Source organism: Methanosarcina acetivorans C2A (assembly GCF_000007345.1).
In the GTDB taxonomy this organism is placed as follows: Archaea; Halobacteriota; Methanosarcinia; order Methanosarcinales; family Methanosarcinaceae; genus Methanosarcina; species Methanosarcina acetivorans.
Genome location: NC_003552.1, coordinates 2,652,891 through 2,710,561, shown reverse-complemented (window position 1 = coordinate 2,710,561; position 57,671 = coordinate 2,652,891). Strand labels below are relative to the sequence as shown.

Annotated in this window: 56 protein-coding genes and 2 pseudogenes (2 of these 58 cut by a window edge); 24 read left to right on the top strand and 34 right to left on the bottom strand. The window is 39.6% G+C overall.

Features of this window, described 5'->3' with window-relative positions:
- From istA to MA_RS11400, 4 genes are all read left to right on the top strand, one after another.
- Positions 1 to 620, top strand: the end of a protein-coding gene (gene istA / locus MA_RS11415) for an IS21-like element ISMac9 family transposase (RefSeq protein ID WP_011022184.1). Its footprint begins 625 nt before the window's first position; 620 of the gene's 1,245 nt are visible here — the last part of the coding sequence; its start codon lies off the left edge, out of view; it ends in the stop codon at positions 618 to 620.
- Positions 617 to 1,390, top strand: a complete 774-nt coding sequence (istB, locus tag MA_RS11410; RefSeq protein WP_011022070.1) for an IS21-like element ISMac9 family helper ATPase IstB — start codon at positions 617 to 619, stop codon at positions 1,388 to 1,390. The genes istA and istB overlap by 4 nt, the downstream gene beginning before the upstream one ends.
- Positions 1,391 to 1,731: 341 nt before the next feature.
- The gene (locus MA_RS11405) at positions 1,732 to 3,279 is read left to right on the top strand and encodes an AAA family ATPase (RefSeq protein WP_011022183.1); all 1,548 of its coding nucleotides are present in this window, start codon (positions 1,732 to 1,734) and stop codon (positions 3,277 to 3,279) included.
- Positions 3,280 to 3,494: 215 nt separating this feature from the next.
- Positions 3,495 to 4,961 carry a vWA domain-containing protein gene (locus MA_RS11400; RefSeq protein ID WP_011022182.1) on the top strand — a complete coding sequence of 489 codons (1,467 nt, stop codon included), beginning with the start codon at positions 3,495 to 3,497 and terminating at the stop codon, positions 4,959 to 4,961.
- Positions 4,962 to 5,502: 541 nt separating this feature from the next.
- Here the strand turns inward: MA_RS11400 and MA_RS11395 are convergent.
- On the bottom strand, positions 5,503 to 6,207 hold the full coding sequence (locus MA_RS11395) for a C39 family peptidase (RefSeq protein ID WP_011022181.1): 705 nt from the start codon (positions 6,205 to 6,207) through the stop codon (positions 5,503 to 5,505).
- Positions 6,208 to 6,779: 572 nt separating this feature from the next.
- Between MA_RS11395 and MA_RS11390 the strand changes: the two genes are divergently transcribed.
- Positions 6,780 to 7,238, top strand: coding sequence for a pyridoxamine 5'-phosphate oxidase family protein (locus tag MA_RS11390; protein ID WP_011022180.1), 459 nt, complete (start codon positions 6,780 to 6,782; stop codon positions 7,236 to 7,238).
- Between the two features lie 572 nt (positions 7,239 to 7,810).
- Here MA_RS11390 and MA_RS24570 read toward each other — a convergent pair.
- The 3 genes from MA_RS24570 to MA_RS11375 all read right to left on the bottom strand — a co-directional run bounded on the left by MA_RS24570 (position 7,811) and on the right by MA_RS11375 (position 10,354).
- Positions 7,811 to 8,179 (bottom strand): metal-dependent hydrolase, encoded by a 369-nt coding sequence (locus tag MA_RS24570; protein ID WP_052279154.1) that lies wholly within the window; start codon positions 8,177 to 8,179, stop codon positions 7,811 to 7,813.
- Between the two features lie 169 nt (positions 8,180 to 8,348).
- Entirely contained in the window at positions 8,349 to 9,167 is an 819-nt protein-coding gene (locus MA_RS11380; RefSeq protein ID WP_011022177.1) for a hypothetical protein, read from the bottom strand.
- A gap of 344 nt (positions 9,168 to 9,511) precedes the next feature.
- Positions 9,512 to 10,354, bottom strand: coding sequence for a tetratricopeptide repeat protein (locus MA_RS11375; RefSeq protein WP_011022176.1), 843 nt, complete (start codon positions 10,352 to 10,354; stop codon positions 9,512 to 9,514).
- Positions 10,355 to 10,982: 628 nt separating this feature from the next.
- Here MA_RS11375 and MA_RS11365 point away from each other — a divergent pair.
- Entirely contained in the window at positions 10,983 to 11,579 is a 597-nt protein-coding gene (locus MA_RS11365) for a flavodoxin family protein (protein WP_011022174.1), read from the top strand.
- Between the two features lie 157 nt (positions 11,580 to 11,736).
- Here MA_RS11365 and MA_RS11360 read toward each other — a convergent pair whose 3' ends face one another.
- Positions 11,737 to 12,006, bottom strand: a complete 270-nt coding sequence (locus MA_RS11360; protein ID WP_011022173.1) for a uroporphyrinogen decarboxylase family protein — start codon at positions 12,004 to 12,006, stop codon at positions 11,737 to 11,739.
- Positions 12,007 to 12,193: 187 nt separating this feature from the next.
- Here MA_RS11360 and MA_RS11355 point away from each other — a divergent pair.
- A pseudogene (locus tag MA_RS11355) lies at positions 12,194 to 12,844 on the top strand (IS481-like element ISMac4 family transposase); the annotation flags it as partial.
- Between the two features lie 93 nt (positions 12,845 to 12,937).
- Here MA_RS11355 and MA_RS11350 read toward each other — a convergent pair.
- Entirely contained in the window at positions 12,938 to 14,599 is a 1,662-nt protein-coding gene (locus tag MA_RS11350; RefSeq protein WP_011021311.1) for an IS1634-like element ISMac10 family transposase, read from the bottom strand.
- A gap of 173 nt (positions 14,600 to 14,772) precedes the next feature.
- On the opposite strand from MA_RS11350, the pseudogene MA_RS11345 reads away from it, so the two are divergent.
- From MA_RS11345 to MA_RS11315, 8 genes and pseudogenes are all read left to right on the top strand, one after another.
- Positions 14,773 to 15,042, top strand: a pseudogene (locus tag MA_RS11345) (IS481 family transposase); the annotation flags it as partial.
- 410 nt (positions 15,043 to 15,452) lie between these two features.
- Positions 15,453 to 15,626 (top strand): dTDP-4-dehydrorhamnose 3,5-epimerase family protein, encoded by a 174-nt coding sequence (locus MA_RS28590; protein WP_226990830.1) that lies wholly within the window; start codon positions 15,453 to 15,455, stop codon positions 15,624 to 15,626.
- 139 nt (positions 15,627 to 15,765) lie between these two features.
- Positions 15,766 to 16,722 carry a dTDP-glucose 4,6-dehydratase gene (gene rfbB / locus MA_RS11340; protein ID WP_048065329.1) on the top strand — a complete coding sequence of 319 codons (957 nt, stop codon included), beginning with the start codon at positions 15,766 to 15,768 and terminating at the stop codon, positions 16,720 to 16,722.
- A 117-nt stretch (positions 16,723 to 16,839) separates the two neighbouring features.
- A complete protein-coding gene (locus tag MA_RS11335; protein WP_011022169.1) occupies positions 16,840 to 17,901 on the top strand; it encodes a heparan-alpha-glucosaminide N-acetyltransferase domain-containing protein in 1,062 nt (353 codons plus the stop codon).
- Between the two features lie 172 nt (positions 17,902 to 18,073).
- Positions 18,074 to 18,808 (top strand): dTDP-4-dehydrorhamnose reductase, encoded by a 735-nt coding sequence (gene rfbD, locus MA_RS11330; protein WP_226990829.1) that lies wholly within the window; start codon positions 18,074 to 18,076, stop codon positions 18,806 to 18,808.
- Between the two features lie 67 nt (positions 18,809 to 18,875).
- The gene (locus tag MA_RS11325; protein ID WP_011022168.1) at positions 18,876 to 19,601 is read left to right on the top strand and encodes a sugar phosphate nucleotidyltransferase; all 726 of its coding nucleotides are present in this window, start codon (positions 18,876 to 18,878) and stop codon (positions 19,599 to 19,601) included.
- Between the two features lie 279 nt (positions 19,602 to 19,880).
- On the top strand, positions 19,881 to 20,912 hold the full coding sequence (locus MA_RS11320) for an acyltransferase family protein (RefSeq protein WP_048065328.1): 1,032 nt from the start codon (positions 19,881 to 19,883) through the stop codon (positions 20,910 to 20,912).
- 139 nt (positions 20,913 to 21,051) lie between these two features.
- A complete protein-coding gene (locus MA_RS11315; protein WP_011022166.1) occupies positions 21,052 to 22,014 on the top strand; it encodes a glycosyltransferase family 4 protein in 963 nt (320 codons plus the stop codon).
- Here the strand turns inward: MA_RS11315 and MA_RS11310 are convergent.
- The 12 genes from MA_RS11310 to MA_RS11255 all read right to left on the bottom strand — a co-directional run bounded on the left by MA_RS11310 (position 21,991) and on the right by MA_RS11255 (position 34,724).
- The gene (locus MA_RS11310; protein ID WP_394295989.1) at positions 21,991 to 23,442 is read right to left on the bottom strand and encodes a flippase; all 1,452 of its coding nucleotides are present in this window, start codon (positions 23,440 to 23,442) and stop codon (positions 21,991 to 21,993) included. The genes MA_RS11315 and MA_RS11310 overlap by 24 nt on opposite strands.
- A 279-nt stretch (positions 23,443 to 23,721) precedes the next feature.
- The gene (locus tag MA_RS11305) at positions 23,722 to 25,398 is read right to left on the bottom strand and encodes a hypothetical protein (RefSeq protein ID WP_048065327.1); all 1,677 of its coding nucleotides are present in this window, start codon (positions 25,396 to 25,398) and stop codon (positions 23,722 to 23,724) included.
- A gap of 326 nt (positions 25,399 to 25,724) precedes the next feature.
- The gene (locus tag MA_RS11300) at positions 25,725 to 26,909 is read right to left on the bottom strand and encodes a glycosyltransferase family 4 protein (RefSeq protein ID WP_011022163.1); all 1,185 of its coding nucleotides are present in this window, start codon (positions 26,907 to 26,909) and stop codon (positions 25,725 to 25,727) included.
- A gap of 96 nt (positions 26,910 to 27,005) precedes the next feature.
- Entirely contained in the window at positions 27,006 to 27,662 is a 657-nt protein-coding gene (locus tag MA_RS11295; RefSeq protein ID WP_157860183.1) for a hypothetical protein, read from the bottom strand.
- Positions 27,663 to 27,872: 210 nt separating this feature from the next.
- The gene (locus MA_RS11290; RefSeq protein WP_011022161.1) at positions 27,873 to 28,544 is read right to left on the bottom strand and encodes a thymidylate kinase; all 672 of its coding nucleotides are present in this window, start codon (positions 28,542 to 28,544) and stop codon (positions 27,873 to 27,875) included.
- Positions 28,541 to 29,770 carry a glycosyltransferase family 4 protein gene (locus tag MA_RS11285; RefSeq protein ID WP_011022160.1) on the bottom strand — a complete coding sequence of 410 codons (1,230 nt, stop codon included), beginning with the start codon at positions 29,768 to 29,770 and terminating at the stop codon, positions 28,541 to 28,543. The genes MA_RS11290 and MA_RS11285 overlap by 4 nt, the downstream gene beginning before the upstream one ends.
- Before the next feature lie 78 nt (positions 29,771 to 29,848).
- Positions 29,849 to 30,403, bottom strand: coding sequence for an acyltransferase (locus MA_RS29795; RefSeq protein WP_011022159.1), 555 nt, complete (start codon positions 30,401 to 30,403; stop codon positions 29,849 to 29,851).
- A 28-nt stretch (positions 30,404 to 30,431) separates the two neighbouring features.
- Complete coding sequence (locus MA_RS11275) at positions 30,432 to 31,595, bottom strand: glycosyltransferase family 4 protein (protein ID WP_011022158.1); 1,164 nt, start codon at positions 31,593 to 31,595, stop codon at positions 30,432 to 30,434.
- The gene (gene pssE / locus MA_RS11270) at positions 31,592 to 32,116 is read right to left on the bottom strand and encodes a PssE/Cps14G family polysaccharide biosynthesis glycosyltransferase (protein WP_226990828.1); all 525 of its coding nucleotides are present in this window, start codon (positions 32,114 to 32,116) and stop codon (positions 31,592 to 31,594) included. Before pssE ends, MA_RS11275 begins: the two co-directional genes overlap by 4 nt.
- On the bottom strand, positions 32,056 to 32,496 hold the full coding sequence (gene pssD, locus MA_RS11265; protein WP_048065325.1) for a PssD/Cps14F family polysaccharide biosynthesis glycosyltransferase: 441 nt from the start codon (positions 32,494 to 32,496) through the stop codon (positions 32,056 to 32,058). Before pssD ends, pssE begins: the two co-directional genes overlap by 61 nt.
- A 79-nt stretch (positions 32,497 to 32,575) precedes the next feature.
- A complete protein-coding gene (locus MA_RS11260; protein WP_011022155.1) occupies positions 32,576 to 33,628 on the bottom strand; it encodes a glycosyltransferase family 2 protein in 1,053 nt (350 codons plus the stop codon).
- A gap of 127 nt (positions 33,629 to 33,755) precedes the next feature.
- Positions 33,756 to 34,724, bottom strand: coding sequence for a glycosyltransferase family 2 protein (locus MA_RS11255; RefSeq protein WP_011022154.1), 969 nt, complete (start codon positions 34,722 to 34,724; stop codon positions 33,756 to 33,758).
- An 853-nt stretch (positions 34,725 to 35,577) separates the two neighbouring features.
- On the opposite strand from MA_RS11255, the gene MA_RS11245 reads away from it, so the two are divergent.
- On the top strand, positions 35,578 to 36,177 hold the full coding sequence (locus MA_RS11245; protein ID WP_011022152.1) for a flavodoxin family protein: 600 nt from the start codon (positions 35,578 to 35,580) through the stop codon (positions 36,175 to 36,177).
- Between the two features lie 156 nt (positions 36,178 to 36,333).
- Here MA_RS11245 and MA_RS25490 read toward each other — a convergent pair whose 3' ends face one another.
- Positions 36,334 to 36,522, bottom strand: a complete 189-nt coding sequence (locus MA_RS25490) for a uroporphyrinogen decarboxylase family protein (protein WP_011022151.1) — start codon at positions 36,520 to 36,522, stop codon at positions 36,334 to 36,336.
- A 272-nt stretch (positions 36,523 to 36,794) separates the two neighbouring features.
- On the opposite strand from MA_RS25490, the gene MA_RS26895 reads away from it, so the two are divergent.
- The 3 genes from MA_RS26895 (at position 36,795) to MA_RS11240 (ending at position 38,396) form a co-directional block, all read left to right on the top strand.
- Positions 36,795 to 36,971: a hypothetical protein gene (locus tag MA_RS26895; protein ID WP_157860182.1), complete on the top strand. Its 177-nt coding sequence runs from the start codon at positions 36,795 to 36,797 to the stop codon at positions 36,969 to 36,971.
- Positions 36,972 to 37,147: 176 nt separating this feature from the next.
- The gene (locus tag MA_RS26890; RefSeq protein WP_157860181.1) at positions 37,148 to 37,291 is read left to right on the top strand and encodes a hypothetical protein; all 144 of its coding nucleotides are present in this window, start codon (positions 37,148 to 37,150) and stop codon (positions 37,289 to 37,291) included.
- A 361-nt stretch (positions 37,292 to 37,652) separates the two neighbouring features.
- Complete coding sequence (locus MA_RS11240) at positions 37,653 to 38,396, top strand: methyltransferase domain-containing protein (protein ID WP_011022149.1); 744 nt, start codon at positions 37,653 to 37,655, stop codon at positions 38,394 to 38,396.
- Positions 38,397 to 38,929: 533 nt separating this feature from the next.
- On the opposite strand, the gene mtaA is transcribed toward MA_RS11240, so the two are convergent.
- Complete coding sequence (gene mtaA, locus MA_RS11235) at positions 38,930 to 39,964, bottom strand: methylcobamide:CoM methyltransferase MtaA (RefSeq protein ID WP_011022148.1); 1,035 nt, start codon at positions 39,962 to 39,964, stop codon at positions 38,930 to 38,932.
- A gap of 145 nt (positions 39,965 to 40,109) precedes the next feature.
- Between mtaA and MA_RS11230 the strand changes: the two genes are divergently transcribed.
- Both MA_RS11230 and MA_RS25480 read left to right on the top strand, forming a co-directional pair.
- Positions 40,110 to 40,304 carry a hypothetical protein gene (locus tag MA_RS11230; RefSeq protein WP_048065323.1) on the top strand — a complete coding sequence of 65 codons (195 nt, stop codon included), beginning with the start codon at positions 40,110 to 40,112 and terminating at the stop codon, positions 40,302 to 40,304.
- A gap of 249 nt (positions 40,305 to 40,553) precedes the next feature.
- Positions 40,554 to 41,236 (top strand): IS1 family transposase gene (locus MA_RS25480; protein WP_085984845.1). Its coding sequence is split into 2 segments (ribosomal slippage): positions 40,554 to 40,874 and positions 40,877 to 41,236, totalling 681 coding nucleotides; the frame shifts between segments, so codons are not numbered across the junction.
- 197 nt (positions 41,237 to 41,433) lie between these two features.
- Here the strand turns inward: MA_RS25480 and MA_RS11210 are convergent.
- Positions 41,434 to 41,682, bottom strand: coding sequence for a DUF2683 family protein (locus MA_RS11210; RefSeq protein WP_162829681.1), 249 nt, complete (start codon positions 41,680 to 41,682; stop codon positions 41,434 to 41,436).
- 236 nt (positions 41,683 to 41,918) lie between these two features.
- Positions 41,919 to 42,089: a DUF2683 family protein gene (locus MA_RS11205; RefSeq protein ID WP_048066314.1), complete on the bottom strand. Its 171-nt coding sequence runs from the start codon at positions 42,087 to 42,089 to the stop codon at positions 41,919 to 41,921.
- A 565-nt stretch (positions 42,090 to 42,654) separates the two neighbouring features.
- Between MA_RS11205 and MA_RS26885 the strand changes: the two genes are divergently transcribed.
- The gene (locus MA_RS26885) at positions 42,655 to 42,879 is read left to right on the top strand and encodes a hypothetical protein (RefSeq protein WP_157860180.1); all 225 of its coding nucleotides are present in this window, start codon (positions 42,655 to 42,657) and stop codon (positions 42,877 to 42,879) included.
- A gap of 175 nt (positions 42,880 to 43,054) precedes the next feature.
- On the opposite strand, the gene MA_RS11195 is transcribed toward MA_RS26885, so the two are convergent.
- The 12 genes from MA_RS11195 to MA_RS11140 form a co-directional block, all read right to left on the bottom strand.
- Positions 43,055 to 44,146 (bottom strand): iron ABC transporter substrate-binding protein, encoded by a 1,092-nt coding sequence (locus tag MA_RS11195; RefSeq protein ID WP_011022142.1) that lies wholly within the window; start codon positions 44,144 to 44,146, stop codon positions 43,055 to 43,057.
- Positions 44,147 to 44,673: 527 nt separating this feature from the next.
- On the bottom strand, positions 44,674 to 45,444 hold the full coding sequence (locus MA_RS24565) for a class I SAM-dependent methyltransferase (protein ID WP_011022141.1): 771 nt from the start codon (positions 45,442 to 45,444) through the stop codon (positions 44,674 to 44,676).
- 77 nt (positions 45,445 to 45,521) lie between these two features.
- Entirely contained in the window at positions 45,522 to 45,764 is a 243-nt protein-coding gene (locus MA_RS11185; protein WP_048065322.1) for a hypothetical protein, read from the bottom strand.
- On the bottom strand, positions 45,764 to 46,900 hold the full coding sequence (locus MA_RS11180; protein WP_011022139.1) for an ABC transporter substrate-binding protein: 1,137 nt from the start codon (positions 46,898 to 46,900) through the stop codon (positions 45,764 to 45,766). The genes MA_RS11185 and MA_RS11180 overlap by 1 nt, the downstream gene beginning before the upstream one ends.
- A 198-nt stretch (positions 46,901 to 47,098) precedes the next feature.
- Positions 47,099 to 47,851 (bottom strand): class I SAM-dependent methyltransferase, encoded by a 753-nt coding sequence (locus tag MA_RS11175; protein WP_011022138.1) that lies wholly within the window; start codon positions 47,849 to 47,851, stop codon positions 47,099 to 47,101.
- A 16-nt stretch (positions 47,852 to 47,867) separates the two neighbouring features.
- Positions 47,868 to 48,647, bottom strand: a complete 780-nt coding sequence (locus MA_RS11170) for a class I SAM-dependent methyltransferase (RefSeq protein ID WP_048065321.1) — start codon at positions 48,645 to 48,647, stop codon at positions 47,868 to 47,870.
- Between the two features lie 2 nt (positions 48,648 to 48,649).
- Positions 48,650 to 49,447 carry an ABC transporter ATP-binding protein gene (locus MA_RS11165; RefSeq protein ID WP_048065320.1) on the bottom strand — a complete coding sequence of 266 codons (798 nt, stop codon included), beginning with the start codon at positions 49,445 to 49,447 and terminating at the stop codon, positions 48,650 to 48,652.
- Entirely contained in the window at positions 49,444 to 50,487 is a 1,044-nt protein-coding gene (locus tag MA_RS11160; RefSeq protein WP_048065319.1) for a FecCD family ABC transporter permease, read from the bottom strand. Before MA_RS11160 ends, MA_RS11165 begins: the two co-directional genes overlap by 4 nt.
- A 29-nt stretch (positions 50,488 to 50,516) precedes the next feature.
- Positions 50,517 to 51,578, bottom strand: a complete 1,062-nt coding sequence (locus MA_RS11155; protein WP_226990827.1) for an ABC transporter substrate-binding protein — start codon at positions 51,576 to 51,578, stop codon at positions 50,517 to 50,519.
- 611 nt (positions 51,579 to 52,189) lie between these two features.
- Complete coding sequence (locus MA_RS11150) at positions 52,190 to 53,137, bottom strand: glycine betaine ABC transporter substrate-binding protein (protein WP_011022133.1); 948 nt, start codon at positions 53,135 to 53,137, stop codon at positions 52,190 to 52,192.
- A 204-nt stretch (positions 53,138 to 53,341) separates the two neighbouring features.
- Positions 53,342 to 54,172, bottom strand: coding sequence for an ABC transporter permease (locus MA_RS11145; protein ID WP_011022132.1), 831 nt, complete (start codon positions 54,170 to 54,172; stop codon positions 53,342 to 53,344).
- A complete protein-coding gene (locus tag MA_RS11140) occupies positions 54,166 to 55,641 on the bottom strand; it encodes a quaternary amine ABC transporter ATP-binding protein (RefSeq protein ID WP_011022131.1) in 1,476 nt (491 codons plus the stop codon). Before MA_RS11140 ends, MA_RS11145 begins: the two co-directional genes overlap by 7 nt.
- A gap of 684 nt (positions 55,642 to 56,325) precedes the next feature.
- Here MA_RS11140 and carA point away from each other — a divergent pair.
- Together carA and carB are read left to right on the top strand one after the other, a co-directional pair.
- The gene (carA, locus tag MA_RS11135; RefSeq protein WP_011022130.1) at positions 56,326 to 57,432 is read left to right on the top strand and encodes a glutamine-hydrolyzing carbamoyl-phosphate synthase small subunit; all 1,107 of its coding nucleotides are present in this window, start codon (positions 56,326 to 56,328) and stop codon (positions 57,430 to 57,432) included.
- On the top strand, positions 57,432 to 57,671 hold the beginning of the coding sequence (gene carB / locus MA_RS11130) for a carbamoyl-phosphate synthase large subunit (RefSeq protein WP_011022129.1). It continues 2,973 nt past the right edge of the window; only the first 240 of its 3,213 coding nucleotides appear in the window; its start codon is at positions 57,432 to 57,434; its stop codon lies beyond the right edge, outside the window. The genes carA and carB overlap by 1 nt, the downstream gene beginning before the upstream one ends.

The following is a 57,671-nucleotide window of genomic DNA, read 5'->3' as shown; positions in this document are numbered from 1 at the left end:
AGGATTTCTTCAAATGCTTTGGTTTTATTCCACGGTTATGCAGGCCTTACAGGCCTCAGACAAAAGGTAAAATTGAAAATACGGTAGGCTATGTCAAGAGGGATTTCTTCCTTGGAAGACGATTTACCTCTCTCGAAGACCTGAACGCCCAAGTTCACAGTTGGTTGGAAAGGGTAAATTCAACTGTCCACGGAACAACCTATCAAATCCCCCTTGAACGTTTTAAGGAGGAGAAACTGATCCCTCTGGATCAGGTTCCTCCTTACAAAGTTGTCCATAAGGAGACCAGAAAGGTCTCCAGAGACTGTTATATTTCGTTCCTTGGAAATAAGTATTCTGTTCCTTACAGGTTTGCAGGAAGAACTGCAGAGCTTCAGATTTTTGAAGGAATATTCGAGGTCTATGTTGATTATGAGAAGGTTTGTGAACATGAAATTCTTTCAGGTAATTGTAGGGTTTCCAGAAAAAAGGAACATTTTCAGGGCCTCCTGAGTGAGATTCTTAAAGAGAATTCAAAATGCAAGAAAGAATTACAGATTCCGTTGAAGTTCTCAGGTCCTGAAGTTGAAAAGAGGTCTCTTGACATCTATGAAACATTCAGTGACGGTGATTTTGAATGAACAATTTCAGCTATGAGAGACTTCACAGTAACCTGCAATACCTCAAACTGAATACTATTGAAGAGGTTCTGGACAACTATCTTGAAATTGCTGCAAGAGATAGCAAGACAACAATGGAAGTACTTGATTATCTGTTTGAACAGGAAAAGAAGCACAGAGAAGCTGCTGCAATTGAGAGAAGGATGAAAAGTGCAGCATTTCCTGTGAAAAAGACGCTTGATGAATTCGATTTTGAGTTTCAGTCATCTATTGATAAAAAAGTCATAGAAGACCTTGCAACGTTGAGATTTGTTCATAACGTAGAAAACGTTGTTTTCCTTGGTCCTCCCGGAGTTGGAAAGTCTCATCTTGCAATCGCTCTTGGGATTGAAGTAGCAAAAGCAGGGATTTCGGTTTACTTTACCAATACAGGAAACCTTATCGAGAAGTTGAAAATAGCAAATCGAGAAGGAATGCTTGAAAAGAAACTCAAAGGCTTTATGAAATTTAAAGTTCTGATCATTGATGAAATGGGTTATCTCCCATTTGATGAGGAAGGAGCTCACTGTTTATTTCAGTTGATTTCCAGACGTTATGAAAAGAGTTCGACCATCTTTACGTCAAATAAATCATATGGAGAATGGGGAGAGATATTCAAAGACCAGGTAATAGCGGCTGCTGTACTTGATAGAATTCTCCATCACTGTACTACAATTAACATCAGAGGAGAAAGTTACAGGCTGAAAGAAAGGAAGAAACATGGTATAAAATCAGGAAATATCTACCAGTAATTTCTAACAAGTTTATGAAAAATTGAGTAAAATTTATATCAAAAGATGGGGAAATTTAAACCGACCAATGTGGGGAAAATTAAACCGCTGTTGACAATTGAAACTACATCGAAAAGGATTTCTGAAAAACCGGATCAAAACATAATTGCAAGTCTTAAATAGAATCAAGCCAAAGACTTAGAAAACAGACCTAAAACAGTCTTCAAAAAACTCTTTTATCCCGGAATTATCTCACAATGGAACCATTTCATAACTAAAACCATCCCCCAACTGAAACCAGATACATTAAACTCTTTCATTACTGAATTATCTCATAAAATAACAAACCGGGAGGCTGGAACCTGAAAGAAACTCTCCTCGAAATCAAATCGGAATTTGCAGACTACTTCAAAGAACGCGAAGCCGAAATAAACGGCTCCCTCCTTGCTGTCCTTTCAGGAGAAAACCTGCTCTTTCTGGGCCCCCCCGGCACAGCCAAGACCCAGCTTGCCAGAAGCATTTGCCAGACAATTGAAGGCGGGAACTTTTTTAATTACCTTTTAACAAGCTTTTCAACCCCCGAAGAGATCTTCGGGCCTCTTTCTTTAAAAGCCCTTGAAGAAGACGAGTTCAGGAGAAACATCAACGGCTGCCTCCCGACGGCCCATATTGCTTTGCTGGACGAGATTTTTAAGGCAAGCAGTGCTATCCTCAACAGTCTCCTGACCATACTGAACGAAAGAAAATACCATAATGGGAGGGAGATAGTCGATGTCCCTCTGCTTTCGGTCTTCGGGGCTTCGAACGAGCTTCCGGAAGAAGACGAAAGTTTAGAAGCACTTTATGACCGTTTCCTGTTCAGGTACAGGCTCTCCTATATCCAGAATGATGAAAACTTCAAAAATCTCCTTTTCAGAGCACCTGAGGACTTCAGGCCTGCTGCAAGCATTCAGGTTTCAGAAATCGAAAAGCTTCGCAGAAGCTCAAACTCCCTGCCTGTTGACCCTGATGTTGAAGTTATAATCACGGAACTCCGGAAAAACCTCCAGCTGCAGGAAATAGAAATCTCGGACCGGCGCTGGAAAAGAATTGTTCAGGTCCTGAAGGTTGCAGCCTGCAGCAGCGGCTGTCCGGCTGTTGACAGGACAATGATCCTTTTGCTCCAGCACATGCTCTGGAACTTGCCCGAAGAGCGGGAAACCATCCGAAAAACAGTTTTCAAACTCGTAGTATCCGGCGGGACAAACACCGAAAAACTCCGCCTTGATGCGGAAGACCTGAAAACGGCACTCAGTATCGCCCTGAAAAACGAGCTTCCCGTTGGAATCATCTGCGACAGTTGCGGGGAAGAATTCCAGCTTAGAGATAAACTGGAGCTGCACCATACTGCCTGCCCGAACCACAGCTATACTCTGAAGCAGGAAGGAAATTCGAGGATCTATCCTTATGAGAACCTGGTAAGGGAAATTGATTCTCTCCATGAACGTTCAGGGAAGAAAAATACCCTGTCTCAAAGTCAGAGAGCGGTTTTTGAAAAAGAATTCGAAACCCTGGCTGGAAGAGTAAATCGAGTAAAACAGCGGCTTGAGGAAGAAAAGGAACTGCTCAGAAATCTTATGGATTCAAACATCTGGCTTTCAACCCCTGACAGAAACGAAGCCCTGCTCCTGCACGACGCAGGAAGCACACAGCTTTCCGGAACAGAAACCCTGATCGGCGAAATCAAAACCCTGCTGGGCTTGCAGCACAAAGAATTCAGGTCTGGAGAGCTCAGGCCTGCAAAACCAGGATATTCAGATACTTCCGACCCCCATGCATCAAAAATTGAAGCAAAAGTCCAGGTACCGGATTCAGGCAGCAATTCCAGTGGTTTTATGAAAGGGCTCGGGTCCAGATTCAAGCTCAGATGAGAAAATGAGGTGTTGGTACGGAAGATTCAACCGGTTTTCTGAGCAGTCCTGATAGAGCCTCTTCTGAGTCATACTCTTTTTTTTCCAGAAACAGGCTCTGGCACGAAGCTCTTTCTGTTCAGAGACAGGCAGCTTCCCTGCTGGAAGGTGAACTGAGAAGCACCATTGCTTACCCCCGCACGATTCCCCGCCCTCTGCGCGAGAAGATAGCCGAAGTGATTGCCCTTGAAATCCTCTTTGAGCAACCGTATGAGATAAAAGATGCTGAAAGGTTCATAGAGCTTTTCGGGGCATTTTACCCTATCTTTCTTGCCCTGAGAAACTCAGGGCCGTGGCCAGGGCTTCAAAAGATTACAAAAAGGAGTCGAGGAGCAGGAGTTGCATGTCTGAAGCTGCTTCTGCCTCTGATCTACGACCTTATGGAACGCTTTTCAGGAGCTAAGAATAGCGGTTCGGAAAAAGAATTGTTCATGAGGCTTGATGCCGAAACTGGAGCCATCCTCAGGGAGTTTGAAAAAATCCTTAAACAAACCCTCCTCCTCTGGGCAGGCGGGAATCCCGAGGATCTGGTAGCCCGGAATGTTCAGTCTTCTGCCCAAGTTTCCGGAAAGTCCGACATTTACGAAGCCGTCCTCAATTTCATGCAGAAGGATGGGTGCCAGGATTTTCTTGACGGGATGCTGGAAGGGCTCTACTCCAGAATGCAGGAGTTCATCTCCGAAATGGAAGAAAACCTTGACCTTTTCGATACCCTCGCCCTTCTTTTCCCTGGAAGGAGCTGGAGTTATTCCGTAAAGGAGCTTAAAAAAGAGCCATTTTATGTCCAGCTTAAGATGCTGAAAAATTACTCGGCTTTTTTTGAAAAAAACCCTGACCTGAGAAGAATCGTGAACTTTATAGGCAGGAGGGAGTTTGACCCCCCATCCGACCGCATACGCTATTCGCCTTTTGGGAAAAACAGGATTCAGACCGTGCGCTTTTCGGACTCGATAAACAACCTCCTGCCCATGGAAGCCGCAAAGCTCCTCAACCCGGCTCTGAAGCGGAAGTTCTATGCTGATATGCTTGAAGGAAAACTCCTGAGCTACCAGCTGCTCGGAAAGCACTATACAGGTCCTCCCAGAATAAAACCGCGAGGGCCCATGATCACTCTCGTCGATACCTCGGGTTCCATGCACGGGACCCCGCAAACGCTTGCCAAGTCTGCCGTGCTTGCCATGGCAAAGCTTATGCTTGCCCAGCAGCGAGACATGAAGGTCATTCTTTTTGCCTCCACAAGCCAGCACCTGGAAATCGAACTCAGCAGCAGGAAAAAGATGTCAGAGAGGTTCCTGAACTTCCTGCTCTATACCTTCGGCGGCGGGACGGACTTCAATACAGCGCTTGCTTCAGGCCTCAGGTCCCTGAAAGAAAAGGACTTCCAGGGAGCAGATCTGCTTTTTATTACCGACGGGAAGTCCGAAATCTCTGATGAGCTCGTCCTTGCCCGCTGGGAAGAGGCAAAAAAGAAGTATAACGCAAAGGTCTACTCGCTGATAGTAGGAGGCAGCGGAGCCGGCGGGCTTGCGGAAATATCGGATTACACGTATACAGTGGAGATGGAACAGGACAATGAGGGCTCGGGCGGGAGGGTAAAACTGATAAAATGTGAGACAAGGAAAGCTGAGACTAACAAAACGTGAGGCCAGGGAAACTGAGAACGATGAAATGTGAGACAAGGGAAGCCGAGTAAAAATGCAGTGATTTTCTCTTACGGCTAATTAATATAAAAATAGAAAACGCGAAGAAGTATACCTGCCTTTTTACGTGAACGGGTTTGGAGTATACTTAAAAATAATGATCAAAATCAATAAAGAAATGAGAAGGGATATAGCTGCACAGATAATTTTTTTTATGTCCATTTTACTGCTCCACTGAGATTTTAAGGGTTGTAACCTATAAAAAACGTTTCATTTTATATGAGAACGTTTTGTTTGTGAGATAAAATGAAACGAAGAAAGGTCATTTAAGATTCGGAAAGCTTAGAGTTCCGTTGCCCGGATTTCCTAAATCTACGGGATCGAAACTCTACTTTCGGTTTCTTCGGTTTCCCCTGCGGTTCCAGAACATGGTTCTTAAGACAGTGAAGTCGATTTTATGTAAGGACCCGGAATCATATTTAATTTTAAGACATGCTCTTGGATTTCTCGATTCTGGAAATATTCAAGCATATTGGTACCTGGATTAGTCCACATGTATGAAACCAGGATTTTGTGCAGGCTTGTCTCCACTGATAAAGATTCCCATATGAATCATATTTGTTTTTTTATCAGCTGTAGGAGATGCATAACTGAAAGTGTGCCAGCGTTCTACGAACTCATCATGTGGAATATACCCTCTGCTGCCAAGTATCCATGGGTCTTCAAAGTACACATTTTTGCTGTCTATGCCTATGACTACCATGTAGTGACTGCTCGCATTCATTTCCCAGGTTTGATCCTCATTCTTCCAGGCCTGAAGTCTAACTATTACTGGAATGCCCTTATTAATGGAGTCTCTCAAATCGTCCAGTGTCAGGTTCTCCCTAATCTCGGCTCTAAGCCCCATTTTTTCTGCCCCTTCTACGATGCCGCTGGGGGTGGTGCCCTTGCGGTCAGTCTCTCCGAGAGTAGTATTGACGAGCTCAATAAACTGGCCTTCTCCCATATCTTTACCGCCCCAGTAGCTTACTACAGCCTGAAAGCATGAAGCTCCACACGAGTAGTTGGTGGATTGGCGCACATCAGGCACCTGTAACAACATAGTTGTGCCATTCTCAGGAACTACACATTTAACTTTGATCTCACTGGCGCCTGCAGGTATTCCTATAGCGATTAATATTGCCAAACCAGCAACGCTTAGAAAAAATGCTGCTTTTCTTATATTCAAACTCTCAGTATCTATTTTCATAGACGTATCCCCACAAAATTTAAATTAGGAGAAGAGACCAGGTTTTTGCTAAAGAGTTTAAAGCAGGCCTCTTCAATTAAAAATCGATGAAACTGCTTTCTTGGTGTTTGAGTACAGTGTAAAAATTGGCTCGAGTTATTTGTTGACATATTTAATATTTGGTCAATAATATCGTGTTTAATATTTATTTAAATATAATACTATAATATTATAATTATGAGAAACAAGATTTCGAAACAAAGTAGCTGATTGAATGTATAAGGTAATAAAAAACTATGAAACCTGTAAAGAAACAAAAATCTCATCCTTTTAAATCCCGTTGTGAGATCAAGTTGAATTTTAAGACACTCTCAGTTGAATTTTAAAACACGTTCTTAGTAGTTTTATATCCATTAAGCGAGAAAACATAATCCAGTTTCCTGCGCATTTCTTTGTCACTGAAATTTGAAGAGGATACAGTTTCATCTAATCTGACATTGTTTTACATGTAATGTTTTAAATAAAAATGAAGAGTTATCAGTTTAGTAAATTTTATAGAATTATTCACGAACTATTTCTTTCAGGTGAAAAAAATGGGAAGCAAGAAACTGATCCAGGACCCTCAGCAAATCGAATCCATCCTTTCAACCGCCAGATTCCTCCGCCTCGCCCTTTCCGACGCCGAAAACCCGTACATCGTCCCCATGTCCTTCGGCTATAAGAAAAATGCTATTTATCTCCACAGCTCCCAGAAAGGCAGGAAAATCGAGATCCTTAAAAAGAACCCCAGGATCTGTTTCGAAGCCGCCGCCGAAACCGAACTTATCATCGCTGACGACCCCTGCAATTATAACGTCCGCTACAGAAGTGTTATCGGGTTCGGGCAGGCAAAGTTTCTGGAAGCTTACAATGAAAAGGTCGATGGGCTTACCGTGCTTTCCGAGCATTACGGAAAAAAGGGGCCGTTTGAGTTTGAGGAGTGGAAGGTTAACAGGCTGTGCGTGATCAGGATTGAGATTGAGAAGATGACCGGGAAAGAAAGTGGTTTTTAATCTGCTTTTCTCTTAAATTGTTAAAGCCTTCAATGAGGAGTTTACTGTAAAGTACTGTAAACGTGGAAATTTAACAGTGGGTCTCATGTTATTGAATTTACTGTAAAGTACTGTAAAGGCTAAAATTTAACAATAAAACCAAGATTATAGTTTACTGTTAATTATTGGAGAGATTGAAGCTTAACAGTAATCTTCCTGTTGCCTTATTGGAGAAAATTTCCAAGATTTTTGAGTCATCATAGGTAGCTGAATTTGATTAGCGGTATATTAAATCCGGAAATAGTTTTGTAATTCAGAGAGATATAAGAGCCTCCGCCAGCTTGTCTGGCGGCCCTGCCCAAAACGCAAAAAGAAAATTAAGACTAAAGAAGAAACTTGAAAATAAGTATTTTTTAGAAAGTTTAAGTCCTATTTACATCCTGATAGATTTACATCCTGCAGGGAATTTGGCTATTTTAACTCTTATTTTTGTTTTTTCAATTTTTTGAGACGACCGCTCTCCTTCGTCGAGCGGAAAAAGAACGACACAATATAGCGAATATGGTTGTCAGGGTCAAAAAAATCAAAATCACTTATAACCCCACGACCGGTAGCCCAGCAGGCGTAAACGCATCAAGCGCCAGATGAGAAGCATACCCAGCTCCTGCAAAAAAGAGTCCAATAGTAACTTCATCTGCCGGACCTGCGGTTAACAGACTTAAATAGGTCCGATTAAGATACAGAAGCAAAAGTGCAAAGAAAAGCAGCGAATGGAAAAACTTTCGATGGCGCCGGTTTCTGGGAGGCTCGATCAGGTCAGGAAGCACGGCTCCAAGGGCTGAGGAAGCTAAAGCTATCGGAAGAATCATCGGGCTAAGAACAAGTCCTTTTTGAACCAGATACCAGATCAGGATAAAGGAGATTAAAACTCCTGCTGTTATGTGCGTTTTTCGGCCTGTCACAATATCTCCCCTTGCTGTCCGGGAAAATCTTCTTTTTATTTACACTTTCTCTTTTATTTTCTTTCATATTTCTATTTTCTGGTATAATTGGACTATAATTTTGCATTTTATCAGTTTTACATTGAACATGAGAGATTCGAAGGATCATTAGAGGAAAAGTTGCTGCACATCACCTGATTCTGGACACAAGCGCATAAGCAAAACCACTTAAAACCAGCCTGATTGAAGAAAACACAACCGAAACCATTGAAAACGCCAGCATGTAAACGTTTAAGGTAAGAATCCCGGAAAAAAAGCCAGTAAAATCGGCATTGAGAAGCAGGGCAAATGCATTGACCAGTAAAATAAAAAAGAAAATTGTAAACAGGCCCCTTGCTGCTCCTTTGAGGTCTTCTTTGCTCAGGGCTATGTGAGAGGAGATAGCGATTGCAAGGGCCAAATAGACCCAGAAACCAGCTGAAGTCAGATTTTCTGCCGAAAAAAGGCTCTTAAAAAGCTGGGCTGTTAGTGCAAAAATACTTACCAGTGTCTGTGGGTCAGGCTGGCCGGCATCAAGGGCCAGATAGTTTAAAAAGGTGGAAAAAGAATCAGGCAGGAAGAGGGACATCCCAAGGATCAGGGAAAGCGTTCCGCTGAATATGGGGCCCATGCCTATGAAGAAGTTCCCTATGTTCTGGTAGAGGCTTTTCTGGTTCCAGCTGTGGTTGACGTAGCCAAGGACTCCGTCCCGGGGCCTCAGGGTAAAGAGCTTGAATTCTCTCACTTTGTGCTTGAAGAGATAACACATGAGTAGGTGGCCGGCTTCATGGACCGAGGTGCCTATCCAGGCTGTAGCCATGATTCCTTTCATGCCGAAGACGCTCTGGACATAAAAATTAGCCCGGTGCTCAAGCACCCCGAGGATCATGCCTGTAAGGATCAGAGAGCCTGTAACGCAGAGGGTTTCGAACAGGCTCAACCGAAAAATAGTGAGAAGTGTATCTTCCATTTTTAACCTCTGAAAACAAACTTAGGCTTAAAAGTCTTTTAACCTTTTGTATCTAAACAGCCTTGCAACTATAAGCAACTATAAACTTTACAAATCCCTTCTTTTTTCCTTCCGTTCATTTTTCCATATTTCGGCAGACAATCAGGTAAACAGGTGGAGATTTTGTGGATTAGATCTCGCATGATTGGAGATCCGGTTCATACATTGCCTTTTTTATTGCTGGTGGCTGGTTACAGTCCCGTGCGGTGCAGGAGAGAAAACTGGAAGATTCAATTTAAGGATGTCCCGAAACGGTCAACGGTACTGGACATCTTTTTTGCACCCGCAGATACACAGATAAACATTCATTGGTTAATCTTTTCTTCGCAGAGCTCTTTTCCCTGTTTTGCAGCTTCGATTCCAGGGCTTAGTTTAAGGGCTCGCACATAGCACTTGAAAGCCCCTTTGTATTCTGAAAATTCACAGAGCAGGGCTCCTCCGCACAGGAGGGAGTTCAGGTGGTCAGGGTCGCTTTCAAGAGCCATTTTATAGGCTTCAAGGGCTTTTTCTTTTTCTCCAAGCTCAAGGAAAACGTTGCCTTTCCAGTACCAGGTCTCAGCATTGTCAGGTCTCATTATGGGAGCTTTGTTTCGGGAAAAGAAGCTGAATCTGGGAAGTTTGCATGCCCAGTCCGAAACCTTTTTGGGTTCGGTCGCCAGGGCTTTGTCAAAGGTTTCCAAGGCTTTTTCCGGGAGCCCCATCCTGAAATAGACAACCCCTTTGTTGGTCACGATTTTGGGGGATTCGGGGTCCAGGGAAAGGGCTTTATCAAAGGCTTCGAGTGCCTCTCCATTTCTGCCCATTGACGAAAGCACAAAACCCCGGTTGGACCACTCTGTGGGGCTTTCGGGTTTCAGTTCCAGGGCTTTGTCAATGACTTCCAGGGCTTCTTCGTATTTTCCAAGCTTGAAAAGAGCCATCCCGCAACGGGACTCTGCTTCGAAGACCTTTTCCAGGAAGATGTTTCCACTCTCCTCTTTCCCATTTTCTAAAAGGAGGTCTGCCATTTTTTTCCGAGTCTCGGCGGCTTCCCCGTAAGCCTGCAGGGCTTCTTCATATTTACCCATATCGAAAAAGACCTTGCCTTTACCGGTACTCCCCTCTGCGGCTTTTTCAAGGGTTTTGAGTGTTTTTGCCATTTTTGCCATTTTTTTGCCTCATATCCACGAATATAGATATTGCCGGTGTTACCGGAATTGTCGGTATTGCAATATTGCCGGAATTAACGGTATTACCGGAATCAAAACCAGTTTAGTAAACCTGTTAATTATCCAGATAAAAAATCTGGAGTTTTATAATATATAATGTTCTGAGATTTAATATGGTTCATTGGTCCTGACTTTAATTTCCAGCCCTGATTCTACAAAATATGGAGCTCATTTTCAGGCTAAGGAGGAATCCTGCCATATTGCTTGAAATATTGTTTGAAACGGCCCCGGTTTTTGTGAAAGGGTTTGATACTGATTCAAATCTGGTAGTTTCTTCCTCGTATAGATAACAGGGGGGCCTCACCGTCCGCAAAGCGGGCGGCCTTTTCCGAAATTGCTGAAAAAAAGAGCTTGCAGAATAAATTGCCATTGTCAGTTTTTACTTTTATTCGAACACTTCACATCAATATTTTGACTTTACATTTAATTCCCGATTTTTACATTTAATTCCCGACTTTATCTCTAATTTTTATATTTTCGAAATATCTTGAATTGGTTGAGGACTTCTATATAGCCCGTTTCCCGAACTTATTTAACCCCTGATTCCCGATACAAAAGGGGTAATAAGATGAATGAGGTTAAAATTCTAGGAGTGAGCGGAAGCCCCCGGAAAAATGGGAATACTGACGTGCTGCTTGAGAGCTTTTTGAAAGGGGCGGAATTGGCAGGAGCTAAAACCGGAAAAGTCCTTTTAAGGGATTATTCGATCGAGCCCTGTATCGGTTGCGAAGGATGCCGGAAAGCAGGAACCTGCACCATGTTCCATGATGGAATGAACCTGCTCTATCCCGAGATCGAAGCTGCAAAAGGGCTTACCCTCGGTTCTCCCACCTACAACTACAATGTAACTGCCCTGATGAAGGCCTTCATCGACAGGCTCTACCCTTACTACAATTTCACGAACGTCCGCCCCAGGCGCTATTCGAGCAAACTTGCCGGGCAGGGGAGAAAAGCGATTGTTTTTTCGGTCTGCAAGCAGCTGGAAATCGAAGAAATGGGTTTTACACTCGGAGCGCTAGGGATGCCTCTTGAAGCCCTGAGCTATGAGATCGTGGAAAAGTTTCCGGTAACAGGGTATTTCGATAGGGGAGCGGTTTCAAGGGATGAAGAACTTCTAAGAAAAACGTTTGAAGCGGGTAAAAAAATGGCAGAGGCTCTTAATTGAGCCCTGATAAACAGGGGAAATCTTCCAGAAAAGCTTGATTTTTGTGTGGTCAGCCCGAAATAAACCGAAAAAAACCCTGCCCTGAAACCGCATCTCATTTTTGACTCTCTGGGTATTTTTCACTGCTTCTCCGTAAACTCATTTTCTTCCGCAAAATTCACCTTCTCCCGTAAAACTCGTTCCTTGCTTCCACCAGGGCTTTCAGGTTTTTCAGAAGGGTTTCTGGAGCAAGCCCGTAGCCGGGAGCAAGTACATCAACCTCACTTTCCAGGCAGGTGAAAGCTTCTTTTTTCATGTCTACCGGGCTGCCCCTGAAAAGGGTCCTAGGGGTTGACACGCAGCCTATTACCGTAACCCCAGATTCATGTTCAGTATCGACTATTTTTTTCAAATCCTTTACGCCTTCCTCAAACTGAACTTCAAACAAGCCTTTTGCAGGGGATAAACAGCTTTTCCCTCGAAAACCTGATAAATCTCAGAATAAGAAACATCAGCTTTCGACTTCTTATGGTGGTAATGCTCGCAGTCTTTAATATTCCTTTCCAAATCTTGCCGGATGTTTTATCCCAAAATTATTTCGCGCTAAATATGTCGGTTGTAATCCCTTATCTTTTGTGAAACTTAATGGAAAAAAGATACGTTGGATCATTGCTCAAAAATCGAAAGGTGAATCTACCTCGACGATAGCTGAGATCCAGGGGATCTCAGCCCGTCGAGTTCAGCAGATCTACAAAGAATACGTTGAAACTGGTCAGCTTCCTCAAGTTGGCATTAATCTTGGAAGACCAAAGAACCCCTTATCCTCCTCTGATAAGGAATTGATTGACCAAACTTACTCTGATTATAAGTTTGGAGCCTGTTACCTTGAGATTCTCATCGAAGGCAAATATAATCGTAAGATATCTCATAACAGAATCCATAACTATCTACTTAGCATGGACCTTGCCAAGGAAAACCGAAAAAAGAAACAGAGAAGAAAATGGTGTAGATACGAACGCGAACACAGCATGTCTGCTGCACACATCGATTGGCATGAGAATCCCCTGTTAGGACTGCAAGTCTGTGCCATTCTTGATGATTCATCAAGAATGATAATTGCAGGTGGAGAGTACGTTCATTGCAACACGGAGAACACCATTAAAGTGATTGATGAACTTGTCAAAGAGTACTGGGACATATACCCTTTAAGAGAGCTCATTATGGATCATGGAAGTGAATTCGGGGCTCACAGGATTAATAAGGATGGTTCATGGGATAGTGACTTTAACTCACCTTTCAAAGATGAGTGATTTTCCGTTATCCTCTGGCTTTGTTTGTGTATGCCTAACGAAAGAATAATCCTGCCACTAACGATTTTGTTAAAATGGCAGGTATTTTTCCATGTTCAGAAAAGAAAATAACGATGCTTGTTTTGTGTCCATTTCTTCCACAATAATTTTGCTTTTTTTGGACTCTTTTTCCTGAACTACCGCAATCTTGATCTCAGACAGTTTTTCAATGAGCTTTTTCATAGAGAAACCGTACATTTTGGTCTCCCATGCCAGGTATCTGTAGAAAAGTAGGCCAACCATAGCCAAAAACACATGAACTCTAATGTTTTCATCCTTGTGATGATATACTGGTCCTACAGGAACAAGCAAGTGATCATTCAACAGTTTAAAATCATCTTCAACAAGATTCTTACTGTTATATGTTTTCACTATCTTTTTAGTTTGCCATTTATGCTTGTCCGTAAATAGGATGTTCTTCCCAAACGTCTTTTCGCACTTTTTTTCGTTATCTTCATCAATCCAGAACTTTAACTGAGGTTTTTTCTTCCCTTCCAGAGCATCAATTATTTCATATTTTATAACGCTACTGTATTTTTTCAGAATAATTCCTGCAACCTCACGTTCTACGCTGCTCCTGTTTCTTTCTTTTCCTTTACTGCTTTCTAATCTTCTCCGAAGATCCTCCAAACTATCAATTATTCTTGATTTGTTTGTTTCATAAGTGCTCTTTTGAAGCTTGTAAGTTCCCTCGTTGTAGGTTATTACGGTTGTATATTCTGTTCCATAAAACTGGTGTTTTGTCCTGTATCCAAAAATTTTGTTACCTTTCGAATTCTTGTATAAACACTCATATTTGGAAAGTGGAACATCGAGAAGCTTCTCGGCCTGATTTGCTTTTACAGATCCTACAAAATTCATTTTTGATGTTACCTTTTCAATGTTGACCTTTGAGTTGTTACCCTTATCGAAAACAAGAACAAGATCTTCAGAACAGATATTTAATTCAGTCAGTCTGTTTATGATTTTATCTACTATGCCTGAAAATTCTTCAGAGTCATGAACATTTCCAGAATATGTTTCATGAATAAAAGGTATGTTGTCCTCGTTTACAGCTAGCGAAACACAGATTTGATTTTTGTCTTTCCTATGCTTTTTATTATATCCTTTATGAAGCAGTTCGCTCTCGTCATCATAATTGTTAGCATATGTAAACCAGTTTGATTCATCCACAAACATTATTGATGGAGTAAATCCCTTTCCTACAAGAACTCTGCAAAGATCGTCTTCGATCTTTTTCATCGTCTCTAAGTCAACATAATTCATTTGGTTCAGAAAATTCTGACAATTTAACTTGTGCGGGAATTTCCACATGAAAGCTAAAGGGGATTTTTTGAACCATTCTTCAATCCCGTTTTCACTTAAAACGCCGTGACTTTTTCCGATTACGTCAAGTAAAAGGTATTCTCCAACACTCAATCCATCTATTAATTTTTTGTCAGTATGCTTGTTAACTATGTCAGTGAATCCAAGTTCTTCATTCACATGAAGGAGTGCGGCAAGCTTGCCGTAATCAAAGGATCTAAGTTTATCATAGGGCAATGATTCACATTGCCTTTTCATCTCAAGTATTTTTTCTGCGCTACCCAGATAAACCTGAAAAATGGTTTTTACCTTTCCATCAACTCTGGCAGATTCTACTATGTACCAGTAAGGTTTCCCGTTGACGAGTTTCTTTCTTAAAAATACCATAATATTAATTATGATCTACTTATATAAATAACTTTTTGAAATAAACAATATTAATAGACTTTTTAAAGTGAATTTAATATTTAGGATCTACAAATAAAGAATTTGCAAAAGGTCAGCTGATATTGTTTTTTAGAGAAAATTGAGGTTAAAATCGCGTTTCTTTGAAACTAAAGTTTAAAAGATGCATTGAAGAACTTGGAATCAAACCAATACTTGCAAGGGTAAGACATCCTCAGACAAACGGAAAAATAGAGAAATGGTTCGATACATATCAAAGGTTTAGAGGAGAGTTTGAATCATTTGAAGAATTCGTACAGTGGTATAACAAGAGGCCTCATGGAGCTTTGAAACTTGAACAGTTAGAATCGCCACAGGAAGCATTCTGGAATAGATTACCAGTTGAGGCAAAGTTCAGAATAGGAGTGAGATTGTTTGGGTGGTGAAAACATGGACAAGAGGAAAAAAGTTTCAAAGCGAAATTATTTCAGGACAAAACACCAAATCTTGCCGGAGGAATGACAGTAATATCAGACCTCAGCCCGAAATCTCGAATAATCCCGAGCTACTCTTCATTACGTGCAAGGTCTCTGTAAATATAATAAAACTCAAAGTCTTCAGCCGTTAAAGCTACTCCCGGTCCACTATTACCGACCTCATGTCGTAAAGTATCCTTACATCAGGATTCCAAACATTTCCCCCAAAATGATTCTTTAGTTTCTCTCAAAATATTGATACGTATAAGAATTCTAAAAATCCATAGAAGTGACAAAATTATTTGAGATAGTTATTTATGCAATGAAGGTGTAAAAATATTTTACAAAGTTTCGAGGAAATAGGATTAATAATTAAAAAAATGATTAAGAAGAAAAGCAAGATCAAGGATTACAGGAAAGACCAAAGAGTAAGAATAACTAAGAAAGATGATTCAAAAAAAGTAGAATTTTTCACTTACAAGTGCGACGAGTACTATCACTCTGAAGCCGAAGCTGGGATCATCTATAAAGACCCTACCCTGAATATTGACTGAAAAATCTCTAAAAAAGACGCAAAACTTTCAGAGAAAGATAAACTTCTCCCTGAACTGAAAAATGCCAGAATGAATTTCTGATCTCCTTAAATGCATACTCCTGAAAAGTATCTATACCCCCCGCAAAAAGGTGACTGAATTGAAAATGCTGGTAACAGGCGGTTGCGGATTCATAGGCAGCAACTTTATCCGTTATATGCTGAAAAAATACCCGGACTACCAAATTGTAAACCTTGATAAACTGACCTATGCAGAAAATTTCGCAAACCTCAGAGATATTGAAAACAAACCTAACTATTTTTTTGTCAAAGGCGACATATGCGACCCCGCCTCTGTCAATGAGGTGATGACGAAAGTAGATCAGGTTGTTCATTTCGCAGCCGAAAGCCACGTTGACCGTTCAATTGAAGACGGCTCAGTATTTGTCAGGACAAACGTTCTCGGCACAAACACCCTCCTCCAGAGCGCCCTTGCAAATAAGATCAAAAAATTCATTCATGTTTCTACCGATGAGGTATACGGAAGTGCCATGGAAGGTTCCTTCACCGAAATGGATAATCTGAACCCTTCAAGCCCCTATTCTTCAAGCAAAGCAAGTTCCGACCTCCTTGCAAAGTCATACCACACTACATACGGCCTTCCCGTATGTATAACTCGATGTACAAACAACTTCGGCCCATACCAATACCCTGAAAAATTGATTCCTTTTTTCATCAGCAGGTTAATGGAAGGAAAGAAAGTTCCTGTTTACGGCACAGGCCTGAACATACGAGACTGGATCTATGTAGAAGACCACTGTTCTGCGGTTGATTTTATTCTCCACAACGGAAAAAGTGGAGAAATCTACAACATAGACGGTGGAAACGAACTCACAAACCTTGAAATCACTCATCGCCTTCTTAAAATGCTTGGCAAAGACGAATCTTCAATCGAGTACGTTGAAGACCGAAAAGGCCACGATTTCCGCTACTCTCTTGACGGCGGCAAACTGGAAAAAATGGGCTGGAAACCCCAATATGATTTTGATACTGCTCTGGAACAGACAGACAGCTGGTACGTTGAAAACAAATGGTGGTGGGAACCATTAAAACGCTGATAATCACCCGAGATTATATAGGAAATGCTGACTTGACCATGAAGAATAAACATCAAGAAAAATATGACTTTAAGGATATCTGAGGCAAAAAATAGTAAATAGCACGGAATTAAATAAATGGTTTTAGATACGCGCAATTCAAACAAATCAAACAAAAGATTGCATGCTGTAGATATTTGTAGAGGACTTGCATTACTATTAATGATTGAAGCCCATATATCTCAATCTGTGGGTTGGGTATCAAACTGGTCAAGAACTATGGCTGCTCCATTTTTTTTGATTGTTTCAGGCTTAAGTTATGATTTATTTTTGTCATCAAGGATAAAAACTGAAGTAAAAAAATATCTCTTTTTGGAATCATTATTTAGAGGTTTTTTCGTTTATACGATCCCATTAATACCATACATAATTGTAGGTCTTTTTTTCATTTTTTATTCGTCTTTTTTAACAGGAAATGGATATAAGATAGATATTTTCCATTGGGGAGTATTCCAAATTATTGGAGTAGGATATGTTTTTGGGTTATTTGTACCTAATAATTTGAAATCAAAAATTCTTATTACAATTTCAACGTTTATTATAACTTATATTATCACAAATTTCTTTCAAGAAACTCTTTACTTTTTGATGACCGGTCCATTTCCATTATTTCCCTGGATTGGATATTTTTTGTTTGGACGTGTTGCTTATGAATTATATCAAAATAAGCATCTAAAAGATGACACAACTTTGTTGAGTTTTTCAATCGTAATTTTAATCATAAGTTTACTAATCTTTGAGACATTCACAAAAGATTTTACATCATCGACGAGAAATCAATTTCCAATGTTTTTGTTATTATCCAGTATTGATTTGTTCATATTTTCGTTACTGATAAGATATGTGGATAATAAACACATATACTTCAGTTTGATGAACCCGTTAGAAAAATTAGGAGGAATATGTTTTACTGCGTATTACATACATTTACTGATAATACTCACAATACAAAAATCCTGCACCAATTTCTTTAATTATTACCCATCTGCGATATCAAATTTAATTAATTTCATAATAGTAGCTGTGGCCCTGGTTCAAATTGAAAAAAGCTGGAGGGATTATAATTATGCATTTGGATTTGAGTGGCTTATTAGAAAAGGAACCGACAAGATGTTAAAATTATCCAAAGTTTATTTATGAGAATATTGGCCTTATCAACAAGACTGAACATCAAAAATAATAAGAGGGATCCATATTCTTTCCATTAACTCTCAACGTTCACATAATAATATGAAACCTAAACATGATTCTATTAATTTGAATCAGAAATTCACAGAATACATCAGGAACATAGGGATGGAAATAGACAGGGGTGAGGACCATTAAAACGCTGATTATCGGCGCCAGCGGGATGCTTGGTTCAGACCTGTGCAAAGTCTTTCCTGATGCTGTTAAACTGATACACTATGACCTCGACATTACAGACAGAGAGCAGGTTATTGAATCCATTCTAAAAATAAAACCTGATGTTGTGATAAATGCAGCAGCCTATACCAATGTGGACGGCTGTGAAGACAACAAGGAACTTGCATTTCAGGTAAATGGATACGGACCAAGATACATTGCAGAAGCCTGCGCCAGAGCAGGTGCGCCACTTGTTCATTTCAGTACCGATTATGTTTTCGACGGCTCCAAAAAAGAGTATGTGGAGACGGATATCCCAAACCCAATTAATGTATACGGGCACTCAAAACTGCTCGGTGAAAAGAAAATCATTGAGAATATGAATGACTACAGGATTATAAGGATTTCCTGGCTTTTTGGAATCCATGGGAAAAATTTCGTTGAAACCATGCTAAAGTTATCCGGGGAAACGGATACCGTTAAGGTTGTCAACGACCAGTTCGGCAAACCCACTTATACAATGGATCTTGCCAACAAAGTAAAAGAAATAATTGAACTCGACCCCGGAATATATCATATTACAAATGATGGAATCTGTACCTGGTACGAATTTGCTTCTTCTATTATCGATAATGTAATTCCCTGTACCAGTGAAGAATTCCCAAGAAAAGCAAAAAGGCCGAAATATATTCAGTTCTTGTGAATACTAAAACCGAACCCATGAGACACTGGAAAGAAGCACTTAAGGATTATATACAGGAGAGAAATATATGAAAGGAGTTATACTTGCAGGCGGCACAGGCAGCAGACTGTACCCTCTAACCAAAGTTACTAACAAACACCTATTGCCGATTTATGACAAACCGATGATTTACTACCCGATGGAGACCCTGATAAACGCCGGAATAAAAGATATCATGATCGTATCCGGTAGAGGGCATGCAGGGCATTTTCTTGAACTTTTAGGTTCGGGGGTCGATTTTGGAGTCCATTTTACCTATGAAATTCAGGAAAAAGCCGGAGGCATTGCTCAAGCACTTAGTTTAGCTGAAGATTTTGTTGACGGAGACAGTGTAACTGTTATTCTCGGGGATAACATCTTCCAGGACAACATCAAAGAGGATGTCGCAAACTTCAATAGTGGTGCCAAAATCTTTTTAAAAGAAGTTACTGATGCTCACAGGTTTGGAGTGGCAGAACTAAAAGGTAAGAAAGTGATAGGGATCGAGGAAAAGCCAAAGAATCCAAAATCTGATTTTGCAGTTACAGGGCTCTATATTTATGATTCCGATGTTTTTAACGCAATTAAAACACTCAAGCCTTCTGGAAGAGGAGAGCTTGAGATTACAGATGTAAATAATTATTACATAAATAAAGGGATGATGGAGTACGGGATTCTGGATGGGTTCTGGAGTGATGCGGGAACATTTGAGAGTTTATTAAGAGCAGGAATGCTTGTAAAGCAAAATAGAGAAAAAAAAACTTTTGGGATATAATGCCAAAAATCATAAAAATGCCAGCTATTCTATCAATTCTATGGAAGAGTAAGACATTCTAAGGACAGAACATAGATTAAGAGGTCTATTAGAGAATTTTTTTCCGGCAAGGAAGCAGTAAAAATATGAAGATTGCAGTTACTCTCAGCACAAAGCCTGAGATCATTAAAACGAAAATCTCTTACCGAAAATTTGAGTACTATATAACTGAAGAAATTTTTTCTGAAAAACTTGATATTCATCAAAATACAAAAATCGCTCGTTTTGAATAGAGGCATTATGTCATATCTAAAATTAAATAGGCTAACTCTACTTGATGGAATCGCAATAATTCTTATTGTATTTTATCATTCAATACAGACATTCAATACACCTGATGCCATTTTCTGGAAATCAACTATTGAAATTCAGGTCCTAGGATTAGTCTTATTTACATTTATTTCAGGATACAAATTTGTATTAAATCACATCAATGAATTGGAAGATAAACAATTTTTAAAAAAGTATTTTGCTAAGAGGTTCATTAGGTTGTATAAACCATACATCGGATATTCTCTGTTAATATTTATACCAGAATATATTGCAATATATATAGCAACACATTATTTTAAAGCTGATTTTGGTGGCATTACCAATTTTTGGAATTCCTTAAACATCCAGGGCCTAGAAAATTTATTAGTAGGAACGAATTTTATTGCAATGCATTTATGGTATTTATTTTCTTTACTAATAATAACCGTGATTTGTATTATTATATTATATTTTTTTAATATTCAAACTTTATTTATTTTTTCTCTTTTAATGTTATTATATAATATAATTAGCGCCGGATATTACAAAACCAGCATTTTCCTCATTGATGATCGTACAATGTTATATTTACCAGTATTTATTTTTGGGATGTTTTTGGCATATTATAAAGATAATGAGAATACTAAAAAAATATTTATTGCTTTTTCAATTTTGTTTGTTATTGCTCTGATACAAATAATCAATCATAGCCAAACATCATACCAGCTCACAACATGTGTATATGGACTAACTTTTCCATGTTTAATGATGTTGACATCGTCAATTTTAATGAAATTTGAATATATTAATAATATTTTACAATTTTGCGGCAAATATTCATTTCAAATATACCTATTCCATGTGCCAATAATAGTTCCAGCCTTACAAAGATCAGTCGTTTATGTGGCCAACCTAGATTTTAGTATCGTTCCATATGTAATAACAATATTGTCAATAATATTATCCATTTATGCATACGAGATTTGTAAAAAAATAAGATTGAATATACTTTTTGAATAAACAAAACTTAAGATATAATATTAAAGCATGTTTGAAACATAAAATAAGAGATTTTTTAATGTCTTCTGGATCTCCATAATTCATCCTGAATCCAACGGCAAATGGCTACAACCAATAAAAAATCCAGAAAACAATAAAAATGCCTCTAAAAGAACCCAAGTGTATTGAAATTCAGAGGGCTATAATGAGAATATTACACATCGGAAACGTTGCAGGAATTCCACAAGAATTAGCTAAAGAACAAAGAAAGCTAGGATATAAAAGTGAAGTGATCTCGTTTCAAAATCATCCATTTAATTATAGCAACGAACATTGTTATCCTGTTAACTCTAAATTCCCGTATAATTATATTGAGAGATTTATAATTTTTTTAAAGATTTTTTATAAATATGATATATATCATTTCCATGGTGGAACAATTCTACCTAAGGGTGTTGATTCCATAATATGGAAATTATTAGAGAAGAGATTAATTATTCATCATCATGGATCCGAACTAAGGTATAAAAAAGAAGAATATATGTATTCAAAATGTGCAGATAAAATAATAGTATCTACCCCGGATCTTCTAGAATGGTCACCCCATGCAATATGGTTACCAAATCCGATTGATACACAAAGATACCTTTTTGTAAAATCACACTTGCAGGCACATAAGTTGAGGATTCTTCATGCGCCCAGCAATCAAAGCGTAAAAGGTACTGAATACGTAATACAGGCAATTAATAAGTTAGAACAAGATGGATACGATATTGATTTCATTCTGCTCGAAAATATATCTCATGATGAAGTCTTAAAACAAATAGAGCTATCTGATATTATTGTAGATCAACTTATTCTTGGATGGTATGGAGTATTCTCAATAGAGGCGATGTGTATTGGTAAACCGGTTTTATGTTATATCAAACCTGATTTGTTAGTGAGTTTTCAAGACTTGCCCATCTTAAATACAACCCCTGAATCAGTATACACAAACCTAATTAAACTCATTGAGAGTCCAGAACTGAGGATTAAACTTGGAATTCAAGGAAGAAAATATGTTGAAAAAACTCATGATTCCAGAATGATTACAAAAAAATTAATTGACTTGTACACAAAATAACTGAAATATTTTATTTTTATCCCTAGCATCTATGAATAACACAATAAATAATATTAGTTCTAAAATCATTAAAACTGATTCTAATAACATATCATTAATTAAGTTTTTCAAAATTAAATATAAACAAACTATAATTCCGCTTAGGAATAAGACTTTAAGATACCAAAAGTAATCTATTTTGATGTCTATTAATTTTTCCATAAAATGTATCATTAGAGTTACTGAAACAAGTAAGGAGATGGTTGTTGCTAACGCAGCTCCGTTTATTCCATATAAAGGTATTAACATAGAATTTAATATAATATTTAAAACGGCTGAAACGAGGGGAATTTTGTAGACAAGACTAACTTTTCCTATGCTTGCAAAAATAGAGCCCACTGATTTAGTTATTCCATAAAAAAGAGTTCCAATAAGCAGAATAATTAAAGGGAAGTATGAGCCTTCAAATTCATTTCCAAAAATCAAGTCTATGACCTCCTCTCCCCAAAAAATAAAAAAAGTACTGATAAATATCAAAAAAAGACAACTATATTTCATGCACTTTTCTACAACCTGTTTTATTGAGTCGCTCATTTTTTTTGCATGATACTCAGAGATTAGGGGAAAAGTAATTCTTTGAAGCGAATCTGGAAGAATCCAGATAAGTTTTGCAAACATAATTGCAACACTATAAACTCCAACATCCATTTTGGTCATAAAGTATCCGATCATTAAGGTATCTGCCTGATAATTAATAAGATTTATTGCGTTTGAGAGCACTGTTTTGGAGCCAAAATCAATAATCTGAACAATTGTTCCATAAATATTGGAAAACGTTAACTTCGAAATCTGTTGAATAAAAACCAAAAGTATTGTTGTCAGAACAGATGAAAGTACGATTCCAATAACTGCACCATTTACACCACACTTAAAAACTAAAAGAAACGTAAAAATAAGTAAAGATGCACTCTGAATTATGGAAACACATGCGTTTTTAGTCATCTCCCTCAAGCCATTGAGAAGTCCAAGAAGTGTGTTGCTAATAATAGAGAATGGAAATGCAAACGCAAGAATCTTCAGCAGGCCTGTAAGTTCAGGCATATTAAATAAATCCGCGAATATACCTGCATTAATGTAAATAAAACTAAATGAGAAAAGCCCTAACAAAATAGATGTGATCAAACTTGCCGAAATAATTTCCCGGAGTTTTTCTTCATTGTCACGGAATTCAGCCACATATTTTATAACAGATGCAGGAATTCCAATTGTGGCAAAAAGCATGAGTGTCCCGAAAATTGTGTTCACCATTCGATAAAGACCTAGATCACTAGCCCCAAGATATCTACCCAAAAGCACAGTAATAGGAAAGCCTAAAAACATACATAAAGCAGAAGATACAAAAGTAATACCAACATCAGATACAAATTTTTTAATTTCAGACAAGAACATCACATCGTTTTAACAAATTGATGGTGAAAATTTATAATAAACTGTCAACCCAATCAAAGTTTCACTGGCTCACCCGCCATAAGCAACAGGGTATATTTGCTCCACCGCTCCAAATTCCGTTAAAGGAAACAATAACCCTAAAAACATTAGTTTGAGCAGAAGTCGCCAACCAGAAAATGGAATTGATAAATCATTTCATCATTAACGGTTACCGGAGAAGTTTTCCAACCCTGCAACAAGCTAGAGGGGTATTCGAATGAAATAAATTTGCGGGTATTCTTAGACATTGTGAATATAATAAATATTTGTTTCTCTATTCGAATAAATTTTATCAACTGATAAATCAGTGTTTAGTTTCTCAAAATCTTCGTCATTGAATCTGTCAACAACTTTCCATACCGAGACATAAACAACTCGATCAAACATTGTAACCATGAAATACTTATCTGTGGCAAACGATTCACCCAAATATATAGAATGAGTATAATTAAAATGATCCGGAACCTGTGGTTCACGATGTTTAAATTGAGTGCTATTGACGATTCCTAAAATACCATTCGCAAATCGATAAACTGGACTCATTATTTGTGTAGTGCCAATACTTGGATTATAGTAAGATATAAGCCATTCTGCTCCAGACATATCCATTTTTGTAATTTCGTTATTAGGCATTATAACATAAGGAGAAGGGTATAAACTAAATATGCTGATAATCGATGCCATCAATATAATAATAAGGCAAATAACAGAAGCGATATTAATTTTCATATTAAAAAGATGATTAAGAGTAAATCCAACTGGGATTGGGGAAAAAAGAACCAAATACGACACTAATCTATCAGAGCCGATGAGTCTAAGACCGGGAATAATATTAAATAGATATGATAAGTAAATTAATCCTATAGAAAACATCAAAGCCAAAACTAGTACCACTTTTTCATTATTTTTTCGTTCGTTATGATTTCTCAATAATAGAATAAAGCTAATAAAAGCAAGTATCAAAAATATAAGTTCATCGCCCATAGTTTTAAATAGAAGTTTGAGAAACTCAAATCCATTAACGTTTATTTTATCCAGTGTGTTTCCCATTTGAGTTATTGCACTAGGGCCTGTACCCTTTGCTATTGAATGATAAAAAGTCCTTATATTTAGATTAAATTTTTGGAATGATAATATCCAAGGGACAAGAATTACAAGTTCGACCAATAAAGTATTTAGCGGAATATGATAAAAAATAGATTTGAAGGTTATTTTTTTAGTTTCAAAAAGTTTTATTAAATAATTAGTTATCCCGATTACAACTAACGTAACAATGATTACCACTGACGAAACTGGATGGAAAAAAGGATATAGTACTAATATAATGACGAATAGTAAGTTAAATTGGAATGAACATTCCCCTGATAAATACTTGAAATAAAAATAGAGAAATATCGGCAAATAAAGTAATGACCATCCATTAGGCATTAGATAGATATTATATCCATCGAATAGTACACACCCTATAGCTGCAACAGAGAAAAGTCTTTCTTTTTTTGTAGAAAACACTGCACTAGAAAGTAAAAACATAAGAACAACATAAAAAGCAGAGAAAAAAGCAGTGCTATGATTTACTACAAACTCAATAGGGAGACCTGAAACAGATATAATTTCTGTAACTAGAATGTGAGTTATTGGATAGACATTATCTGATGGTATATGGCCTATTGATAATATATCTTTTATAGCCCCTAATTGAGTGATATTATCTCCTCTCCACGAATAATATCCCCTAATGTATGGTATATAAAGGAATATAATTCTTGATAATATAAGAATAAAAAATCCGATAACCCAAAAATTACTATGTTTATATTGTTCTGAATAAGCTTGATTGATAATAATAAATAGTCCGCCCATTACCCCGAATATCAAACCAACCCACACGATTAAAGGAGTTGAATCATAGATCGACAATTCATATCCTCTACTGGGATTATAAAATGCAGATAACACAGACAATGTTATAGAGGTAAAGCATAATATTGCTACTGTATTTAAATGACTTGTGCGATTCATATTGATCAGTCGCGATATGGATAATTCCATGAAAAATAAAGCAGTTCGGCAATATAACTATGACTCCTGGAACAAAACAACACCAACAGTCATATTCATTGCAATACACTATTAACAAACATTTTTAAAATCATTTTTAAATTGTTATAGTCAGATGGTGTTATATCTTCTTGCGTTAGTCGGCAATTTATGCTACACCAAAATCGCAACATATGTAGTATAAACTACTTTATTAATATTTTGCTGTAAAAATCCAATTCTCTTTTAATTCTTTCTTCCCATGTTCTCTTCATTAATATAGTTTTTCTTGCATTTTTTCCAATCTTCGTTCTTAATTCCAAATCACGGTACAAAAGATTGAGATGAAACACAAAACCTTCAAGTTCTCCAGATTTAGCTAAAAGACCATTTTCCAAGTGCTTTACTAAATTACTTGTTGCACCACTATCAAATGCTAAAACTGGCTTTTCACAAGCCATCGCTTCCTGTACGGAGAGGTTCATATTACTATAAAGACTGGTAGCAATTACAACATCAGCGATTGAAAGATATTCTATAATTTCATTTTTTGAAAGTTCGCCAAGGAATATTACTTGATCTTCTACTTGAAGTTCTTTTGTCAAATTTATCAAAGAATCTTTTAGAGGACCACGACCGGCAAGCAATAGATAAGAATTATTTGATCCTGTGGAATCCAAAAATAGTTTAAAAGATTTAATGGCCAAATCAATATTTTTAACAGGATGAAAGGAGCTTGTTGAGAGTATAATGAAATTAGAGATATCAAGTCCTAATCTATTTAATAATTGATTATTTTTTTCAGTAGGTTTAAAATATTCGGTGTCAATTCCATGATAAACAGGTATAACTTTATCCCCCCATATTTTTTTGAATTTTGAGAGAGTTGCGGATCCATCATCTAATACAAAAGATAAATTTGGTTTACATAATGTTGCCAATATTGTTTCATATATGTCAGCTGCCCTTGAATATGCAGCACCGGAACCGTGAAGCATACCTACCACAGGGATTCCGAATATTTTTCCAATAATTGTACAGTAAGCAACATTAGAAATTCCATGAGCATGGATAATATCTGGTTTCTCCACTTTTTTCAATGTAGAATATATACTAATCGCATAAAATAGATCAACAAATGGAAGGAGAGGAATTTTTTTTATAGTTTTAAAAGAAAAATACCTTATTCTTATAATTCTTATTCCAAACGTTTTATCAAAATTTGCACAACGATCACCTAAGTTAGGTGCAATTATGGTCTGATCTTTCAAATATGGATCGATTTTCTTAGATAGTTCTTGAGTATGTGTTGCTGAACCCCCTATCAGAGGGTAAAATTGAGATACAACTCTGACAACAGAGATATTATTTAATTTAATGGTAGAATTCATAAGTTATACCGTCTGAAAAGTTATATTTGGGAAATTTATTATGCTGTGACTATTGCCTATTAAAATAACTGAAGTAATCAACTCCTACTTTAGTTTTTACTTATCGGAATCTAAAAAACTTTTGATTGCCCCCTCCAAATCAATTGTTTTATTATGTAACATCTTTATTTTTTGATTTGGATCATAAAGTATTATTGGTTCTTCATCTATCGATTTGTGTTTTGTAATATCATTCAATATATAAATATCAAGAGGGAAATTCATTAAAAAAGCTTTTGACCGTTCAAACATTACAAACAAACATGTCATGATACAATTTACTAGCCCTGGTTTTTGATAAACAGTTATATCTAAATCAGAGAATTCGTCGAATCTCTTTTGTGAAAAACTTCCAAATGCTGCTGCACATTCGATACCTTTTTGTTTTTGTACTTTTAAGGAAAATACCCTTAAATATTTAACAAAATCATTTATTTCAATTCGCGTTCCACCATAGTGAGATCGTACAGCGTGAACATTGGTATTAAAAATCCAATTTAATGTATGAGAAATAATAAAAGCAACAATAATATTTTGAGATACAGATATAAATTGAATCAAAATAAAATAAAAAATAGATGTTAAAAATATATCGAGAAACAATTTAAAATTTCGTTCAATTTTATCTAAGCCGATTATTCCTTGAACTAACCAGTTTACGCTTAAAACAACAAAAGGTACCAGAGACTTTGGCAACCAACCTAAAAAAGCCATATAATAGTTATAAATTTTAATGTTAATCACCTTTCCTTGCAAAGTAATAGTATTGTACAATCCTCTCCTATTCTGAACTTAGCACTTTTGTACTAATTTACAGTGAGGAAATATCATTTATTTCGAGTAATTTTTCACCTGAGTTTAAACTCAATAATATAGATTGTTCAATTGTAGAAATGGATCAAGTTTTGAGACAGCCATCCTTGCTTATGTATGAAAGCAACATTTCATCCTCGAAGTAAAAATATCAATTATCAATCGATTCACATCATTGACATTACCATAATTATTTACAGTTTCAATTGAGAATTTATCTGCAAATTCTTGATAAAGTATATAATGTTCATTGAATGACTCATCGTCTTTCAATTCATTTCGTCTTGAAATTATAGTTGATTTATCAAGATTTAGCATAGTGAAGATTGCATTTTTTGGGATCAATTTAAGAAATAGTTTCCCAACAGGTTTTTTATATATTTCATTATCCTTTATTGCTACTGCCAAATCAATCAGAGTATCATATACAAAACGATCACAAACAATACTTGTTCCAAAAAACATTGGGATATAGACCTTTATAGTCGTAAATAAGAGAGTATCAAAAAACAAAATCCAAGGATAAAACGCAGAAACAAATCTCGACTTATAGAACTCATGGTATGAGCATTTTTGAGAATCACCCAGTGTAGACACACGAGTATAGCCTGCAATCCTGCAAAAAGCGAGTAATGGCAAAGAAAAAAAATAGTGAGAGCGAAGCCATTTATACTGGCATTTGATTCCCTTTTCACGCAAATATCCCATAATTAAATTGACATGGGTTGTCTTTCCGACGCCATCAATTCCTGTGATACATATGAACATTGGTTTCTGGTTCACAGAACCACCTCGTTCAGGTATCTTTTATTGGAAATTTCCGTAATTTCGGATATCACAGCTTCTGAGACTTCATGCCATCTCGGATATGTTTGCATATACGATGCAGCTTTTTTACCCATGCTTTTTGTTAGACCTCGAGTTTTAATTGAAAAAACGATTTTTTCAGCGAGATCTTCTTCGTTATTTGGTTTTACGACAAAACCTCTGCCATCCTCAAGTAGTTCAGGGATACCATCAACTTCTGTGGAAATTACAGTTTTTCCCAGAGCCATTGATTCGAGAATACTTGTTGGAACATCAGAGGGAACTATTTTAAAAGGTAAGGCAATTAAGTCGGAAAAAACGATAAAGTTCTTCACTTCATCTCTGTCAAGAAAACCGGAAATGATCTGAACGTTTTTTTCTAGGCCCAGCTTCAGAATCAAATCCTGAGTAGCCAGCTCTTCACGGCTTAGTTCATTCTCTCTGCGTCTGGAAAGGATTAGAAGTTTAACATGAGAATATTCATTTTTTATTTTTGAAACAGCTTTAATGAGAGAATCTATACCTCTTATGCTAAGGGGAGATCCGAAATAAAGAATATTAAATGATCTTTCGTCAAGATCATATTTACTGATAATTGAACTATACTCTTCAGATTGTTCAAAATCATATTCATCAATACCAACTGGAATATGAACAACCTTGTTTTGATTTCCACCTATGTCCGTAATTATTTCTTTGTTTTTGCGGCTCATAACAAAGATTTTATTGAGTTGCGGGGAGTTTACAACATTACGAATAAAAAAAGGAGGAAGGGAAGCATAAACAATGTGTACAAATAAAAACCTTATGTTGTTCACTATCTCCCGAGATCCAATTCTTGATATATCCGAAAGTCTGTAAATCGGTCCTGTAAAAATTCCAATTATGGGTACGTGTATTTGTTTGAATATATTTAAATAGAGATAATCAAGAGCACTAACTGACCATAAAATTATGTCTGGTTTTTCGGATTTAATCAGAGAAACTAATTCCTTATTCTGTTGAAAAGGAAACTCCCTGAGTTTTCTCATATGAATTATAGGAATACCGTTAATATAATGCCTTTCGGAAAAACCATCAGTTATTATCATAACATCTAAATTTTTATTAAAAAGACCATATGCAATTTCTGAAATATATCTCCAGGGCTGAAGCCGAATATTTTGTTCTCTTAATCCATAACATACGACACAGACTTTCATATTATAACCGGCTCCTTCTAAAATATTAATATATAATCATCGGAAAATATACCAAACCATAGATCCATCTTTCAAAGACTACTTCCTTTTTTTTATTATCTTTGCGGGGGTTCCCCCTACTACAGAATATGGCTCTACATCTCGAGTAACAACTGCTCCAGCACCAATTATTGAACCAGTTCCAATCCTTACTCCTGGTAATATTATAACTCTACTTCCAATCCAAACATCATCGCCTATAATGACAGGAGAAACCTCTTTTCCACCTTGGTATCTCATAGGAATTGATGCATCTGAAGTTTCATGACTGGTGGTCATTATAATGACATCTCTTCCCATCATAACATCATTTCCTATACTCACATTTCTCTGAACAAGAGAGTTTATACCAATGCCGGAATAATTTCCTACTCGAATAAATTTACCATCTGCAATGTAAGCTCCTTTTTCAAGATTGACACCAACCCCACATTCATCAAAAATTTTGGAAGCTAAAAATCCCCTAATTGGTTTTGATAACTTTAAAGATTGTGGCTCATCTGAAGGAGGGAGATGTCGAGCAATTGAATAATAGAATATAAGGGCAGTATACTTTTCAAGAGATTTTAGATAATTGATTACTTTTGATTTCAATTAACTCTCTCCAAAATCCAATATACGATTAATTCCCAATTTTCTGTACAGAATGATAGCATTGTAAGATATTATTTGAAACTGAATTCCAAGTAAAACCATTTTTGATTATAGTATCTCTCGCCTTTTCGCCTAGCCTCAGTCTCATCTCTGCATCATCAAGCATTGTCAATACAGCTTCCTTCAATGCATTTGAATCTTTAGAGGGAACTAAAATTCCATTTACGTTATTTTCTATAAGTTCGATATTTCCAGGTACTTTTGTAGCTACAATTGGAAGTTTACAGGACATTGCTTCAAGAAGAGAACCTGGCAATCCTTCATAGTACGATGGAAAAACGAATAAATGTGCATTTTGATAAAGCTTTACTATTTCGTTTCGATTTACATGCCCCAAAAATTCTATGCGATCTTCAAGATTAAAATCTTTAACTCGTTCTTTAAAATCCGAAAGTAAAGGCCCATCCCCAGCTAAAATGAAGCGTATATCACCCCTGCACATACATATTTCTTTTGCACATTCAACTAACTCTACCAAACCTTTACCATAACTAATTCTTCCCGTATAGAGTATATACTTCTCACCACAATTTTTAACAACTGGTGAAAATAAATTTTCATCAACTCCATTATATATAACTGTAATATTTTCAGAATTAAATCCATATTCTTCAAGTTCTTTGGATACATTTATTGAGACTGTAGAGATCAGGCCTGCATATCTTAGTAATTTTTTTTCTAATGGATAACTAATATATTTTGCCTGAAATTTAGTTGCAAGAGAAAATAAGTCTGTAATATCTATGGCTTTTGCACCATTAATCATAGGAGAATGGACTGTTACTACTATTGGAATATGAGATTTTATTATTGGAGGTAAAGGAGTGTGAATATGAATCAAATCAAAATCTTGCTCAATTGATTTCAATAATTTATTCACAAAAAATCCATGAATATGAACATGAAAAGGATATGCGAATATAAAAGGTACTTTATATAGTGCAATACCATCAAAGTCTTCTCTATAAGTTTTACGTAAGCTACCCCTTGTTATGATGGTGACTTGATTCCCCTTTCGGATAAGTTCTTTTGACATATTATATATATAATTACCAATTCCTTCTTCAGGGGGAAAATTTGCTGAAGTAATTACACATATTCTCATAATAATCAAACCAGAAATGTATCTCAAGAAATTGAAAAGATATATTTTTTTAAAGAAGGAACAAGTCTGTTCCCGTTACTCCCTTCTACAAAAGAAAAATCTATTTTTAAAGCCTCTTCCAGACCCTCTACATCATTAACCACCGTAACATTAGGATTTTCTGCCAATTCCTTTGCGATTTGTAATTGATGATCGTCTACGACTTCATTATATCTTTTTAATCTAGGAAAGATTATAAGGTGAGTTTTTTGTTCAAATGCAGTAAGAATCGATCCGACTCCTGCATGGCTGACAATAATCCGAGCATCAGAATTAAGTTTCTGTATCTTTGAATATTCTGCGAATTCAAAGTACTCTGCATTGACAGGCTTATATTTCGTGTTTCCAATTTGCATTATTACTTTTTCATCAATTTTTCCTGCAATCTCATCCATTTTCTTAACCAGCCTATCAAAACCCTGATAATGGCTGCCAACAGTTACAAATATCAAAGCACATTCCCCCAGTACTGGGCTTTTCTCCCGAATTTGAAGAGTAACTGCTTCCACTGGACTAAAAACACATCAGAAACTGGATAGAGTATTTTGCCGGTTAAAGAAGGTTCTTCTACTCTGCACAGGCTTTCGATGAACATGGTTTTTATCCGGAGGACTTTTGCAGCATAAAAAACAGGGATTGCAATCTCAGAACCTGTTGAAATGATAATATCAGGTTTCTCACGCAGGAGAATGCCAAATACTTTTGGAACACTGAGCAGAAATCTTAAAGGCTTTTTACCCAGATTTTTCATAGTATATTTCCTTGTGAGTTCGCTGGACCTGGCTCCTTCATAGGTTATAAAAAAGATATCATTACCTTCGAATGCGTCCATAAGTTGCAGGATTTCAGTAAGATGACCACCGTGCGAGCAGGTAAGGCAGATCTTCATTTTTTTCACCAGTCCAGTATTTTTAAGTAATATAACTAACACTACATCCAAGAATTATTATTGTTTTATTTGCTCCAGATTAGACAATTCTGCTTATCAGTTTCATGTGAAACGCATAAAATGAGTTGAAAACGATATCAACTGTTTTACTCATCATAGGGAGTTTAATGACCTGTTCAAAGGGGATTTTCCAATCCAAAAGCCCAAAAAACTCCCTATCAGTAGTTATTTTTTTGCAAATAGTTTTGTGTCTTTTTGTCAAAATTTCGTTAATATTTTTTATAACCCATAAATAGGCCTGCAATTTACTTTTAATGTATTTCGGGCCGTTTAAAACAGCATGACCAATTGTAACGATTTCAGTCACTATAAGTGCAGGTAATAATAATAACAATGTTCTCGAACTGAAGTTTTTCAATAAAATTAAGTAACGGTTTCTTTCAAGGTAAAATTCTTTCCATGGAGGTATTGATAATTTGCACTTATGAAATATTATAGACCCAGGAGCATACATTATTTTACCTCCCGCAAAACGTACTCTCCAGGAAAGATCCGTATCTTCCAAATAAAGGAAAAACTCCGAGTCAAATCCATCAATATTTTTTAACATATCGCGCCTTATTGCAAATGAACAGCCTGCGACAGCTCCTACTTCTTGATAGTTATCAAATTCACATGCAGGCTTATTGAGTCCCCTGCAGAAGGTAAGTCCAGTATAGTGGTTTATAGTTGAGCACGCGTTTATTTTGTCATTCTGGTAATACATCAGGATCTTTGAAGTCGTGGCCGCAATTGTAAGATCGTTTTCAAGTGGTTTAATTAGTTCAGCAAGCCATTTGGAGTCTGCAACCGTATCTGGATTTATAATTACTATGTATTCTCCTTCCGCTACCTCAAATCCTGCATTGTTCCCTGCAGCGTATCCGAGATTCTTTCCTGTCTGAACCACCTTTATTTCAGGATAGTTAATCCTCACGAATTCCTCACTAGCATCCGTAGATGCATTATCTACCACGATTATTTCAAAGTCTTGATATGTTTGAGATATTAAAGAGGGAATACACTCCGCGAGATCTTCCTTGCTGTTATATGAGAGAATAACAACACTTGCAAATTTTTCTTTACCAGACATTTATCCCTCCAAATAATATCAAACAATCAAATTCATAGTTCCAATATCGATCACAGACTTTTACATAGAAAGAAATTAATTTCAGGTGCTACAGAATAATAAGTAGGAAAAACTCACTAACCCTCAGTTAAGTCACCTTCGATTCCCTCATAACCGCCGACACCGAATGCAGCATTATCCCTGTCAATGCCATGAAGGTCCCTATAACAATAAACAGAACCATAAGCATGGTAGGCCCGAAGGATAGGCCTCCTCCCATAGTGAAGTTTTGCAGAAAATGGGCACCCATGTAGAGTCCTCCAACTCCCAGAGATAGGCCTGGGACTGTAAAGTAATAAAGAGGCTTGTTGAACTCGATATCTTTCAAGACCATGACAAGGACGCCTAAACCATGTTGGACCGGGCTTATGGTTGAACAGTCCACATCATACCTTACCCCTATTTCGACTTCCTTGATCCGCAGTCCAGACCTGCCTGCATCAGCAAGCATTTCGCTTTCTATTGCCATGCCATGTGCACCGAAGCGGAACACGTTTTTAGTAGAAGCGGCAAAAGCGCGGAAACCGCTTTGTGAATCGGTGATCCTGAGACCGGAGTTCATATTTGTAGCCGTATCAAGGATTGTCTGGCCGACACGGCGGTAGATAGGAGTGTTTTTGTCTTTGTGGGAAAGGTAACGACTCCCATTGACCATTTCAGCGTAGCCGTCAATAATAGGGGTTACAAGTTTGGGAATTTCAGCGGGATTATGCTGACCGTCCGAGTCCATTGTCACTATTATATCGGCGCCAAGGTTGGCTGCGGCTTCAAAACCGGTTTTGAGGGCTGCTCCTTTGCCTTTATTGACCTCATGCACAATCACGTGAGCTCCTGCTTTCCTGGAGATTTCGGCAGTGCGGTCAGAGCTCCCGTCATCGACTACGATTACGTTGTCGGAATAGAATTTAGTAAGAAGGACTATGCTGCCGATGGAGACTTCCTCGTTAAAAGCTGGAAGGATGACAGTTATATTTTGAGATGACACCTCCCTGAAATGTGGGTTCTCTATATGGCCCTGGTACTGAGTATTATTGCCCACAATCAGTTCGTTACTCAATTTTAAACTCCTTTTAAATTTATAATATTAAATTGAAACAATTATAATGGCTCAAAAGTCAATCAAAAGTATTGGAGTACAACCGTTTGAACCTTTAAACGTATTTTAAATTTTTATAATGTAATTCATGAAAACAGTATATAAATTTATTGAGAGATATTCTGAAATAAATAAAAAGTGTACAATAACAAGAGCAGTAACGCTTTATGTTTGATGAATATAACGTTATATTGTTGAAATACTGGCCTGCAAAAACATATGAAATACAGGAGTGAAAAAATATATAAACTCAAAATAATAAAATGAATCCGAGAAAAACGATATCATAAGAGCACAAAATATCCACAGTTACATGCCGCAGGCTCTTCCGGAGTTTAAGAAATTTATTTCAATCAGCCAGAAACTTGAGAGTAAAATTTAACTCAATATACTACATACCGCATCTGTAGAAAAGAGAAAAAATGTGAAATGGATGCTTTAGTGCCAAAGACGCTCTGGACATAAAAATTAGCCCGATGCTCAAGTACTCCGAGGGTCATGCCAGTGAGGATCAAAGCACCTATAACGCGGAGGGTTTCGAACAGCCTCAACCGAAAAATAGTGAGAAGTGCATCTTCCATTTTTTTAACCCCTGAAAACAAACTTAGGCTTAAAGTCTTTTAACCTTTTGTATCTAAACAGCCTCTGCAACTATAAGTTTTACTTACGGGGTTGTTTCAGCTTTTTCTCGGGTGCTTTTTCTCAGCTCTGAGATTAAGATCAGGGGAATTTCCATTCCGGGTTATTACAAAAAAGCAGGGACATGTTTTCGGAACCTATTTAATTCTCCATCCCCGATACAATACAGGGTGAGATGATTAACGATATAAAAATTCTTGGAGTTGGAGGAAGCCCCCGGAAAAATGGAAATACCGACGTGCTGCTTGACAGTTTTTTGAAAGGAGCGGAATCGGCAGGTGTCGAAACGAAAAAAGTCCTTTTAAGGGATTATTCGATCGAGCCCTGTATCGGCTGCGAAAGGTGTCGGAAAACCGGGACCTGCACCAGGTTCCATGATGGAATGAGCCTGCTTTATCCCGAGATCGAGGCTGCAAAAGGGCTTACCCTCGGTTCTCCCACCTACAACTACAATGTAACTGCCCTGATGAAGGCCTTCATCGACAGGCTCTACCCTTACTACAATTTCACGAACGTCCGCCCCAGGCGCTATTCGAGCAAACTTGCCGGGCAGGGGAGAAAAGCGATTGTTTTTTCGGTCTGCGAGCAGCTGGAAATCGAAGAAATGGGTTTTACACTCGGAGCGCTAGGGATGCCTCTTGAAGCCCTGGGCTATGAGATCGTGGAAAAGTTTCCGGTGACAGGATATTTTGATAGGGGAGCGGTTTCAAGGGATGAAGAACTTCTAAGAAAAACGTTTGAAGCGGGTAAAAAAATGGCAGAGGCTCTTCATTGAGCCCTGATAAGCAGGGGAAATCTTCCAGAAAAGCTTGATTTTTGTGTGGTCAGCCTGAAATAAACCGAAAAACCCCTGCCCTGAAACCGTATCTCATTTTTGACTCTCTGGGTATTTTTCACTGCTTCTCCGTAAACTCATTTTCTTCAGCAAAATTCACCTTCTCCTGCAAAATTCGTTTCTCGCTTCCACAAGGGCTTTCAGGTTTTTCAGAGGGGTTTCTGGAGCAAGCCCGCAGCCCGGAGCAAGAATATCCACTCCGCTTTCCATGCAGGGAAAAGCTTCCTTTTCAACGTCTTCAGGCCCTCCCCTGAAAAGGGTCATGGAGGTTGATACGCTGCATATTACCGCAACCCTAAACTCTGCAGGAAATCAAATTGCGTGCGGCCACCCCACCCTAAACAGGCTGTCCGACAATTACCTTCGGTAATAAAAGAATTCCTTCTTTTTTGATTTAAAGGGCTTATTTGCTTTCTTTATCAATAATTGTCGGACAGCCTCTAAAGGTCAGGGTATTGGTAAGTAGCCCAGGGGAATTTCACCCCCAGGCCCTCTCAGATCCGTACGTGAATCTCTCGATTCATACGGCTCCCATTATCCAGCCATAAAGCCTTGTTTTGTCCATTGGTTCCTCCCTTGAAGACAAGGTTGACCGCAGTTCAAAACTGGATAATACAATCCCTTCGCTCCATGCCCATTACAGGCACTTCATCACTACTACGAATTGTTCTGCCCCTGTTCATCGCATCGATACTTTTGTCCTTGCGGGTCCACCGCTTGGAGGTTTCTCTTAACATCGATGAGCAGTTTCCCACGTTCCACAGAAAAGCCCGAGTTAAGTTCCCGACGATCAGCGATTACCCTCTCATGTAATCAAGTGTTTTTACATCAGGATTTCGAACAGTTCCACAAAAAATGGTCCTTCGTTTCTCTCAAAATAGTAATAAGTAGAAGAGTTCTGAGAATGCACATGAGTGACAAAATTATCTTAGAAAGTTATTTATCTAATGAAACAAATTATATTTTAGAAGTAACAAGGAAAAAAAAACAAGGTTATTACAATGGGAACGCGGAGGGTTACGAATACCCCACCCTTCAGGTTGGAATGAAGTGAATCCTGCCTCATTTTGTTTTCCATTTAAAGATCTTAATCGCTGATTCTTTGTAAAATGATCGGAAAGCTGAAAGGGACTCGTTAGCAAAGTTTCTTTTGGCATTGGTCAGGGGTTTTGCTTACACTAAATTGACTAACAGTAAAAACATGAAAAAAATAGGGCATTTAAAACCTCAAAATCGAAAAAAGATGAAACTGGATATTACTCAAAAAATTTCAGACAGCCTATTTGCGATGGGTGACCATACGCAATTCGATTTATGGCGTAATCTTTGATGAAATGACAAATATTTGTTTCCAAAAAAGACAAAAAAATAATGGAACACTATTAACCATATAATAGTTAAAAGTAGGTGGCTATATGGTAAATGCTATTGAAGAAACAAACGTACTTGGAACTTTTTTTGATAATCATATAGATTTTTATGGCAACTCAGATTCTACGAATAAATATGGATCTACAGATGCTTTTTTTATTGAGTTTATAAAAAAAAACACAAGAAAATCTGTTTTGGATATTGGATGTAGTACTGGACGTTTTATTAGTTGGCTGAATTATTTTGGTTTAGACATGGAAATTACAGCTTTAGATCCTTCAAAAAAAGCATTAGATGGGATAAATTTCCAAAATGTAATTAAAATTCAAGGACATTTACCTTATAGAATTCCTGGAAATTCGAAATATTCATATATTCATATTCAAGACGTCTTGCACCATGTGACTGGTAATTCTGTAAATGAATCTAAAAAAATGGTAGTAGATTCGTTAATACATATGAGAAATATTTTGACTGATGACGGGTTCATATTGCTGGGAGACCTTTTTTATGAAAGCTACATATTTCCAACTTTTACTAGAAACACCATTAAAACAATGTTAGACTTTCAAAACAAATGTAATATAAAGATTCCTTTTAAAGAATTTATTAATGGGTTAGACGTTTGTTTTTATACAAGAGACGAATTTAGGAGCATGATTCAAGAATGTAACTTAGAAATTATAGATTATCGTGAATGGTATTGGGGTAACAAAAAATTTAAAAAACAAATTTTGCTGATAAAGAGATGGGGGTATATGTGCTTTATAATTAAAAAACGTGCTTAACTTTTTCGTTCGACACTAAAACACGGAAATAATGTTTTTGCATACATGCCAAATCAAGAGTGTAATATGCATAAGAATTAAGTTTATTACAGCTCTGTAGAAATCCTCTAAATTATGTTTTACCCAAAATTATATAAATATATTGGCAATCGATTAAGCAATCAACTTCATTCATTACTGTATTTTCCAAATTCTCATAGATTCAAACCATTCATCCCTAAATCTTCCCCTATTTACTTGTAGGTTCAAAGTTTAAATGGCTTATACGTTTATCACACTTCAAAGTTTCTTTGTATTCCCTTCAAATTCAATGGAAAATTTTCCAACTCGAGAAATATGCAACAATTTTATAATATAGTTATTGAGTTAAATACGCCTTTTGAGGTTGTTTTTCAGACATGGAGAATTGATTAAATTTTCAGCAAATACATGAAATTTACTTTTATTCACATAATTTGAAGAGGATACAATCTATCCCATATATTATTTTCTTGCAATTCTCTTGTTCTCGCAAGGATCTTATTTTTCCTCGATTACCTTGTTTTCCCACATAACTCATTCCTTGCTTCCACCAGGGCTTTCAAATTTCGGAGGGGAGTTTCAGGCGCAATACCGCAGCCCGGAGCAAGGATATCCACTCCGCTTTCCATACATGTGAAAGCCTCCTTTTTCACATCTTCGGGGCTGCCCCTAAAAAGGGTCCTGGAGGTTGACACGCTGCCTATTACCGCGACCCCGGATTCGTGAGCCGTTTCCACAGCTATTCTGAGGTTTTTTACACCTTCTTCAAGGCTGAGCCCGTCAAACCCGCATTCTGCCATATCTGCGATAATCGGATCGGCAGCTCCGCAGATGTGGAGCACGCTTTTGCCTCCCCCCAGGGCTTTCGGAACCCTTGCCATGCCGGGTTTTATCAGGGTCCGAAAAGCATCCGGGGAAATCATATCCGGAGAAGAAACCGCATCTGCAATAACAATAATGTCAGCCCCACTTTTCAGGCATTCCCTGGCATACATTATGCAGGCATCGCTACAGAGATCGATCAGCCTTGTTACAATGTGTGGCCTTTTGATTGTCCATTTAAGGAAACGGGTAATTCCGCAGAGGGAAGCAGCAAGGTCAGCCGGGCCTTCCATTCCCACAATTAAAGGTAGGTTTGAGCCGGCTTTTTCCCGGAGGATTTCCGTTGCTTTCAGGACAGCGGGGATTCTGCCCCTTTCAAGGAGGTCTTCAGGGAGTTTGGGGACTACAGGCGAAAGTTCCATTGGACCATTCAGCACAGCAGGAGTCTTTGCTTTCGTACCCGGATCAACTCTGCAGCCCAGGGCTTCCCCGAGCACCACCATATCAAATGGATACCTGAGGGTTTCAAAAGAGGCATTTACATACTGGGAAAAAGCAAGTAGTGCCATTTTTTCAGGCTGGCGGTCAGCTTCGGGTCTGGCTGCTCCGCTCATATCCATGAGTTCTAGTACCGGCGCGGTTGTGAAAGTGCCGACCGGTATCTGAGAGGGAGTTTCTCCTTCGAGGGTTCTGAGAATTTCTGTCCTGAAGTTCGGTTTTTCCATAATAGTGACCCACTGTTGTGTCCTTATTATGTTTTTGTTTTATCTTGATTTTAGCTGTTGTGGAATTAATAACCATTTGTATTACATGTGTCGCCTGGATCCCTGAAACTAAACCATATGGGTTTGTAAAGCAGGAATACGGAAAGTGATAATTTTAGATGGAAATAAAAGAACTGAAGACTGTTCAAAGGTTACTGTAAAAAATAAAGAAGGACCATTAGTTTGTTGTTTTCAAAATGATACACCTTTTTTTGAGCTTGAGCCCGGAGACAGGATCCGGATAACATGGATACATAGAATAGATAAAGTGGAGCTAAAAAAGGTTGAGAGGGTTTTATGAAATTTTACGAACGTTTGTACCGAATAGGAGCAATTGAGAAAATTCTCCCCGGGAAAATAAATACCTTATCAGGAGTCTTTATTCCGGAAACAGGACTCCCAGGAAAAATTAGTGCTTATAAATATCGTCATGATGGTCGTAATTTTCCAGCGTGACGCTCTTCGATACCTCATCGATAGAAAAAATTAGTACGAAATGTGGCATTGGTAGTTAATTATAGTTATATATCATGAAAACCTATATTTCTGCATGAATTGCCCAAGATGCGAAAGTTCCAATCACACAAAAAACGGTATAGTTTGTGGACGTCAACGCTACAAATGCCACGATTGTGGATATAACTATTCAGTCGAGCTAAAATCAACTGCTAGTTCTCCTTTAGTTAAGAGACAGGCTTTGCAACTTTATCTTGAGGGATTAGGATTTCGCTCAATAGGACGATTTTTAGGGGTAAGTCATGTTTCTGTCCAAAAATGGATAAAGAAATTTGGTCAGGAGATAGAGGACCTAAAAAGCGAAAATGAGATATCTATTGTTGAACTGGATGAGATGCACACTTACATCGGTAACAAAAAAAATATTGCTGGATCTGGATTGCTGTTGATAGAGTTGGGAAAAAGTTCATCAACTGCTCTTTGGGTAGCAGAGGAACGAAAACTGGACAACTACTCTGGGAAAAATTAAAGAAGAAAGAGATTGGAGAAGTGATGACTGATCACTGGAGGGCATATGCAGAGTTTATTCCTGAAACGATTCATACTCAATCCAAAGCAGAAACGTATACAGTTGAAGGATATAACGGCATATTAAGACACTTTCTGGCAAGGTTGAGACGAAAGACAAAGTGTTATACGAAGAGTCTTGAAATGCTAAAGTACTCTGTTCTTCTATTGATGAAAAACAGAAATAAAGAGTTACCTATATTTAATTAACAATACCCGAAATGTTTATCGATATGCACCCTTTTTAAATTGTTGAGTGGTGCTCGAAGGTTCTTATATCTATGTGGATTTTCTGCGATCTCACCTGCTTTCTTTAAAATAATATCCACTTGTTTCTTATTTTTCTTATCCAATTTTTGAATTATTTCGTCAAGCTTCGGTGAGATTTTTATTCGATACATTCAAAATCAGTGCCCATATCTGGCTCTTAGATCTTCAATAGTCCCGATATCTATGGGCTCTTCCTTCATTATATTCTGCATTTTCTCCACGAATTCAGGTCTTAGCTCAGGTTCCAATATCTCTTCTTCGTACTGAGTAGCCATTAGCTCAATAGCTGCGCTCTCATCCTTTAAATCATACCTGGTTTTAATAATATCCAAAATTTTTTTAGTATGATCATCAATATTTATTATCGCTTGAGCCATATTTACCATATAATAAAAGAACAATATCATATTAATATTATGTCGTTCTGGAAGGGGCTCTGAAGGATCTCGTTTACCTTACTGAATATGATTTCAACTTGCTTTTTGTCATTTTTTGCCAGCTTCTCAACAACTTTTTGAACTTCTGACCTTACTTGTAGCCGATACATATAAGATCAACAGTAAAGCATCTTTTTCCAGTTCTCAACCGTTCCCACATCTATAGGCTTCTGTTTCACGATCTCCTAAGCCTTTTCAATAAACTCAGGCCTGAGTGCAGGTTCCATAATTTCTTTTTCATATTCTGCTGCCATATGCATAATTGCAGCGCTTTTGTCTTTCAAGCCGTACGTAGCTTTTATGATATTAAGGACCCGGTTTGTTATTTCATCAATGTTGATCATTGCTTGAACCACTAAGTATACCTCATATATACACGAAGTATACACAATATCTATGCATATTGATTGCAGGAATAGATTAAAAGAGGGAGTAATAAGGATTTTCTCCGGGTCCAGGAAGGTTTTCCCCTAGGAAGCTAGGAAAGTTGCTGCAAACCAATACAAAAAAGAGAAGCATGAAACATCCTGCAAGGATATCTTGGGAAGGCCTTCCTCTAGATGCGGACCCGAGGTCCTGCCGGCAAGGAAAGTTCTGGAAGCTTTGGTTCTGCAGCTGCAAGGAAAGACCAGAGGAAGTACTGGAAAAAGGAAAAGGAAGTCCTTTTTGCAGGATATTTTCCGGGAAATAATGTATCGGACTTTCCGCAGATGTCTTCAAAAAAACAACATTTTTTCTGCTATCGTTTTTGGATAATTATTCGAAAAATTACAGCTATTATCTCAACTGAATCCCATGGAAATGGCTTCTTGGGCTTTCGACGAAGGCAAAAAGACAAAAATTTTGGAAAAATATCAAAAACGTACGTTTGGTTAAATATGGAGTTTTTCAGAAAAACGATAGCAAGAAAAATTGTGAAAATTGAAAAGACATCTGCGGAAAGTCGGATGTATCAGAACCTGCAAGATCCTGACGCCTGAGAAAGGAGGTCTTGGCCTGCAAGGATTTTTCCAGGGAGATCTTTCCGGAAGGACTGCAGCTGCTGCAAAGCTGCACAAAAAAAGAGAAGCAGTAAAGACCATACCAGAATATTCAGGGAAGGCCTTCCTCGGGGTCCAGACCTCGAGGTTTTGCCGGCAAGGTTAGAACGAAGCGTCCAATGTGAACCCTTCGAAGTCCTTTAAGTACATTCTGCAGAGTTTTTCCACACTCTGGATTTTTCAGAATACGATAGTTACCTCTCCTACCGAAATCGAATAGACTCACATAGAAGAGGAGCCGAAGCTCTCCATGATCCAGAAATATTTTTTCCTGACATAAGTCAGGTAATCTTCCGGAACTGCTCCGTCGGCAAAATGCACTCCATTATATCCCCATCACACAGTGGTATTTGCTTGAATACCAAGTTTCCGTACTGTCCGTTCAGTTCGGAAAATACCGGTTTGCCAACGAAGAAAGTATAAATTTCATTGGCTTTGGCTTCCGGGTTGATATCTTCAAAAAGGGCCGGATAAAGTACTTTTCCTACAAAATAAGCGTTTGCAAGCACCGATTCAAAGTTGATGCTGTAATAGTTGTAAGGAATCACTCCATAGACCTTGTTATTCTTTATTGCTGAAAGCCCTGTGAGAGCCGCATCATTTTTGAGTTCTCCTATGGCTCCTCCATCGCACCGCTGGATTGTACTCATATCGACAAACAGATACTCCGGGTCCCAATCTAAGAGAGCTTCCATAGCAATATGCGCATGGTCTGCACCTATTCCGGCTGCAACGTTGTTTGCATTCACCCACAGGAATGGAGGGTAAGCCGGCTCGGTAGAGATTATCCCATAAGCCGCCGCTCTACTGCTCACTCCTCCTACATAAACAACCTTTCTTTCGGATTCAAGAATGCCCACTGTCCTGTTTTGGAGGTCATGCATCGTAGCGTCGATATAAGCAATTACTTCTTCTGCCCTCTCCTGTTTGTCTACGACCTCGCCCATTACTCTGAGGGAGTTATTCATTTCAACTCTGTCTTTTTGATTCTTCAAAGATCCATACGGGAACATAACAACCGGGATGCCGGTTTCATCCTGAAGCTTGTCAGCATCAGCCGCACTGGTCACAGATACAGAACCGGGTGTGATGGTTTTCAAGATTACCTGCGGGCCAACGGCAATCATTTTTTCAGGGTCATCCTCGCCCCTGAATTCGCCAATAAGAGGATAATCTTTGAGCTGCGGGTTTGCAAGGACGTAGGGACGGCCCTCAATTTCTCTTTTTTCCTTTTCAATACTGTCAACCCCTACTACATAGTTCTGGGCCTGCAGGTATACCAGGTAGCGAAGGCACCCTCCTCCCGAGCAGACTACCCTATCGATATTCTCAGGTATTGTGACATTTCTTCCGAAACAAGTGATGATTTTCATGTTACTTTCCTCTGATCTGATAGTGTAAATGTATTACATAAAACTACATAAAACTGACTAAATTACCTATAATTTAGTATAATATCGACAATTCTTTGTAAATAGTATGATTTATTATACAAGCAGATAAAACTAACTTTAACTTCAGCCTGAAATTATTGTATCCGGAAATGATTTCGCAGATTCAAAACCATTTGAAAGTTCAATACAAGATACAATTGCATGAGACGTAAAAGATTAAGTTTTGCATAAATTCCAATCCCATTTTGGCACTATGGAATGATTATGTAAAATGAAACAAATTCGAAGTTGAAGTAAAATAGCGGATAATTTGTATACGATATATAACTGCAATAAAAGAAATTAACAAAGCGAAATAATTTTGGGATAAAACAATCTAAGGCCGGAAGTCTCCTTCGCTCTCCTAAAATCATAGGAAATATTTATTCTGTTCAAATGATAGCAGGAATAATTGTAAAAATTGAAAGAACACCTGCGGAAAGTCAGTTTAAGGAAAATTTCTCATTTTATGCAGAATGAGTTTTCTCCTCTTCACAGGACTTTTCCGCAATAATTACGAATATGGGTCCCCAATAACCCGTTTTAAGGTAATCAAGTAAGTCATTGATCTGCGGGCGAATATTGGGTTTTATTTCCAATACTCTATAGCCGCATAACTCCAACAGCCTTACATCCTCCTCCGGTCGTTCTACCCTACTAAAGGGCAGGTTGTAAAAAGCCACATCTCCCTCTCCGCGCCCCCTCAATTTTTTACCTTCGGTCACAAAATCCAGCAACCAAGACATTTTACGCCACATTTTTAAAAAGGGAGAACGACTTAAATTAGGGTACCAGTTTGCATCAATAATTATCAGCCTGCCTCCGGGCTTTAACACCCGTAACCATTCTCTAAAGGCTTTTTCAGGACTTTCCAGAGTCCACACCAGATAACGGGAAAGTAGAGCATCGAAGCTGTCCTGCTCTATCATCTGGAGATTATAAACGTCACCCAACACGAAATCTACATGCAACCCCCTGTTAACCGCATTTTCTGAGGCAATTTTTAACATGTTAGGTGCCCGTTCCACCCCGACGACACTGTGGCCCATTGTTGCCAGTAACATGGACAAAAAACCCGTTCCAGAGCCGGCATCCAACACCCTCATATTCTCTTTCTGACCCAGGATATCCACAAGAACTTCCCGCCAAGCTCGATTGGTCTTTTCATTGTCAAAGTCATATATTGTTTTTTTATTATATTCCAATGCAGCATTGCTCCAAAATTCGGCACTACCCATATTTCAGTCTCTCCATTCCAGTTCTTTGACTTCCAGTTGATTTCCCGGCTATGGGGCCTTAGCACTGCCTGGTTTATTTATATCGCTTGGCCCTGGAGGGAAGGAATCACCTTTTGAATCCTATTTTCATCAATGGTCACTCTGGCTTCGATGCCGTATACCGATACCATCTTCTCTTCAGTCAGCGCGGACGCCGACGGTGCTGATATAACTTCTTGCATGTGATTTTTACCGTGATCCTCCTGGTCTTTAAGAGTCATTGATCCACTGCCAGCAACAGCCGGGTTAATAGACAGGTGCTCTGCCGTTTTTCCAGGCATCACGTCAGGTCCAGCATCCAGGTTCCACTGTAATCAATGGGCATGAACCTCGCATGGAATTCCTTTATTCCGGCTTCCGGATCAACATCACTGAACTCTTCGGGATAGAACCACTTTGCAAGTATCTGGAGGCCGGCAAAGCTGTAAATCCTGCTGTCGTAGGTGTGAAAGATGCTGTACACTTCTTGATTTTCTACGGCCTGCAGGGAGTCCCAGCCGGGGCGCTGTAGATATGCCTTAAGGAGATCCTTGGATGAGTCCTGGTTGGCATAGTATCCTAATTTTACGGAATCCGGCGTAGTCACCCAATTAGAACCGGTAATGATGATAATGTCCGGATCGGCATCAATCAAGAACTCGGGAGCTACGGTCGCCGACTCGGAAGTAAAATTCCTGGCAATATTATCACCGCCGGCTTTATCCACAATTGGGCCCCAACCTAAACTGCTGTAGGTCCTGCCGTATTCAGAAGCACCCTTCCAACCGCTTTCAATATATACCTTGGGCTTGGTTTTATTGATTTTGGAAAGTCTCGAATACACAATGTCTGTCTGTTCATCGTAAAAATCTGTGATTTCCTTAGCCCGTTTTTCCTTACCGAGTAGTTTACCCAGCAGCGTGATACTCTTAGTTGAGTTTTCAAGCGTATCCTGATAAAAATCAGTAAAAACCACAGGTATTCCAGCCTGTTCAAATTTGCTCAAATCGTCTTTTGCCCGATCATAATCAAACATGGGGAATATGACAAGATCGGGTTTTAGTGAAACAACCTTTTCGATACTGAAGTCTTGACTCCCATAGTATCCAACTTCAGGTATGTTCTTGATTTCCGGGTACTTTTCTCCAAACTTGTCATAAGTGTCCTTATCAGATTTTCTAAGATCCGGGCCCCAGCCAACTATTTTATTAGAAAAGTTTTCTCCTTCGACAGCAGCAAATTCATGGAGATCTCTTGAACTCCCGAGAACTACTCTTTCGGCTGGTACTTTAAGGGACACCGTTCTTCCCGCCAAATCTGTTACTGTTATTGTATTATTTTCTGTCGATTTATCAGGAGAGACGGGTATTATGAATACACCGGCAACTAATAAAATAATTAAAGCTATAACAATTAAAATTGAATTATTTTTATTCACATCTATGCCTCTTTCATGCCTCTTTCGTTTCAGGTATAGCTTTACTTATGTCAATATTTAGTATGATAAATACAATAAAATATGATATAATAGTTGAATATTTTTATTTTTTCTCTATTTTTTGTTATTATATTGAAAAATAGTATGATTTATTATTTATTATTGTTTAATGTTCATTCACAAATTAATTCTGCAATTTCATTTCAGGCCATAGATCGCGTAATACTCATACTTGTAGGATATCTTATACCTGAACGGCATATGCTTTTTCTGGATTTTCACCAGTTTGTCCAGTCCAAGCGACCGTACGTCTTTGAACCCGGTTTTTTCCATATATTCCCGAGCCTTATCTAACGATACTCCTTTTGCGTTGGGCAGCATGGAGTTCATTTCCGCAGTATAACTGTCTTTAGAGATATCATTCTTTTCAACAATATGTATCATAAGGTTGCCTATTTTTCTCCTCATACGCGTCTCAAAACTGCCATTATCCCATATCCCATCCAGAACGACTACTCTTCCTCCGGACTTCAGCACATTCCGCCAGCTTTTAAGGGCTTTTTCCGGATTCGGCAGCGTCCAGAGCACGTGCCTGGTCACGACTGCATCGAACTTTCCTTCATCGAAGGGGGGATTTTCTGCGTCGCCTCTCCGAAACTCGATACTACCGGAAGCCTTCGACTTTGCTACCGTGAGCATTTTCTCGGACAGGTCTATACCCGTCACCTTATGCCCCATCTCTGCCAGTATCCTGCTCATCTCGCCCGTGCCGCAGCCGACATCCAGAACATTTAGCTTTTCCCCGGGGATTACCTGTCTGAAAAGAGCGGTCCAGGCTGCTGCCTCTTCATCGCTCTTTATCCCGTGACCGTGATATGTATCGTAGTGTTGAGACGAGTAGTCCCACCGCTTCGTGATCTCTTCCTTTATCTTGTTTTCATTAATTGCCATAATAATACCTCAAATTTTATCCTTTTTTAGCAACGGTACCCCGAACCATAAAAATCGGATGATCATTAGCATATTTCAAATACCAGGGTAGTTTCTTTCGCTGAATATCCCTAATTATCTTCAAATCGGTAACGACGATATCGGTTAAGCCTGCTTTAGATACATATTCCATAATCTGCTTTTTTTCAACCCCATGAGGATTGGGGAGACCGACACTTACCTCCTTCCTATAATCGTAGGTGAAGGGATTTTTTCCGTATTTTATAAATCGATAAATATGATAATTCATTGCAGATATACGGGGCAGTAAACCCCTTGTAACCCACTTGCCGTCAATGATGACAATCCTACCGCCAGGCTTTACAACCCTTACCCATTCCTTGAGCGCCTTCTCCGGATGAGGCAGCGTCCAGAGCACATACCGGGCTGTGACACAGTCAAAAGTTTCATCCTCGAAGCTAAGGTTCTCGATATCTCCTTCCATGAACCGGATCTTCGCTCCCTTTTCTAATGCCTTTTTCCGGGCGATATCCATCATTCCTTCACTAAAGTCGACAGCCGTCACTCCATAGCCCAGCTCTGCCAGGTACATGGCGATTATTCCGGTACCGCTGCCAACGTCCAGAATGTTTTTGAGGTCCGGGCCGATCGAGGATGATAATAACTTTTTCCATATCTGGCTTTCCTCGTTTCCCCCGAGACCTGGTGCCGTATCATAAAACTTGCTTCCGTAATCCCAGTATTTTTTTACTCCTTCCTTGGTTCTGTCAAGGTCAAGCTTTCCTGACTCCATCATGATCATCCCTTTATGGCCTTTTTTATCCCGCGTTTTCGCGTTGAATTAATTGGTATGACTTGCGGTATGCCTTCACCGTCGAGCATTACTCTGGCATTGACCCCGTAGACTTCCCGGATCATCGCTTCGGTTATCACAGAAGCCGGACTTCCTGCTGCCATGATCTTACCCCCATTAATCAATATGACTTTTCCCGCGTAGCGGGCCGCCAGGTTGAGGTCATGTAATGCTACGATCGTCGTCATTCCGTTTTCATCCGTGATGTTCTGGATCACGTCAAAAAGCTCGAGCTGCCGCTGGAGATCCAGTGAATTCGTAGGCTCGTCCATGAGGAGCACTTCGGGCTTTCGGATGATCGACTGGGCAATGGATACCATTTGCTTCTGTCCGCCACTTAGCTCATTCATTGGCCTCATCGCCAAATCTTCTATCCCGAGCTTTTCAAGCGTATCCATAGATGCGGACAGGTCCTCGTCCTTGATCCTCCAACCTAGCGAGCTTATTTTTCCCAGCAATGTTGCCTCTAACACAGTCATGAATGCGCTTGTAGAAGATTCCTGAGGAAGGTAGCTAATAGCTTTTATGACCTCGTCCTTCTGACACGCCTTCAGGTCTTTTCCATTGAGGATTATTGACCCTTCAGCCTTGAGTATCCCACAAATACATTTAAGTAAGGTAGATTTTCCGGCAGCGTTTGGGCCTATGATCGCAGTGACCATAGGCTCGGCTACCATGCTTACATTTTTTAATACAGGACTGGAATTATATCCGAACTTGAGGTTTCTAATTTCCAGCTTCACCAATATCCCTTCTTCTTAGACAGCAAGAGCCAGATGAAAAACGGTATACCTATCAGTGATGTGAGTATTCCGATGGGGAATATAATCCCCGGGACTACAATTTTGCTGAGAATTGAGGCAGTGGAGAGTATGAACGCCCCGGATAGGGCTGAACAGGGCAAAAAGTACCGGTGGTCTTCACCTACAAGCATCCGCGCGATATGAGGAGACACAAGACCGATGAACCCGATGGTGCCCACGAACGCCACCGCCGTGGCCGTAAGAACTGAAATCAGGATCAAGCCCTTTATTCTCATCCTTTCGACATCCACTCCAAGGCTTTTTGCCTTATCGTCACCTAGCCGGAGAGCAGTAAGCTTCCAGACATCTATGGCCAGCAGCGGTATGACTACTAAAACAATCCCCACCGTAATGCGCAGAGTGGTCCAGTTCGTCTTGGTCAGGCTGCCGAAAAGCCAGAAAACGATAGCTTGGACCTGCTCCGGGTTTGCCTTATACTCCAGTAACCCCAGCAGAGAATTGAACAGGAACAGCACAGCGATACCGGTAAGTACTATGGTCTCGGAAGTAGCCTTCTTGAACCTGGCAATACCATATATTGCCATGCAACTGATTAGCGAGAACACGAACGCATTGACCGGCACGAATAAGGTATCTGCAAAAGGCAACACTCCCACTCCAAGCACAATGGCCAGTGCGGCGCCGAACCCGGCAGCTGCCGAAATGCCAAGCGTATAAGGGCTGGCCAGAGGATTATCGAGGATAGTTTGCATGTTCGCACCAGCAAGGCCTAAAGCTATTCCGATCACTATCGCCATAAGGGCAACAGGTAGGCGGAAGGTCCAAACAATAACCTGAACTGAAGGCTCGCTGTAGGCAGGGAACAATATCGTCGAAATGACCTCACTTACCGATAAAGAAGCCGGTCCTGTCATGATGTCGATGACAAAAGTGAGGAAGATCGCTGCCGAGATCAAGAGGAGAGAGATATGCTTCCTTCCCGTTATTTCCTTGTATGCCGTTTTTACCTCAACATTCATCCTAAAGCTGCTCCTCAGGTCCACATTTTTTAATAATTTCTATACATGAATGTCCCGCTGTATTCAATGGGCATAAACTTTTCATGATACTCCCGAATGGTGGTATTGGGATCAAGATCTTTGAATTCCTCTGGATAAAACCACTTAGCAAAAGCTTCCAGTGCCACAAAATTATAGATGCTGAAGCAGTACCCATGATAAATGCCGTACACCTGGTGGGTATTGACAGCATTAATCGTGTTCCACCCCGGACGTGCAATATATGCATCCATCGTATCCTTCGTATCTGCAGCGGTTGAAGTATATCCCATCCTGATTGATCCTGGTGTGGACCAGTTCCGACCGGTCAGTATTATGATATCTGGATTCTGGTTGATGAGGTACTCAGGGCTGAGCGCTTTGCTGGTATTTCCTAATAATGGCTCAGCAATGTTTTCTCCACCCGCTTTCTTTACGATCGATCCCCACCCGACATCCCCCTCGGTTATCCCATATGTCTCTGGGCCATTGTATCCTGTCTCTATATATACGCCGGGCTTCAGTCCGTCACTCGTCTCCAAGCGTGAATAGACCGCTTCGACGTGTTGATTATAAAATTCGACGATATCTTTAGCCCTTTGCTCTTTTCCAAGAATTTGACCAAGCAGCAGCATACTCTTTGTGGAGTTGGTCATTGGCTCCATGTAGAAATCCACGAAGATTACGGGGATACCTGCCTGTTCCAGCTTGACAAGGGCTTCTTTAGTCGCGTCCCCGCTCCACATGAATTCCCAGTTGTGCATGATGACAACGTCAGGATTCAACGCGATTACCTTTTCAACGCTGAATGTATTGTCGTCAAGAGAGCCTACGTTGGGAACATCAGCCAACTTCGGATATCTTTCTATGAACTTCACGTACCCGTCACCGGCATTGTCTTTGAAATCATTGTCCCATCCGACAATCTTATCGACGATTGCAGCCCCATCTATGGCGGCCAGCTCGTGTGTTTTGGATGATTCCATTAAGACAATCCGTTCTACCGGGACCTTTACAGTAACCGACCTTCCCTCCATATCCGTAACGGTTATCGTCTTTGCCTGATCATCCATACCTCCTTTTGTGACACAGCCAGAAACTGTAAAGACCGTAAAGATAACCAATATGATCGCAAGGATCGTGAACGTTCTAAATCTATAGCGCATGCTAACCACTATCACTCAGATTATGCCAAGAGCTAATTTCATATCATGGCGTAGAAGTCCCGTTCGATATCCTTATTAGATTGTAACCTGTAGACTCCTACCATTTAGCGGAAAAGATATCTGCCATAATGATTTTATGGATCTGCATAGATCCTAATAACGAGGATCTGTCGTAAGAACTCGTTATCCGGCCTCGTAGTCGTCGTCAGTCCAGTAACAACAAAGTACTTTAGGGGTTTTAATGTATTAATAATTTATTAAATAGTATTATTATATAGCCATCATTAAGAATTTTGTAGTATAAATAATTTTATTTTCTAAATATTGTGTTATTTTATATTAATTCAACAGTGTAAACAGGTATGAGACTCCAGTATCTACCAAAGCCTTTGTCATGAAGCGGAATTACATTTCCCGAGAACTAATTGAAAAACTATGAAAACTAACCGAAAAAGATGACCAAAAAAAGAGCGGTAATAAATTTTAAAAAATAAGAGGAAAGAAAAGAGAAGAGAGATTTACTCTTCTGACTTTTCTCCTATCCATTCGTTAACTTTTTCCGGGTTGTTTGCAACCCAGTTTGCTGCGGCTTCTTCAGGGGCAGTGCCATTTTCGATGTCCATCATTACAGTCTGGATATCGTCATGGGTCCACTGGAAGCGGGTCAGGATGCCGTAGAGGTTAGGTTTTTCTTCTTCAAGGCCAAGCCTTGCAAGGGTTTCAACATGGTCGGCATCGCCATATGCACCTTTCGGGTCATCCAGGTATTTGAGGTCCCAGCGGTTAAATGCCCAGTGAGGGGACCAGAGGGTTACAACTGTCCACTCTTCGGAGTCGATTGATTTTTTCAGGGAGGTGGTCATTGCGGCACTGCTGCCTGAAACGAGCTCCATATCAAGGTCGTAATCGGTGATTGCGGTTTCGGATGCCTGCATGATGCCTGCTCCGGGGTCGATCCCGATAATCTGACCGTTGAACTTATCCTTTTCGGAATTGAGTTCCTCAATGGAGTCTATGGTTACGTAAGATGGCACGACAAGCCCGATCTTACAGTCTTCGAGGTTAGTCTGGACAGAGTCGAGCTGGTCTCCGTAAGCTTCCCAGTAGCTCTGGTGAGTGTAGGGGAGCCAGGCGGAAGTTGTGAAATCAAACTGTCCGTCAGCAAGTCCCTGATAGAGAGGGCCTGCATCAACCGCAACGATTTCCACGTCTTCATACCCTGCCTGTTCGAGGACCTGCTGAATCACATTGGTACTTGCAATCTCCCCGTCCCATAACACATAGCCTATAGTTACAGGTTCGCTTAATTCCGAAGCCTCTTCGGCAGGAGCAGTTTCTGCGCCTTCTACGGTTTCATCTCCCTGTTCTGCACAACCTGCTGCAAAAAGGGAAAGCCCTATTATCAGAACGATTGCCAGAACCGATCCGAGTTTTTTTTCTTCAGGATTTAATTTTGAATTGGTCAAGATATCTACAACCTTTTTGGAGTTTCTTTTTATTTTTGGTTTTTAACCAGGGGATTGAAATGAAAGATGCACCATCTTCTGGAGGATAGAGGGTGCCCCTGTTAAAGTGAAAAATCCTGATTTCTGAGAACCCTGAATACCTGTTTCAGGGCGAAATCAGGAGCGAAGAGTTTTCAGCCAAGGGTTTTCAGGACCCTCAGGGTTTTACCTGGGACTGAGGTGCTGGGTAACGCGGTCGAGGACAACTGCGATTATGACAATGGCGAGCCCGGCTTCGAAGCCGAGGCCGATATCCACTCTCTGGATCCCGAAAAGGACCTGGTATCCGAGCCCTCTTGCTCCTATCATGGCAGCAATGACGACCATGGAAAGAGAGAGCATAATGCACTGGTTGATCCCGGCCATTATGGTCGGGAGAGCTACAGGCAGTTCCACCTTTGTAAGTTTCTGCCAGCCTGTGGAGCCAAAGGCATCAGCAACTTCGGTGAGCTCTTTTGGAACCTGCCTGATCCCGAGGTTTGTGAGCCTGATCGCAGGAGGCATTGCAAAAACAACAGTTGCGATCATGCCCGGCACGTTTCCAAGCCCAAAAAAGAGTAGGGCAGGGATCAGGTATACAAAAGGCGGCATGGTCTGCATGAAGTCAAGCGTTGGCTTTAAAAAGTGGTAAAGCACTTCATTTTTTGCGCTGAGGATTCCCGTAGGAATTCCTATAATAAGGGCAAGGAGAGCAGAAGAAAGCACAAGAGCCAGCGTCTCCATCGAAAGTGTCCAGAGCCCCATATTGTCAATAAGAAAAAAGCCAAAAGCAGTCCCGATTGCAAGCTTGAGGTTTCGTTTCCCTGCAAAGTAAGCAAGCAAGGCAATTACAAGGATAAAGAGTTCAGGAGGCAGTAAAAGCAGAGCGTCTTTTAAACCCGAGATCAGGAAATCAAGCTTATCACTTATGAAATCAAGAAGTGAGCCAAAATTGGCTTCGATCCAGTCCACAGCAAATTCAACCGTGTCACCGATTGGGAGGCGGGGAATCAGCATGTTTTCACCTCAGGGCCCGGAATAGCATCAGACTTTGAAGGGGTTTCTTCCTTTGCTTCTGCTTCCAGAGGCACAGGTTCGCTGCCAATTCCGCTGTTAATTATACTGTGGGAGACGTCTGAGCCTCCGAACGGAGGCCCGGCTTCCCCTTCATTTTTACCGCTGAAAATAGTTTTTTCAGGGGGCTTTTCTTCGGGAGTTTTTCCTGACGGGTTTCCTTCATCTGAAACCTTTTCCTCAGAAACTTTTCCTTCTGGCTGCCCGTTTTCTTCGGAGTTTTCTCCGGACATTGCAAGAGCGCCAAGGACAGTACCCCTGACTATAATTCCTATCAGCTTTCCGGAATCATTGACCACGGCAAGGGGGTACGGGCTTTCCGCAATCAAAGGGATTATGTCGCTAAGGGGCAGGTCCGGAGCCACGCGAGGCGCTTCCGGGATCATCGCGGTTTCAAGGCTTTTTCCGGTCTTCAGGGCTTCAAGGGCGTCCCCTATCATGAGTATGCCTTTTAGACGCCTGTTCTTTCCTTCAACCACGTAGATTGAGGAGATCCCATGGTCTTTCATCAACTGAATGGCAACCCTGGGCCCGGAATTGAGAGATACGAGAGGTTCGGGCCGTTTCATTACCGATTCGGCGGTCAGTACTTTTGATCGGTCGACTCCTGCAACGAACCTCGAAACATAGGAGTCTGCGGGTTCGGTCAGGATCTCTTCGGGCGTTCCTATCTGTACAACTTCCCCGTCTTTCATAAGGGCGATTCGGTCCCCGAGTTTCAGGGCTTCATCCAGGTCGTGGGAAACAAAGATAATTGTCTTTTGCACCCTGTCCTCAAGGGCGAGCAGCTCGTCTTGCATATCGCTCCTGATAAGGGGGTCAAGGGCACTGAAAGCCTCGTCCATAAGCAGGATGTCAGGGTCGTTGGCAAGCGCCCTTGCAAGCCCTACCCGCTGCTTCATACCTCCGCTGAGTTCCGTTATCCGGCTGTGTTCATAGCCTTTGAGCCCTACGGTTTCTATGGATTCGAGAGCCTTTGAGTAGCGTTCTTCTTTAGGTATTCCCTGAATCTCAAGCCCGTAAGCCACGTTGTCCAGGACTGTCCTGTGGGGGAGCAGGGCAAAACTCTGAAAGACCATTCCAAGCTTGCTCCTGCGGGTAGTTCTCAGGGCTTCGGGGCTCATGCCGGTAATGGCCCGCCCGTCGATCAGGATTTCTCCGGCCGTTGGTTCAATAAGACGGTTCAAACAGCGTAGGAGGGTGGATTTTCCGGAACCCGAAAGCCCCATTATGACGAAAATCTCTCCGTCGTAGACCTCAAAGTTAACGCTGTTGAGCCCGACAGTATGCTTTGTTTTTTCAAAAATTTCACTTTTGGATAAACCTTTGTTTAGAAGGGAAATTACTTTCTGGGGATCCTTTCCAAAAATTTTAGTTATGTTTCGTACTTCGAGTTTTACATTTTTGTCCATTATGACACCCCGGTTTAACCGAAGTTTTTTAAGAACTATCGATGTTCGGTAGGAAATGAAAAGAGTTGCCGCAAAAATCCGGGAAATAAAAACTGAATTTTAGTCAAATTAGTTGTGTCTGTACAATTAATTTAAGGCAACTGAAAATATAGATTAAAGAAAACTTTCTATTTTTTACAGCTTAAATGGTTTATTTTCCTGCCTGTTAGTTTCCCCCAATCGTATATAATATTATTGCGGAAAATTAATATATTACAAATATTGAAAGCAACAAAAATGGCATAAACCATATATAAAGCCAGGATCTAAAAGTATGAAATTTGGCTTTACTTTAGCATATTTGGATATCGGGTTATGCTCGTTATTATATAAAAGTGAATCCCCCCATGAAGAAACATAAATAAATTACAGTAACTGTAATAAATTTTGTAAAGATACTGGAACGGTTTCATGTTGACCGAGCTTAAATGAACTTATCATTGAGCTTAAATGAACATATTTTACTGAACACGGGGTTTTTGGACAAGAAATTTTTATACAGTTTTAAGACCGTCGTCTCAAAAGAAATAATTAATTGATAGGTTTATATATTAAAAGACTGAAAAAAATAAAGAAATCCGGAAACCGGGAAAGTCATCGCAACACTTATACATGTCTTATGACATTTACTCGCAGGTTCAGATGATGAAAGCAGTACTAGGATTAGAAGACGGAACAGTTATTAGGGGCACCGGTTTTGGTGCCGAAGGCACAGCTTGCGGCGAACTTGTTTTTACCACTCAATTCACGGGATATGAGGAGGCTCTGACTGACCCTTCCTACAAAGGCCAGATTTTAATGTTCACCTACCCTCTGATAGGGAATTACGGTGTCAGTGGGGAGCGTTTCCAATCCGACAACATCCATGCGGAGGGGCTTGTTGTCCGGGAAGCCTGCAAAAAACCCTATCACTACAAATCCACCCGTTCAATTCACCAGTTTTTGGAGGACGAGGGAAAACCGGGGATCGAAGGTGTGGATACCCGTATGCTCACCATAGGGGCAAGGGAGCGCGGGACCATGCGTGCTGCCCTGATTACAGGCAGTGATGATGGGGAAGAGGCCGTTAAAGTGGCAAGGAATTTCCCCCAGATAACGGATGAGGAACTTATCGCCCGCGTAACATGCAAAGAACCCCACTTCATCCCTGGAGCGGAGTGCGCCTGGAAAGGCAGCGGCAAACCCAAACACGCGGTTGTGGTCGACCTCGGCATAAAGAGGAACATCATAAACAACCTGCATAAAAGGGGAATTGACCTCACCCTGGTCCCTGCAACCACAAAACCGAAGGAAATTGCAGGTTTCGAGCCTGATCTACTTTTTATCTCAAACGGGCCAGGAGACCCGGAAAAGGCAACCGATGCAATCAATGCGGTAAAGGCTTTTGCAGGCACGATTCCGGTAGCCGGGATTTGTTTCGGGCACCAGATTATCTCTCTTGCTATGGGAGCCAGGACTTACAAGCTTAAGTTCGGACACAGGGGAGGAAACCAGCCGGTAAAGGACCTGATTGAAAACAAGATTTTCATAAGCTCCCAGAACCACGGGTATGCCGTTGATGCGGATTCCCTTGAAGGGACCGGCCTTTATGTGAAGTACCTGAACGCAAACGACAAAACCGTTGAAGGAGTATCCCACAAAGACCTGGACATTTTCAGTGTGCAGTTCCACCCCGAAGCCCAGGCAGGACCTATGGATACCGAAGAAACATTTTTCGGCAAGGTTGTAAAGGTCCTCGGAGGGGATCTCTGATGCCAAAACGTGAGGACATAAAGAAAGTTTTGCTTATAGGTTCGGGCCCGATCACAATCGGGCAGGCTGCAGAATTCGACTTCTCGGGAAGCCAGGCCTGCAGGTCCTTAAAAGAAGAAGGTGTACAGGTCGTGCTCGTAAACTCAAACCCTGCAACCATCATGACTGACCCCGAAATGGCGGATTCGGTCTATATCGAGCCCCTTGATGCCAGAATTGTGGAAAAAATCATTGAAAAA

Coding starts and splice junctions, on each gene's coding strand:
- MA_RS11195 (WP_011022142.1), bottom strand. CDS start 44,146: ATGAAAATCATCACTTGTTTCGGAAGAAATGTCACAATACCTGAGAAT.
- MA_RS11240 (WP_011022149.1), top strand. CDS start 37,653: ATGGTAAATGCTATTGAAGAAACAAACGTACTTGGAACTTTTTTTGAT.
- MA_RS11335 (WP_011022169.1), top strand. CDS start 16,840: ATGGTTTTAGATACGCGCAATTCAAACAAATCAAACAAAAGATTGCAT.
- MA_RS26890 (WP_157860181.1), top strand. CDS start 37,148: ATGAGTGACAAAATTATCTTAGAAAGTTATTTATCTAATGAAACAAAT.
- MA_RS24565 (WP_011022141.1), bottom strand. CDS start 45,444: ATGGGTAGTGCCGAATTTTGGAGCAATGCTGCATTGGAATATAATAAA.
- MA_RS11170 (WP_048065321.1), bottom strand. CDS start 48,647: ATGATGGAGTCAGGAAAGCTTGACCTTGACAGAACCAAGGAAGGAGTA.
- MA_RS11145 (WP_011022132.1), bottom strand. CDS start 54,172: ATGCTGATTCCCCGCCTCCCAATCGGTGACACGGTTGAATTTGCTGTG.
- MA_RS11300 (WP_011022163.1), bottom strand. CDS start 26,909: ATGAATTCTACCATTAAATTAAATAATATCTCTGTTGTCAGAGTTGTA.
- istB (WP_011022070.1), top strand. CDS start 617: ATGAACAATTTCAGCTATGAGAGACTTCACAGTAACCTGCAATACCTC.
- pssD (WP_048065325.1), bottom strand. CDS start 32,496: ATGAAGATCTGCCTTACCTGCTCGCACGGTGGTCATCTTACTGAAATC.
- MA_RS11390 (WP_011022180.1), top strand. CDS start 6,780: ATGGGAAGCAAGAAACTGATCCAGGACCCTCAGCAAATCGAATCCATC.
- MA_RS11160 (WP_048065319.1), bottom strand. CDS start 50,487: ATGAATGTTGAGGTAAAAACGGCATACAAGGAAATAACGGGAAGGAAG.
- MA_RS28590 (WP_226990830.1), top strand. CDS start 15,453: ATGATTAAGAAGAAAAGCAAGATCAAGGATTACAGGAAAGACCAAAGA.
- mtaA (WP_011022148.1), bottom strand. CDS start 39,964: ATGGAAAAACCGAACTTCAGGACAGAAATTCTCAGAACCCTCGAAGGA.
- MA_RS11325 (WP_011022168.1), top strand. CDS start 18,876: ATGAAAGGAGTTATACTTGCAGGCGGCACAGGCAGCAGACTGTACCCT.
- MA_RS11320 (WP_048065328.1), top strand. CDS start 19,881: ATGTCATATCTAAAATTAAATAGGCTAACTCTACTTGATGGAATCGCA.
- MA_RS11380 (WP_011022177.1), bottom strand. CDS start 9,167: ATGGAAGATACACTTCTCACTATTTTTCGGTTGAGCCTGTTCGAAACC.
- MA_RS11155 (WP_226990827.1), bottom strand. CDS start 51,578: ATGGATGATCAGGCAAAGACGATAACCGTTACGGATATGGAGGGAAGG.
- MA_RS11375 (WP_011022176.1), bottom strand. CDS start 10,354: ATGGCAAAAATGGCAAAAACACTCAAAACCCTTGAAAAAGCCGCAGAG.
- MA_RS11210 (WP_162829681.1), bottom strand. CDS start 41,682: ATGGTAAATATGGCTCAAGCGATAATAAATATTGATGATCATACTAAA.
- MA_RS11140 (WP_011022131.1), bottom strand. CDS start 55,641: ATGGACAAAAATGTAAAACTCGAAGTACGAAACATAACTAAAATTTTT.
- MA_RS11260 (WP_011022155.1), bottom strand. CDS start 33,628: ATGTCTGGTAAAGAAAAATTTGCAAGTGTTGTTATTCTCTCATATAAC.
- MA_RS11395 (WP_011022181.1), bottom strand. CDS start 6,207: ATGAAAATAGATACTGAGAGTTTGAATATAAGAAAAGCAGCATTTTTT.
- MA_RS11245 (WP_011022152.1), top strand. CDS start 35,578: ATGATTAACGATATAAAAATTCTTGGAGTTGGAGGAAGCCCCCGGAAA.
- MA_RS11175 (WP_011022138.1), bottom strand. CDS start 47,851: ATGGCAATTAATGAAAACAAGATAAAGGAAGAGATCACGAAGCGGTGG.
- MA_RS11365 (WP_011022174.1), top strand. CDS start 10,983: ATGAATGAGGTTAAAATTCTAGGAGTGAGCGGAAGCCCCCGGAAAAAT.
- MA_RS11350 (WP_011021311.1), bottom strand. CDS start 14,599: ATGGTATTTTTAAGAAAGAAACTCGTCAACGGGAAACCTTACTGGTAC.
- MA_RS11285 (WP_011022160.1), bottom strand. CDS start 29,770: ATGAAAGTCTGTGTCGTATGTTATGGATTAAGAGAACAAAATATTCGG.
- MA_RS11310 (WP_394295989.1), bottom strand. CDS start 23,442: ATGTTCTTGTCTGAAATTAAAAAATTTGTATCTGATGTTGGTATTACT.
- carA (WP_011022130.1), top strand. CDS start 56,326: ATGAAAGCAGTACTAGGATTAGAAGACGGAACAGTTATTAGGGGCACC.
- MA_RS11185 (WP_048065322.1), bottom strand. CDS start 45,764: ATGCCTGGAAAAACGGCAGAGCACCTGTCTATTAACCCGGCTGTTGCT.
- MA_RS11315 (WP_011022166.1), top strand. CDS start 21,052: ATGCCTCTAAAAGAACCCAAGTGTATTGAAATTCAGAGGGCTATAATG.
- MA_RS11295 (WP_157860183.1), bottom strand. CDS start 27,662: ATGGCTTTTTTAGGTTGGTTGCCAAAGTCTCTGGTACCTTTTGTTGTT.